The organism is Streptomyces thermoalcalitolerans, from assembly GCF_039525155.1.
GTDB lineage: Bacteria > Actinomycetota > Actinomycetes > Streptomycetales > Streptomycetaceae > Streptomyces > Streptomyces thermovulgaris.
This window is the reverse complement of sequence record NZ_BAAAHG010000018.1, coordinates 1-57671: the sequence shown is the minus strand read 5'-3', so window position 1 is coordinate 57671 and position 57671 is coordinate 1. Positions and strand designations below refer to the sequence as shown.

45 protein-coding genes, 1 pseudogene and 2 CRISPR repeat arrays (1 of these 48 running past the window's edge) are annotated in these 57671 nt (G+C 70.5%); of the genes and pseudogenes, 39 read left to right on the top strand and 7 right to left on the bottom strand.

The features are described from left to right. Window positions 1-193: the 5' portion of a helix-turn-helix transcriptional regulator gene (locus ABD224_RS13405; RefSeq protein ID WP_344049725.1), read on the bottom strand. The gene continues 632 nt to the left of window position 1, outside the view; only the first 193 of its 825 coding nucleotides appear in the window; its start codon is at window positions 191-193; the stop codon falls past the left edge of the window. A 159-nt stretch (window positions 194-352) separates the two neighbouring features. On the opposite strand from ABD224_RS13405, the gene ABD224_RS13400 reads away from it, so the two are divergent. The 3 genes from ABD224_RS13400 to ABD224_RS13390 all read left to right on the top strand — a co-directional run bounded on the left by ABD224_RS13400 (window position 353) and on the right by ABD224_RS13390 (window position 6105). Then, entirely contained in the window at window positions 353-2056 is a 1704-nt protein-coding gene (locus ABD224_RS13400; protein WP_344049723.1) for an AMP-binding protein, read from the top strand. Continuing rightward, a complete protein-coding gene (locus ABD224_RS13395; protein WP_344049721.1) occupies window positions 2053-3660 on the top strand; it encodes an AMP-binding protein in 1608 nt (535 codons plus the stop codon). Before ABD224_RS13400 ends, ABD224_RS13395 begins: the two co-directional genes overlap by 4 nt. A gap of 665 nt (window positions 3661-4325) precedes the next feature. Continuing rightward, a CRISPR array of direct repeats spans window positions 4326-4780; the repeat unit is 29 nt; unit sequence CTGCTCCCCGCGCATGCGGGGATGGCCCC. A gap of 311 nt (window positions 4781-5091) precedes the next feature. Continuing rightward, the gene (locus ABD224_RS13390; protein WP_344049720.1) at window positions 5092-6105 is read left to right on the top strand and encodes an NAD-dependent epimerase/dehydratase family protein; all 1014 of its coding nucleotides are present in this window, start codon (window positions 5092-5094) and stop codon (window positions 6103-6105) included. 8 nt (window positions 6106-6113) lie between these two features. On the opposite strand, the gene ABD224_RS13385 is transcribed toward ABD224_RS13390, so the two are convergent. After that, complete coding sequence (locus tag ABD224_RS13385) at window positions 6114-7418, bottom strand: DNA-binding protein (RefSeq protein ID WP_344049719.1); 1305 nt, start codon at window positions 7416-7418, stop codon at window positions 6114-6116. 279 nt (window positions 7419-7697) lie between these two features. On the opposite strand from ABD224_RS13385, the gene ABD224_RS13380 reads away from it, so the two are divergent. The 6 genes from ABD224_RS13380 (at window position 7698) to tgmC (ending at window position 12676) form a co-directional block, all read left to right on the top strand. Further along, window positions 7698-8162, top strand: a complete 465-nt coding sequence (locus ABD224_RS13380) for an ATP-binding protein (protein WP_344049718.1) — start codon at window positions 7698-7700, stop codon at window positions 8160-8162. Window positions 8163-8463: 301 nt separating this feature from the next. Next, a complete protein-coding gene (locus ABD224_RS13375) occupies window positions 8464-8982 on the top strand; it encodes a hypothetical protein (RefSeq protein ID WP_344049717.1) in 519 nt (172 codons plus the stop codon). Between the two features lie 133 nt (window positions 8983-9115). Further along, the gene (locus tag ABD224_RS13370) at window positions 9116-9943 is read left to right on the top strand and encodes a radical SAM/SPASM domain-containing protein (RefSeq protein WP_344049716.1); all 828 of its coding nucleotides are present in this window, start codon (window positions 9116-9118) and stop codon (window positions 9941-9943) included. 21 nt (window positions 9944-9964) lie between these two features. Continuing rightward, on the top strand, window positions 9965-11095 hold the full coding sequence (locus tag ABD224_RS13365; RefSeq protein WP_344049714.1) for a protein-L-isoaspartate O-methyltransferase family protein: 1131 nt from the start codon (window positions 9965-9967) through the stop codon (window positions 11093-11095). Window positions 11096-11291: 196 nt separating this feature from the next. Continuing rightward, window positions 11292-11483 carry a hypothetical protein gene (locus ABD224_RS13360; protein WP_425580973.1) on the top strand — a complete coding sequence of 64 codons (192 nt, stop codon included), beginning with the start codon at window positions 11292-11294 and terminating at the stop codon, window positions 11481-11483. Then, complete coding sequence (tgmC, locus tag ABD224_RS13355; RefSeq protein WP_344049713.1) at window positions 11480-12676, top strand: ATP-grasp peptide maturase system methyltransferase; 1197 nt, start codon at window positions 11480-11482, stop codon at window positions 12674-12676. Before ABD224_RS13360 ends, tgmC begins: the two co-directional genes overlap by 4 nt. Before the next feature lie 303 nt (window positions 12677-12979). Further along, window positions 12980-14412: a CRISPR direct-repeat array (repeat unit 29 nt; unit sequence CTGCTCCCCGCACCCGCGGGGATGGCCCC). Window positions 14413-14469: 57 nt separating this feature from the next. Here the strand turns inward: tgmC and ABD224_RS13350 are convergent. Both ABD224_RS13350 and ABD224_RS13345 read right to left on the bottom strand, forming a co-directional pair. Further along, window positions 14470-15096 (bottom strand): hypothetical protein, encoded by a 627-nt coding sequence (locus tag ABD224_RS13350; protein WP_344049712.1) that lies wholly within the window; start codon window positions 15094-15096, stop codon window positions 14470-14472. Between the two features lie 263 nt (window positions 15097-15359). Beyond that, window positions 15360-15593: a hypothetical protein gene (locus ABD224_RS13345; protein WP_344049711.1), complete on the bottom strand. Its 234-nt coding sequence runs from the start codon at window positions 15591-15593 to the stop codon at window positions 15360-15362. Window positions 15594-15811: 218 nt separating this feature from the next. Between ABD224_RS13345 and ABD224_RS13340 the strand changes: the two genes are divergently transcribed. From ABD224_RS13340 to ABD224_RS13325, 4 genes are all read left to right on the top strand, one after another. Then, window positions 15812-16720, top strand: a complete 909-nt coding sequence (locus tag ABD224_RS13340; RefSeq protein ID WP_344049710.1) for an SDR family NAD(P)-dependent oxidoreductase — start codon at window positions 15812-15814, stop codon at window positions 16718-16720. Beyond that, entirely contained in the window at window positions 16717-17916 is a 1200-nt protein-coding gene (locus ABD224_RS13335; protein WP_344049709.1) for an acetyl-CoA C-acyltransferase, read from the top strand. The genes ABD224_RS13340 and ABD224_RS13335 overlap by 4 nt, the downstream gene beginning before the upstream one ends. A gap of 230 nt (window positions 17917-18146) precedes the next feature. After that, complete coding sequence (locus ABD224_RS13330) at window positions 18147-19511, top strand: MFS transporter (RefSeq protein WP_344049708.1); 1365 nt, start codon at window positions 18147-18149, stop codon at window positions 19509-19511. 31 nt (window positions 19512-19542) lie between these two features. Continuing rightward, complete coding sequence (locus tag ABD224_RS13325; RefSeq protein WP_344049707.1) at window positions 19543-21147, top strand: long-chain fatty acid--CoA ligase; 1605 nt, start codon at window positions 19543-19545, stop codon at window positions 21145-21147. A gap of 66 nt (window positions 21148-21213) precedes the next feature. On the opposite strand, the gene ABD224_RS13320 is transcribed toward ABD224_RS13325, so the two are convergent. After that, window positions 21214-21846, bottom strand: a complete 633-nt coding sequence (locus tag ABD224_RS13320; RefSeq protein ID WP_344049706.1) for a TetR family transcriptional regulator — start codon at window positions 21844-21846, stop codon at window positions 21214-21216. A 447-nt stretch (window positions 21847-22293) separates the two neighbouring features. Between ABD224_RS13320 and ABD224_RS13315 the strand changes: the two genes are divergently transcribed. From ABD224_RS13315 to ABD224_RS13305, 3 genes and pseudogenes are all read left to right on the top strand, one after another. Further along, window positions 22294-23922 (top strand): MFS transporter, encoded by a 1629-nt coding sequence (locus ABD224_RS13315; protein WP_344049705.1) that lies wholly within the window; start codon window positions 22294-22296, stop codon window positions 23920-23922. A gap of 16 nt (window positions 23923-23938) precedes the next feature. Next, window positions 23939-24118, top strand: a pseudogene (locus ABD224_RS13310) (hypothetical protein); the annotation flags it as partial. Window positions 24119-24248: 130 nt separating this feature from the next. Then, complete coding sequence (locus tag ABD224_RS13305) at window positions 24249-24428, top strand: hypothetical protein (protein ID WP_425580975.1); 180 nt, start codon at window positions 24249-24251, stop codon at window positions 24426-24428. 6 nt (window positions 24429-24434) lie between these two features. On the opposite strand, the gene ABD224_RS13300 is transcribed toward ABD224_RS13305, so the two are convergent. Continuing rightward, window positions 24435-24932, bottom strand: a complete 498-nt coding sequence (locus ABD224_RS13300; protein WP_344049703.1) for a potassium channel family protein — start codon at window positions 24930-24932, stop codon at window positions 24435-24437. Between the two features lie 402 nt (window positions 24933-25334). Here ABD224_RS13300 and ABD224_RS13295 point away from each other — a divergent pair, with 402 nt between their 5' ends. The 19 genes from ABD224_RS13295 (at window position 25335) to ABD224_RS13205 (ending at window position 49743) form a co-directional block, all read left to right on the top strand. Next, the gene (locus tag ABD224_RS13295; RefSeq protein WP_344049702.1) at window positions 25335-26006 is read left to right on the top strand and encodes an HdeD family acid-resistance protein; all 672 of its coding nucleotides are present in this window, start codon (window positions 25335-25337) and stop codon (window positions 26004-26006) included. A 184-nt stretch (window positions 26007-26190) separates the two neighbouring features. Next, window positions 26191-26664: an SHOCT domain-containing protein gene (locus ABD224_RS13290; RefSeq protein WP_344049701.1), complete on the top strand. Its 474-nt coding sequence runs from the start codon at window positions 26191-26193 to the stop codon at window positions 26662-26664. Between the two features lie 34 nt (window positions 26665-26698). Next, window positions 26699-27157: a DUF7144 family membrane protein gene (locus ABD224_RS13285; RefSeq protein ID WP_344049700.1), complete on the top strand. Its 459-nt coding sequence runs from the start codon at window positions 26699-26701 to the stop codon at window positions 27155-27157. Window positions 27158-27286: 129 nt separating this feature from the next. Beyond that, on the top strand, window positions 27287-28672 hold the full coding sequence (locus ABD224_RS13280; protein WP_425580972.1) for a diacylglycerol/lipid kinase family protein: 1386 nt from the start codon (window positions 27287-27289) through the stop codon (window positions 28670-28672). A 295-nt stretch (window positions 28673-28967) separates the two neighbouring features. Continuing rightward, a complete protein-coding gene (locus ABD224_RS13275) occupies window positions 28968-29954 on the top strand; it encodes an NADPH:quinone reductase (protein WP_344049699.1) in 987 nt (328 codons plus the stop codon). A gap of 290 nt (window positions 29955-30244) precedes the next feature. After that, window positions 30245-30787 (top strand): SRPBCC family protein, encoded by a 543-nt coding sequence (locus tag ABD224_RS13270; protein ID WP_344049698.1) that lies wholly within the window; start codon window positions 30245-30247, stop codon window positions 30785-30787. Between the two features lie 63 nt (window positions 30788-30850). After that, window positions 30851-32422 carry a class I adenylate-forming enzyme family protein gene (locus tag ABD224_RS13265; protein WP_344049697.1) on the top strand — a complete coding sequence of 524 codons (1572 nt, stop codon included), beginning with the start codon at window positions 30851-30853 and terminating at the stop codon, window positions 32420-32422. Window positions 32423-32647: 225 nt separating this feature from the next. Continuing rightward, window positions 32648-34030, top strand: coding sequence for a nitrate/nitrite transporter (locus tag ABD224_RS13260; protein WP_344049696.1), 1383 nt, complete (start codon window positions 32648-32650; stop codon window positions 34028-34030). Then, on the top strand, window positions 34020-36164 hold the full coding sequence (locus ABD224_RS13255) for a molybdopterin oxidoreductase family protein (protein WP_344049695.1): 2145 nt from the start codon (window positions 34020-34022) through the stop codon (window positions 36162-36164). The genes ABD224_RS13260 and ABD224_RS13255 overlap by 11 nt, the downstream gene beginning before the upstream one ends. Next, window positions 36161-37525 (top strand): FAD-dependent oxidoreductase, encoded by a 1365-nt coding sequence (locus ABD224_RS13250; RefSeq protein WP_344049694.1) that lies wholly within the window; start codon window positions 36161-36163, stop codon window positions 37523-37525. The genes ABD224_RS13255 and ABD224_RS13250 overlap by 4 nt, the downstream gene beginning before the upstream one ends. Window positions 37526-37667: 142 nt before the next feature. Then, window positions 37668-38888 (top strand): NAD(P)/FAD-dependent oxidoreductase, encoded by a 1221-nt coding sequence (locus ABD224_RS13245; RefSeq protein ID WP_344049693.1) that lies wholly within the window; start codon window positions 37668-37670, stop codon window positions 38886-38888. A 542-nt stretch (window positions 38889-39430) separates the two neighbouring features. Next, the gene (locus ABD224_RS13240; RefSeq protein WP_344049692.1) at window positions 39431-40624 is read left to right on the top strand and encodes an IS701 family transposase; all 1194 of its coding nucleotides are present in this window, start codon (window positions 39431-39433) and stop codon (window positions 40622-40624) included. A 310-nt stretch (window positions 40625-40934) separates the two neighbouring features. Then, the gene (locus tag ABD224_RS13235) at window positions 40935-41564 is read left to right on the top strand and encodes an NAD(P)H-dependent oxidoreductase (RefSeq protein WP_344049691.1); all 630 of its coding nucleotides are present in this window, start codon (window positions 40935-40937) and stop codon (window positions 41562-41564) included. 231 nt (window positions 41565-41795) lie between these two features. Next, window positions 41796-42977 (top strand): 3-deoxy-7-phosphoheptulonate synthase, encoded by a 1182-nt coding sequence (locus ABD224_RS13230; RefSeq protein WP_344049780.1) that lies wholly within the window; start codon window positions 41796-41798, stop codon window positions 42975-42977. A gap of 81 nt (window positions 42978-43058) precedes the next feature. After that, a complete protein-coding gene (locus ABD224_RS13225; RefSeq protein ID WP_344049690.1) occupies window positions 43059-43829 on the top strand; it encodes a 2,3-dihydro-2,3-dihydroxybenzoate dehydrogenase in 771 nt (256 codons plus the stop codon). Window positions 43830-43882: 53 nt separating this feature from the next. Continuing rightward, complete coding sequence (locus ABD224_RS13220; RefSeq protein ID WP_344049689.1) at window positions 43883-44506, top strand: isochorismatase family protein; 624 nt, start codon at window positions 43883-43885, stop codon at window positions 44504-44506. Continuing rightward, window positions 44503-46497 carry an anthranilate synthase family protein gene (locus tag ABD224_RS13215; protein WP_344049688.1) on the top strand — a complete coding sequence of 665 codons (1995 nt, stop codon included), beginning with the start codon at window positions 44503-44505 and terminating at the stop codon, window positions 46495-46497. The genes ABD224_RS13220 and ABD224_RS13215 overlap by 4 nt, the downstream gene beginning before the upstream one ends. 59 nt (window positions 46498-46556) lie before the next feature. Continuing rightward, window positions 46557-48134 (top strand): class I adenylate-forming enzyme family protein, encoded by a 1578-nt coding sequence (locus ABD224_RS13210; RefSeq protein WP_344049687.1) that lies wholly within the window; start codon window positions 46557-46559, stop codon window positions 48132-48134. Window positions 48135-48177: 43 nt separating this feature from the next. After that, window positions 48178-49743, top strand: a complete 1566-nt coding sequence (locus tag ABD224_RS13205; RefSeq protein WP_344049686.1) for an FAD-dependent monooxygenase — start codon at window positions 48178-48180, stop codon at window positions 49741-49743. 174 nt (window positions 49744-49917) lie between these two features. On the opposite strand, the gene pdxR is transcribed toward ABD224_RS13205, so the two are convergent. Then, window positions 49918-51420, bottom strand: a complete 1503-nt coding sequence (gene pdxR / locus ABD224_RS13200; RefSeq protein ID WP_344049685.1) for a MocR-like pyridoxine biosynthesis transcription factor PdxR — start codon at window positions 51418-51420, stop codon at window positions 49918-49920. A gap of 46 nt (window positions 51421-51466) precedes the next feature. Between pdxR and ABD224_RS13195 the strand changes: the two genes are divergently transcribed. The 4 genes from ABD224_RS13195 to ABD224_RS13180 all read left to right on the top strand — a co-directional run bounded on the left by ABD224_RS13195 (window position 51467) and on the right by ABD224_RS13180 (window position 57571). Next, window positions 51467-51919, top strand: coding sequence for a carboxymuconolactone decarboxylase family protein (locus ABD224_RS13195; protein ID WP_236561006.1), 453 nt, complete (start codon window positions 51467-51469; stop codon window positions 51917-51919). Window positions 51920-52011: 92 nt separating this feature from the next. Next, window positions 52012-53214 (top strand): MFS transporter, encoded by a 1203-nt coding sequence (locus ABD224_RS13190; RefSeq protein WP_344049684.1) that lies wholly within the window; start codon window positions 52012-52014, stop codon window positions 53212-53214. A gap of 223 nt (window positions 53215-53437) precedes the next feature. After that, window positions 53438-54967, top strand: coding sequence for an FAD-binding oxidoreductase (locus ABD224_RS13185; RefSeq protein WP_344049683.1), 1530 nt, complete (start codon window positions 53438-53440; stop codon window positions 54965-54967). Window positions 54968-55621: 654 nt separating this feature from the next. Then, the gene (locus ABD224_RS13180; RefSeq protein WP_344049682.1) at window positions 55622-57571 is read left to right on the top strand and encodes an AfsR/SARP family transcriptional regulator; all 1950 of its coding nucleotides are present in this window, start codon (window positions 55622-55624) and stop codon (window positions 57569-57571) included. Window positions 57572-57671 lie beyond the last annotated feature (100 nt).

Below are 57671 nucleotides of genomic sequence, written 5' to 3'. Positions count from 1 at the left end.
CGCCCAGTCCGTTCCCCGAGGTCACCGCGAGCGCGTTCAGCGCCTGCGTCCTCGTACCGGTCAGCTCGCTGATCCGCACCCAGGACCGGCCCGGCTCGACCAGCCCGCCGAAGGCGACGGGCAGCCCCGTCGTGCGCCGCAGCCGCACCAGCGCGGCCCGGATCTCCGCCGATCCGGATGCGTCCGCCGTCACCTGCTCGCCCCTTCGTCGCGGCCCTCCCGCACCACCCCCCGTTCGGGGGTGGTGAGACTCACGTCACTGATTACACGATGTGACAGAGCCACCCGGCAATGGTTCGGCGGCACCGGCCGGAGCGTGCGGAGGCGAACGACCGAGCGAGCAGGAGGACGGATGACGACGGCGACGGAGCTCTTTCGCAGTGCGCGGGACTTCCTGCTGGAGCATCGCGAGGACTACGCCACGGCATACGCCGGCTTCGAGTGGCCCCGACCCGAGTACTTCAACTGGGCGCTGGACTGGTTCGACGTCATCGCCGAGGGGAACGACCGCACCGCCCTGCACATCGTCGAGGAGGACGGCACCGAGACCCGCCTCACCTTCGCCGAGATGGCCGAGCGCTCCAACCGCGTCGCCAACTGGCTGCGCGACCGCGGCGTCGCCGCCGAGGACCGCGTCCTCGTCATGCTCGGCAACCAGGTCGAACTGTGGGAGACCGCGCTCGCCGCGATGAAGCTGCGCGCCGTCGTCATCCCCGCCACCCCGCTGCTCGGCCCCGCCGACCTGCGCGACCGCGTCGAACGGGGCCGTGTCAGGCATGTGATCGTGCGCGCCGAGGACACCGCGAAGTTCGCCGACGTCCCCGGCTCCTACACCCGGATCTCGGTCGGCGGCCCGTCGCAGGAGGGCCGGGATCCGGAGGGCCGGGATCCGGAGGGCTGGGAGCCGTACGAGGCCGCCCGCACCGCCCCCGCCGCGTTCGTGCCCGACGGCCCCACCCGCGCCGACGACCCGCTGATGCTCTACTTCACCTCGGGCACCACCGCCCGCCCCAAACTGGTCGAGCACACCCACAGCACCTACCCGATCGGGCACCTGGCCACCATGTACTGGATCGGCCTCAAGCCGGGTGACGTGCACCTGAACATCTCCTCGCCCGGCTGGGCCAAGCACGCCTGGTCGAACCTGTTCGCCCCGTGGAACGCCGAGGCGACCGTCTTCGTCCACAACTACAGCCGCTTCGACGCGGCCCGGCTGATGGCCGAGATGGACCGCGCGGGCGTCACCACCTTCTGCGCCCCGCCGACCGTGTGGCGCATGCTCATCCAGGCCGACCTGACCCAGCTGCGCACCCCGCCGCGCGAGGCCGTGGCCGCCGGCGAGCCGCTGAACCCCGAGGTCATCGAGCAGGTCCGGCGGGCCTGGGGCGTGACCATCCGGGACGGCTTCGGGCAGACCGAGACCGCCGTGCAGATCGCCAACACCCCCGGCCAGCCGCTGAAGACCGGCTCCATGGGACGGCCCAGCCCCGGCTACCGCGTCGAACTCCTCGACCCCGTCTCCGGCGCGCCCGGCGCGGACGAGGGCGAGGTCGCGCTCGACCTGTCCGCGCGCCCGGTCGGCCTGATGGCCGGCTACCACGGCGACCCGGACCGCACGGCGGAGGTGATGGCCGGCGGCTACTACCGCACCGGGGACGTCGCCTCGCGGGACGCGGACGGATACCTGACGTACATCGGCCGGTCCGACGACGTCTTCAAGGCCTCCGACTACAAGATCAGCCCCTTCGAGCTGGAGAGCGCCCTGCTGGAGCACGAGGCGGTCGCCGAGGCGGCCGTCGTGCCCGCGCCGGACCCGCTGCGGCTGGCGGTGCCGAAGGCGTACGTCGTCCTCGCCGAGGGCTGGGAGCCGGGCCCCGACACCGCGAAGGTCCTCTTCGAGCACTCCCGGGAGACCCTCGCCCCCTACAAGCGCATCCGCCGGCTGGAGTTCGGCGATCTGCCCAAGACCGTCTCCGGCAAGATCCGCCGGATCGAGCTGCGCGAGGCCACCGCCCGAGGCTCGCAGAACGAGTACCGCGAGGAGGACTTCCGATGAGCGACCTGTCCTACACCCACGGGACCGGCGACGTCCCGCTGCTGGGCGACACCATCGGCGCCAACCTCGACCGGGCCGTCGCGGTGTTCGGCGACCGTGAGGCGCTGGTCGACGTACCGTCCGGACGCCGCTGGACCTACGCCGAGTTCGGTGCCGCGGTCGACGAGGTGGCGCGCGGACTGCTCGCCAAGGGCGTGGCCAAGGGCGACCGGGTGGGGATCTGGGCGGTCAACTGTCCCGAGTGGGTGCTCGTCCAGTACGCCACCGCACGCATCGGCGCGATCATGGTGAACATCAACCCCGCCTACCGCGCCCACGAGCTGGAGTACGTGCTGAGACAGGCCGGCATCTCGGTGCTGATCGCCTCGCAGACCCACAAGAGCAGCGACTACCGGGTGCTGGTCGAACAGGTGCGGGGCGCCTGCCCGGACCTGCGGGAGACGATCTACATCGGCGACGCGTCCTGGGAGGCGCTGACGACGGCGGGGAAGGAGATAACGGACGATCAACTCGCCGCCGCTCAGGCGGATTTGACCTGCGACGACCCCATCAACATCCAGTACACCTCGGGCACGACGGGCTTCCCCAAGGGCGCCACGCTCTCCCACCACAACATCCTCAACAACGGCTACTGGGTGGGCCGTACGATCGGCTACACCGAGCAGGACCGCATCTGCATCCCCGTGCCGTTCTATCACTGCTTCGGCATGGTGATGGGGAACCTCGCCGCCACCTCGCACGGCGCGTGCATGGTCATCCCGGCGCCGTCCTTCGAACCCAGGGCGACGCTGGAGGCGGTGCAGCAGGAGCGCTGCACCTCGCTGTACGGGGTGCCGACGATGTTCATCGCCGAGCTGAACCTCCCCGACTTCGCGTCGTACGACCTCTCCTCCCTGCGCACCGGCATCATGGCGGGCTCGCCCTGCCCGGTGGAGGTGATGAAACGGGTCATCACCGAGATGCACATGGAGGAGGTCTCCATCTGCTACGGCATGACCGAGACGTCCCCGGTCTCCCTGCAGACCCGCATGGACGACGACCTCGAGCACCGCACCGCCACCGTCGGCCGGGTGCTGCCGCACATCGAGGTGAAGATCGTCGACCCGGCCACCGGAGTGACCCAACCCCGCGGCACGGCAGGCGAGTTGTGCACCCGCGGCTACAGCGTGATGCTCGGCTACTGGAACGAGCCCGACAAGACCGCCGAGGCCATCGACCGGGGCCGCTGGATGCACACGGGCGACCTGGCGGTGATGCGCGAGGACGGCTACGTCGAGATCGTCGGCCGCATCAAGGACATGATCATCCGCGGCGGCGAGAACATCTACCCGCGTGAGATCGAGGAGTTCCTCTACGGCCACCCGAAGATCCGCGACGTCCAGGTCGTCGGCGTACCGCACGAGACGTACGGTGAGGAGGTCCTGGCCTGCGTCATCCCGCGGGACCCGGCAGACCCGCCGAGCCTGGAGGAGCTGCGGGCCTTCTGCACGGACCGGCTGGCCCACTACAAGATCCCGAGCCGGCTGGAGATCCTGGACTCCTTCCCGATGACGGTCTCCGGCAAGGTCCGCAAGGTCGAACTCCGCGAGCGGTACAGCGCATGAGCGCCTGCCCTTGAACCCTCCGGACGCTTCCGGGCGCCCCCGGAGGCCGAGGAGCGCACCCGCGCCCCCGACCCCGCCCTCCCGTCGTCCGTACCCGACGGGAGGGCACACCCACGACCACCGAAGACGGCGCCTTGGCCCCACCTGCCCGGGACCGTCGGCCGAATCGACGCAGGAAGCCGCCACCGGGACACCGGAACGCTTGACTGAACGGGGGGCAGAAAGGGGCGGTAGGAGAAGGGTGCACGGGAGTGGGAACGCCGTGGGCGGTCTACAACGACTGGTGGCTGCGCCAGCACCAGCGGCGGGTCGACAAGCGCAAGGCCCGGGAGTTCGAGGAACGAACAGGCCACCGGGACTGGGGCGACGACTCCTTCGGCACGGCACCGGTCCAGCTCGACCTCGATGTCGGCCCGTACACGGACGCCCGCCGCCTTTCCACCGCAGGACGTGCCGGTTCAGGCCTGCCGGGGGAGGAGACGTCGGCCTGGTGCGGAGTCAATTCAGAACAAACAGCGGACGGTGGAGTGGGGGCAACTCTAGGATCAAGCCTTCGGCCAGGCCTTCATGACAGAGAAGTGAGGGGTGTTATGTTCTTTTTGCCGGACTCGGTGAAACTGGTGAAAGTCATGGGGTCTGTGCCGTAAACCCGCAGGTCATGCAGTCTGCTCCCCGCGCATGCGGGGATGGCCCCCACCCGCAGATCAACACCGATGCCGAGGTGATCTGCTCCCCGCGCATGCGGGGATGGCCCCCATTGCGCGCGCAATGGGTTAGCGGATACTGCTGCTCCCCGCGCATGCGGGGATGGCCCCAGAAATATAGGTTGAAGACGTAGTGATGGAGGCTGCTCCCCGCGCATGCGGGGATGGCCCCCGGGCGTTGCGGTACACCTGGCTGTCGCCGTGCTGCTCCCCGCGCATGCGGGGATGGCCCCGGTCGTCCGCCGCGTCGAGGTGTTCGACGCCTCTGCTCCCCGCGCATGCGGGGATGGCCCCTCGGTGACGGTCTTGTCCCGGCGCTTCATCACCTGCTCCCCGCGCATGCGGGGATGGCCCCTCGACACGGCCCACCGAATCGGCGGGAACCTTCTGCTCCTCGCACCCGCGGGGATGTCCCCTGATCGAACGCGATGCCTGCGATCGTCACGACCTGCTTCCCATACCCGCGGGGATGAACCCTGGTATGTCTGCAGGGTCAATTAGGAGTTCGAGGAAGCCAGCTGTTGGGCCAAGGGGGTAACCATCATCCTTCGCTCGGTCTACGTACGCCCGTCGTAGGCCGCGAAGAAGACCCAGTTTGACAAGGTGTCATGCACAGCTACCTCAGAGGGTTTGCGCCGTCAGCAATTGTGCAAGTAGCAGAAGTTGTAGGCCTGCGCCCACGGTCAGTTCTTCCGCCGGTACGGGCCTGCACGGCAGGATCACCCCCATGAGGATTCTGGTCATGGGCGGAACGTGGTTCCTGGGCAAGCACATTGCGGAGAACGCGCTGGCGAGAGGGTGGGAGGTCACCACCTTCAACCGCGGGCACTCCGGCCGCGACGTGGACGGCGTGAAGCCGGTTCACGGCGACCGCACGAACCATGACGACCTCAATCGCTTGGCAACGCATGGGCCGTGGGATGTCGTGATCGACACATCGAGCTCCGACTTCGCGCCGCGCGATGTCCTGGCGGCCGCGACCAGGCTACGCCCGGTTGCCCGCCGCTGGGTGCACATCTCCACCGTGTCCGTTTATCAGGGATGGCCGCATCAGCCACTCACCGATGCTTCCCCGCTGCTCGACTGCCCGGCGGACGCTGACGAGTCGTTCGGGTACACAGGAGTCGACGGCTCCCCCACCACGTACGGCTTCCAGAAGGCCGGCGGGGAACGTGCAGTGGCGCAGGCATTCGGAGACGCTGCGGTGTTTCTGCGGCCTGGGGTGGTCCTTGGCCCGGGTGAGTACGTGGGTCGGCTGCCCTGGTGGCTGGAGCGAGCCAAGCGGGGCGGCCGTATCCTCGCCCCAGCGCCCGCCGAGCAGCGGATCCAGCCCGTTGACGTGCGCGACGTGGCCCACTTCGCCCTTGACCAGGCTGTCAGCTCTGAACACGGCGGCTTCAACATCACCCATCCCGACGGCATCACGTTCCGCGGCTTTCTGGAAGCCTGCCTGAGTGAGACGGGCGGTGCCGGTGCCCCAGTCTGGGTCGATCCCTCGATCCTGGTTGAGCAGGGTGTGAAGCAGTGGACAGAGTTGCCCCTGTGGCGCACTCACGCAGGGGTGTGGGCCGTCGATTCCAGCCGCGCCGTGGCGGCGGGGCTGCGGTGCCGACCGATCACCGACACGATCCGGGACACGTGGCGGTGGTGGGTAGAGGGCGGGCGTCCCGTGAATCACCCGCGGTGGGCGGAACACGGGATCGCACCGGAGAAGGAAGCGAAGATCCTCGCCTCGCTGTGATGCTGTGATCAGCCCTCGATGGCAAGGAGGCCCACGTGCGGGCCGATGCGGTGCGGCGGAGAGACCCGGTTGAATTCCTCAATCTGGTCCCGCAGCGACGCGGCCACCGCCGCTCCGTGGTAGACGGGGCGTGCCAAGTACCGGGCGATGCGGGCCGTCCTGACGATGATCCCCGTCTGCCGGTGTTCTGCCGGCACTTCCCACACCGGGGTCAGGGCATCAGTTGCGCCGTCCACATCGTCGGCCAGAAGCCGGGCGTAGGCGAGATCTGCGGCCGCGCCCGCCCGCACGTGAGCCGACTGGGCTTTCTGCGGCCGCTGCGCAAGGAGATCCAGGGCGCGCTGGGCGTTTGCTTCGGCCCGCTCTGCATCTCCGATGAGCAGTGCGGTCGTGCTGGTGGACAGCGCCAGCCGCTCCGAGGGGAAGGCGAATTCTCCACCCACCCCATCGTGAAGGTCGTCGTACCGGTCCTGACCTTGCTCTGCGGAAATCTGGATTGCACGCCGGGCCGATACAGCGTCGCCGAGATGGGCGTGCGCGCGGGCCATGATGGCTTGCAGGCGCCGTTTGGCCATATCTCCAAGACCGCCGTAGGACAGGGCGCGGGTGGCCTTTGCCACGGCCTCGCTTGCGTTTCCGGTGTGGTAGGCGATGTAGGCCAAGGTGCCATCGGCGTATGCCTGGAGCGGCGTGAACCGCGCAGCCTCGCCGAACACCGCAGCGGCGCGGGCGAGGCTGCGTGCGGGCTGGAAATAGCCCAGGTTGAACGCGGCGACGGACAGCAGAGCTGCGGCTTGTCCGTTCAAGATCATCAGCTCTTGCTGTTGGACGGGAATTTGTGTGCGGTCTCGCTGACGCTCGATCGCCACACGGAGCCGGTCGGTGGCTTCATAGGCCTGCGCCGGTGACATGAGGTGGTATCCCTGGGCCACAGCCTGCACCTGGTCGCGCAGTTCGTCGATGGTGTTGTCGGAGATGGACGCCGAAGCGGTCACGTCAGCGCCCGAGAGGGCCTCTTCTGCGGTCATGCAAACACGCTCTTTCAGGTTGTACACGGGTGCCTGAGGATCGCCCTTCGGCGGCGGCCCGAACAACTGCTCGGCTGTGTACTGAGGCCAGATCGCCTCAAGAATCTGGCAGGCCTCGGGGCTGGGCAGCGTTTGTAACTTGCCGCCTGTCCACCGCCGGAACTGCGTTTCACCGCATGTCGGGTTTTTGGGGCTGTTCCCGAAGAGCCGCACACCGTGCGTGGTGAACTTCTGATTGAACCGGCGGTATGAGATGCCTTCCCGAGCGCACAGCCACGCAAGCAATGTCCTCGGTTCATTTCTCATTCCCGCCCCCAGTCTGCGGTATCACAATCGTCCGGCTTGTGAGCCGATCCCTTCCTCGGAAAGGGATACCTCCACCGCTTCGCCCGACAACATCGCGTGAACAGAAGCCACTTCAAAGCTACCCCGAGGCCATGCGATCGCCCGGAAGTGTCGAAGAGGCCATGTCGCAGGCTATGGCGGGGCCATGTGGGACGGGTGAACCCTGATCGTCGCCCCTTGCTGGGCGTGCACGTAAGCACAAACCAGGGAGTTGCGCCCATGCCCCGTCACACCGGATCCAGTCTGTTGGAGGCTCTGCAGTCGGCCGCTGACACCGCCCTGCCGAGCTTCGGCATGGTGATCCGTTCGGAGCCGTCGAGTGTGGAAACCGTGCGGCGCGTCACCCGGGCATGGGTCCGTTGCCACTGCCGGCTCCGCGGCGATCAGGTGGACGCCTTTTTGATCGTGGTGTCGGAACTGTGCACGAACGCAGTACTGCACGGGCAGTGCGACGAATTCGACGTGCGCGGCTGGATGTCGACGGCAGGCGAACTGCGCTTCGAGGTGCATGACAGGACACCCTCAGCGATCCCGAAGCCGCAGCACCCGGACGCCGAGGCAGAGAACGGGCGGGGTCTGCTCTTGGTGGACTGCCTCGTTGCGGAGCTGGGTGGCCGCTGGGGATTCACCGAGGACGGCACGTGCGCGTGGTGCACCCTCGTTCTGCCTGTGGAGGGTCGGTGACCACTGGTGAGCTGCCGGGCACCTGCGCCGCATGGCCCAGTTCCTTCGACGAGCCATGCGAATCACTGAGCGCCGTCAAGTTCCTCGAGGAGGAGACGTGGTAGCCCTTCCGTCCTCCTGCAGCCAGCCACCCAGACCGAAAGTGAAGCCCTTTTCTGTGCCCCCTGCAAGCGAACCGCGCCTGATCCCCTACATCACTCAGCGCAAAGGAGAAGAGGCCGCGCCGGACAACCTCATGATCTGTTTACACGCCTCTGGACCCCGTTTGTACTACCGCGACGAGGACCCACGGGACCGACCCATGCAGAACGTGCTCTGGGCGCGTTGTGGGTTCAATCCCGTGGACCGGCACGGCATGCCGACAGGCGAACCGCAGTGGAAGCTCATGCATCCCTACCGGCAGATGATGACGATGCGGACCCTGCGATGCCAGGTCTGCTCCGGGCCTGCGCGGACCCCCCTCGGGTTCATCTTTCTGGCCGGACCGAAGGACGAGGACCCGGCACGGCCAACGATCTGCACCAACCAGCCGCCCGTGTGTCCCAAGCATGTGCGGGCTTCCGCAGTGCTCTGTCCGCATCTGGAGAAGAACCCCATGGTTTTTCTCGCCCGGAGCGCTCCTCTGTTCGGAGTCCACGGCGTCATCTACGGCCTCGACGCAGACAACCAGGTGCGCGTCGTCGCGCGGCCGGACCACGCACTGCCCTTTGACCATCCCAACATTCCCACCGTGCTCGCTTCACAGCTCATCCGACGGCTCAGCTCCTTCCAGGTCATGGATCCGGACGAGGTACAGCGTGAGCTGTCCGCCGCCGCATAGCCCCCGGCACAGGCCGAACACCCAACTCGTGCTTCCTCACAGCCAGGCGCCGCCCCGCGCCGGTCTCAAGGAAGTCACCTGACGAAGGAGAGACAGCATGACAATCGCTCCCGAGGCTCCGACCCGTCCGGCGGTGCCGAAGTTCCTCGAGCTGGAGATCACCGGCAAGTGTCAATTCACCTGCCCGTCGCTGTGCTACGCCAAGGCCGGCCCTACCGGGGGACACGGCAGCATGACCACCGACGACTGGAAGCGGCTCATCACCGAGGCCGCCGCGATCGGGGTGAGGAAAGTGCAGTTCATCGGTGGTGAGCCGACCATGCACCCGGACTTCAGCCACCTGGTGCACCACGCTCTGGCCAGCGGGCTCGACGTGCAGGTCTACAGCAACCTGTATCGCGTGAAGCCGGAGCACTGGGAGCTGTTCGAGCACCCGAAGGTGTCCCTGGCAACCTCGTACTACAGCGATGTGGCCGAGGAACACGAGCGGGTGACCGGCCGGAAGGGCTCGCACGCCGCGACCCGAGCGAACATCGTCCAGGCCCTGCGGCGCGGCATCCCTCTGCAGGTGGGCATCGTCGAGGTGTTCGAGGGACAGCGCACGGCACAGGCTCGCGAGGAGCTGCTCGACCTTGGTGTCCGCACGGTGAACGTCGACCGGGTTCGCAGCGTCGGTCGCGGTCAGGTGCATGTCCCCAGCACCAAGGACCTGTGCGGTCGCTGCGCGGACGGTCGGGCCGCGATCATGACCGACGGCACGGTCACGCCGTGCGTACTGGGCCGTTTCCTCGAGACAGGGAACGCGAAGACGGACGGGCTCGCCGCGGTATTCAACGGGAAGCGCTGGGCGGACACCGCGGCGAGTATCCTACGGCCGCTCGCGCCGACGGCCGGCTGCACCCCGGCGGATTCCAATGACTGCGACCCGGCAAACACGGAAGCCTGTGACCCTGCTTACTAGGACGAGAGGAGCAGAGGCACGATGAAGTGGCTACCGCATGCTCGGCGTCTGGCGCACCAAGTCGTCCGTCCGGAGTCCCGCTGGCACGACGCCGTGGCCCGTGTGCCCCGGCACCAGTTCGTACCCCGTTGGTGGGAACAGGAGGGCCACGGCTGGGTGCTGCGCACCGGTCCGGACGATCCCGACGCCTGGCTGGAGGCGGCCTACAGCGACCAGTCACTGGTCACCCAGGTCGACACCCACCACGCCGACAGAGCCGACACCGGTGACGTCCTGGCCGACGGCACGCCGACATCGTCGTCGACGCTTCCCAGCCTTGTCGTGCGGATGTACCGGCATGCGATGATCGGCGACGGTCACCAGCTCCTCGTCACCACGGGCACGGGCTACGGCACCGCCCTGGCATGCGCACGGCTCGGCGAGGAGCACGTCACGAGCATCGACATCGACGAGCACTTGGTGAAGCTCGCTGCAGACCGGCTCGCGCTGCTCGGTGAACACCCGCGCATGGAGGTCTGCGACATCACTGGGCCACTGCCCGGAGAGTACGACCGCATCGTCGCCACCGTGTCGGTTCGGCCCATACCGGTTTCCTGGCTCAAGACACTCCGCACAGGTGGCCGGTTCGTGACCACGATCTCCGGCACCGGTCTGATTCTCACCGCGGACAAGACCGCGGACGGCGGCGCCGTGGGCCGGATCGAGTGGGACCGGGCGGGGTTCATGCCCACCCGGCATGGCGACAGCTACGACAGCCCCGCGGACGACATTTGGAAGGGAGCCGCCCAGGACGAGGGAGAGGAGATCTTCACCAGCCGGTACCCGCTGCTGTACCCGCCCGACGCGTGGGATGTCATGTCGATGCTCGAGCTGCAGCTTCCCGGCATTCAGTACCGCAAGACACAGGACGGCGACACCCGCACGGTCTGGCTGCTCTACCCCGACGGCTCATGGGCCCGCGCCACTGCAACGGGGTTTCTCGAGTCGCCGGTCGTACATCAGAGCGGTCCCCGGCGGCTGTGGTCGGACCTGGAACGCATTCGCAACCGGCTCAACCGGGAGGGTGCCCTACCCGTCTACGGCGCCCGGGTCACCATCACCCCGGACGGCACGACCACCCTCACCCGCGGAGCCTGGAAGGCCACGTTGTAGTCACCTGGTCCGTTTCCTGCTGCGCCCCGAGTTTGCCCAGCTCGGGGGCAGCATGTTGATACTGCAACAGGTCGCGAAATCACAGTCGTTGACGTTCCACCAGTGAAGAGCAGCGAAGAGGGGTGCGCCTTGCGTCAACCCCGCGGCGCTCCGGATGGAACGGTGACTGTCGTATGAGACGGCGCTGCACAGCTACTTGGCCGCATTCGGTCTGGTCTTCGGCTGCTTCGACTTCGCCCTGACCGGCGACGGCGATGCGGCGGAGGACTGGGTGTTCATCGAGTGCAATCCCAACGGCCAGTGGGGCTGGATGCCTGACGCCCAGCGGATGGCCGAGGCGTTCGCCGACATCCTGAGCACGAGCACGAAAGGAGGCGGAGCGCGATGATGCCCGCCGACCCGGACACCGACGCCGAGCGGCTGCGTGAGGCGATGGCGAAGGACCTCGCCGAGGACGGCTTCCTTACCGATCCCGGTTGGCGGGCAGCTGTGGAGACGGTGCCCCGGCACAGGTTCGTACCGGGCTTCTACCTGCCCGCCGGCGAACGCAACGGGCAGGGCCTGACGGTGTGGGAGCCGGTCACCGCCGAGACCGACTACGGCCGGTGGCTGGCCGCCGCGTACTCCGACACAACGCTCATCACGCAGTTCGACGGTGACGAGCCGGACTGGAAGAACCCCCGAGTACGGCACGGCGGGGCACCCACCTCGTCGTCCACGTTGCCGTCGCTCGTCGTCCGGATGTGGGCCGACGCCGACGTGCAGGAAGGGCACACGGTGCTGGAGATCGGCACCGGCACCGGTTACTCCACCGCACTGGCCTGCGAGCGTCTTGGGTCGGCCGACGTCACCTCGATCGAGGTCGACCCGCACCGGCTGGAGCAGGCGGCCAACGCCCTGTACTCCTGCGGGTACACCCCCACCCTGGCGGTGGCGGACGGCCTGTACGGCTACTGGCCGGAGTCGCCCTTCGACCGGATCGTGGCCGCCTGCTCCTTCCGTGCCGTCCCGCCCGCCCTGCTTGGCCAGACCCGGCCGGGCGGAAAGATCCTGCTCACCCTCTCAGGGTGGCTCTACGGGTACGCCCGCGTCCTGCTCACCGTCGGCGAGGACGGCACCGCGGAAGGCCAACTGCTGGGCGGTACGGTGTCTTTCATGTCCGCCCGCACCCACGCGGCACCGGCATTTGGCAACCCCGCCCACTGGGCCGCAGGACTCTCAAAGACGGGCCGGGCAGCTCGGCACTCCCCGGAGCGGATCACAGCCGCGAGCGAGGAAGCATTCCATTTGCGGTTCCTTGCCCAGTGCGCCGTGCCGGACGTGCAGATGACCACGGTGGGCGAGGTAGTGCACCTGATCGACGTCGTCTCCGGCTCCGCCGCCACCCTCACCCTTGTCGAAGGCCGGTGGGAAGTACGCGAGGGCGGGCCTGTGCGGGTGTGGGAGCGGATCGAGCGTGTGCTGTCCGCATACGACGAGGCGGGCCGACCGGGGCCGGAGACGTTCACGCTGCATGTCTACGACGGCGGACAGCATCTGCGGCACCCGCACCTGCCAGACCTGCCGCTACCGAGACCCTGACAGGCACACGACTCCAGGTGTCCGGCCAGCTCGGCAGCGACCAGGCACCGTGCGGTGGACAGCAGGGCCTGGTTCATCCACCGCAGGACGTCCCGGTCCTGTGACTTGCCGGGAGGAGACGTCGGCCCGGTGCGGAGTCATTCGGAACAAACAGCAGACGTCGGAACAGGGACGACTCTAGGATCAAGCCTTCGGTCAGGCCTTTATGACAGAGAGGCGAGGGGCGTGGTGTCCTTTTTGCCGGACTCGATGAAAGTGGTGAAAACCATGGGACCTGCGCCGTAAACCCGCAGGTCACGCAGTCTGCTCCCCGCACCCGCGGGGATGGCCCAGACCCGCACCCCCGCCCCGCCCGAGCCCGACACTGCTCCCCGCACCCGCGGGGATGGCCCCGCGTCGGCGCGGTGCAGGTCCAGTGCGCGGCTCTGCTCCCCGCACCCGCGGGGATGGCCCCCCCTCCCGGCCCACGACACCGGTGAGGAAGTACTGCTCCCCGCACCCGCGGGGATGGCCCCCCCGCCCACATGGAGTAGGACGCCCACACGATCTGCTCCCCGCACCCGCGGGGATGGCCCCTGGTTCCGGCCGCTCGCAGCTTGGCCGGGACCCTGCTCCCCGCACCCGCGGGGATGGCCCCGGCTCGGTCGCCAGCGCCCTTTCCTCCCAGCCCTGCTCCCCGCACCCGCGGGGATGGCCCCGACATCACCATCAGATCCCTGCCCAGACATCGCTGCTCCCCGCACCCGCGGGGATGGCCCCTTTTAGGGCGCAAGTCAAGGTGTTTGCGCAGGCTGCTCCCCGCACCCGCGGGGATGGCCCCGTGGTCGGTGTTGAACTGGCGGACGGCCGCGACTGCTCCCCGCACCCGCGGGGATGGCCCCCGCTCGCCATCATCGCCCTCGGCACGGATGGCCTGCTCCCCGCACCCGCGGGGATGGCCCCTCGATGGTCCGGATCTGGGTGGCTGTGTACTCCTGCTCCCCGCACCCGCGGGGATGGCCCCCCGGCACGTCGAAGTCGGCGAACTTCAGCTCCCTGCTCCCCGCACCCGCGGGGATGGCCCCCGGCCGGCCCCGCACCCCTCACGCGGGGCCGGCCTGCTCCCCGCACCCGCGGGGATGGCCCCGTCGTGCAGGTCGAATTGGACGGCACCTGCGACTGCTCCCCGCACCCGCGGGGATGGCCCCGGCGGCCTCGTCGCCACGCTGCAGTCGCGTCTCTGCTCCCCGCACCCGCGGGGATGGCCCCTGGCACCCCTCAGAGATGATCGCGATCCACGGCTGCTCCCCGCACCCGCGGGGATGGCCCCGTCCTCATCCATGAGATTCGCGACGTCCGCGACTGCTCCCCGCACCCGCGGGGATGGCCCCTCGGTCCAGGACATCCCGGATGAGCCGTATGGCTGCTCCCCGCACCCGCGGGGATGGCCCCCCGCTCGAGGACCGCATCGTCACCGCGGCGATCTGCTCCCCGCACCCGCGGGGATGGCCCCGGGCACGGGGCGGAGATCGCCGCGCAGACCGACTGCTCCCCGCACCCGCGGGGATGGCCCCATCGGGTCCCCCCTACGCAGCGGCGTCGAGCCCTGCTCCCCGCACCCGCGGGGATGGTCCCGTGCCCGTATCCGCCCTTCTGGCCAAGCCGAACTGCTCCCCGCACCCGCGGGGATGGTCCCAAGAAGATGGAGACGATCCCCCTTGACACGATCTGCTCCCCGCACCTGCGGGGATGACCCCGACGCGCGGTTTCACGCGCCCCGTCGACCCGGGGCGCATCCCTTGCGGAGCTTGCGCTCATGCGCCGTGGGTGTGCAGGGTGTCGGCTGCTTCGTTCACGGGCTGGGGGATGCCCGCGCGGTCCAGTACGAACAGGGGGATCCCCAGTTCGTCGGCGCGGGCGCGGGCGTCCTCGCCGTACCCCGCGAGGGAGAAATAGACGCACCTCGCCGACTCGGTCATCGCGGTCAGCCACAGACACTCCACGTCCCGCAGGGAGGCCGGCCGTGCCGCGGGGTCCACCTGGGCCACCAGTCCCCGCGCCGCCAGCCCGACCCCGGACGGCGGTCGCTGATCGGCTCGCCGGATCCCTTCGTAGCCGAGCCATCGCAGATACGCCACGGCAGCGGTGACGGCATCCCGCGCGGTACGGACGGGCACCCCCTGAAACGCGCGCCGCTTCGGCTCGTCCGCCTCGGGAGCGTGTCCGTCCTCGGCCCGGTCCCTCGGCGGTCCGGTCGGCGGAAGGCGGTCGTGCGGGGGGTCGGTGGCCGGGATGGTGGCTGGGGTTGCGGCCGGTGCAGCGGCGGTGGTCGACGGGGCGGGCGGCCGTAACACCTCTCCGCAGGAGCAGAAGCGGTCCGGCGCGGTGTAGACGTACGTGCGGTGGCAGGCCGGGCAGCGCAGGGGGATGCCCTCGGGCATGAACCCACTCCAGGTCGTCGCAGGGGATGACGGTCGGGGGAATGGTTCCATGGTGCTCCGGTTTGCCCCGTCTGTCCGGAGGTTCGGCCACCGACCGGCCTGTTCTTGCCGCTTCTTGACGCCTTCCGTCCCTCTGCTTGCCCTTCCTGTCCCTCTCGTTCTCCTTGCTCGTTCTCCTTGCTTCTCTCGTTCTTCTCTCGTTCTTCTCGCCCTTGCGCAGGCGCGCGGGCGCCGCTCCTCGGATCCGGCGGGCGGACGTCCGCTCAGAGGTCCTCCTCCGACAGGCCCGGCCAGTCCTCGGGGCCGCCGCCCTGCCACTCGATCAGGTCGTTCTCCTCCACCTCGGCGCGGTCCAGGTCGGCCAGCCGGAGAATCTCGACGACGTCGTCCAGGTGGGACGCGAGCCCGAGGAGCACGTCGCCCTCGGTCACCCGCCGGGAACCGTCCAGGGTCGGCGCGTGCACCACGATGTGCGGATGCTTCGTGGGGTTGTCCATGCCCTCAGCCTCCTGCGCACCGCCCCGGTCCGCACCCCGAGCGCACTGTCCTGATCCGCACCCCGGAGCGGCCCGTGCAAGCGGCTTGTGTCCCGGGGCTGCCCGCGGACCTGCCCTTTTCCGCCGCTCGCCGAATGGAACCCGTTCTTCGGCACCGCCTATTGACACCTCTTCGACGCCCTCACCATGATGATACTACGTAGTATGACGGGAGTGAGATGAACTTCGAAGGTCAGGTCGCGGTCGTGACCGGAGCGGGCGGAGGACTGGGGCGGGCCCACGCCCTGGCCCTGGCCGAGCGGGGCGTCAAGGTGGTCGTGAACGACATGGGGACGCCGTACGGCGTCTCGACCGACCGGAGCCCGGCGGCGCAGGTCGCGGCCGAGATACATGCCGCCGGCGGCGAGGCGTTCGCCTACCTCTGCGACGTCACCGACAGGGACGCCGTCGAGAAGATGATCGACGAGACCATCGCGCGGTGGGGCCGCGTCGACATCCTCATCAACAACGCCGGGATCCTGCGCGACAAGTCCTTCGCGAAGATCCGGCTGGACGACTTCCGCCACGTCATGGACGTGCACCTGATGGGCTCGGTCCACTGCACGAAGGCGGTGTGGCCGCACATGGTGGCACAGGGCTACGGCAGAGTGCTGATGACCACCTCCGCGTCGGGCATCTACGGGAACTTCGGCCAGTCCAACTACGGTGCCGCGAAGGCCGGTCTGGTCGGGCTGATGAACGTGCTGGCGATCGAGGGCGAGCGCAAGGGCATCCGCGTCAACGCCCTCGCGCCGACCGCCGCCACCCGGATGACCGAGGGGCTGATCGACGAGCGGATCGTCGGGATGCTCACCCCCGAGTCGATCACTGCGGGAGCCCTGTTCCTCGTCAGCGAGCAGGCACCCACCAAGACGATCCTCGCCGCCGGTGCAGGTGTCTTCGCCGTCGCCCGGATGCAGGAGTCCGCCGGGGTGTATCTGCCCGAGGACCAGCGTTCGCCCGAGGCCGTCGCCGCACGCTGGTCGGAGATCAGCGACATGAGCGATCCCGTGGTCACGGCGTCCGCGTTCGACCAGACGAAGCGGTACGCGGCGCTGGCCGGTGCCGAGCCGGGAGCGGTGTCATGAGAGAGGCAGTCGTCGTCTCCACCGCCCGCACACCGATCGGCAAGGCCTTCCGCGGCTCGTTCAACGACACATCGGGCCAGGAGCTGGCCGCCCACGCGATCACCGCCGCGCTGGAACGGGCCGGACTCGACGGACCGGAGGTCGAGGACGTCGTGTTCGGCTGCGCGATGCAGGAGGGGACGACGGGCACGAACGTCGCCCGGCAGGGAGCGCTGCGCGCCGGCCTGCCCGTGTCGGTTCCCGGGATGACGATGGACCGGCAGTGCGCGTCGGGCCTGATGGCGATCGCGACCGCGGCGAAGCAGATCGTCGTCGACGGGATGGACATCGTGGTCGGCGGCGGAGTCGAGTCGATCTCCCTGGTCCAGAACGAGCACAGGAACACGTACCGGGCCGTCGACCCATGGCTCGAGCGGAAGAAGCCGTCGCTCTACATGTCCATGTTGGAGACGGCGGAGGTCGTGGCGGAACGGTACGGCATCAGCCGTGACGTCCAGGACGAGTTCGCCCTGCTGTCCCAGCAGCGGGCCGCCGCCGCCCAGCAGGCAGGGCTCTTCAAGGAGGAGATCGCCGCGTTCTCCGGTCGGCGCCTGGTCCGCGACGGGGCGGACGGCCCCGTGGTCTCCCGTGAATTCACTCTGGAGCAGGACGAGGGAAACCGTCCCTCGACCACACTCGAGGCGCTGTCCCGCCTCAAACCCGTACTCCCCGACGGCACGGCGTCCAGGATCTCCACCGTGACCGCCGGCAATGCGTCCCAGCTCTCCGACGGCGCCTCGGCCGCAGTGCTGATGGAGGCACGCGAGGCAGCCAGGCGCGGGCTCACCCCCCTCGGTGCCTATCGGGGGATCGCCGTCGCCGGCTGTGAGCCGGACGAAATGGGGATCGGCCCCGTCCACGCGGTACCGAAGCTGCTCGCCGCCCATGGACTGTCCGTCGACGACATCGACCTGTGGGAGCTCAACGAGGCGTTCGCGTCGCAGGCCGTCCACTGCCGCGACCGCCTGGGCATCGATCCCGCCAGGCTCAACGTCAACGGGGGCGCCATCGCACTCGGGCACCCCTACGGCATGACGGGAGCACGCCTCGTCGGCCACGCCCTGCTCGAGGGCCGCCGGCGCGGTGCCCGATACGCCGTCGTCACCATGTGCGTCGGCGGAGGCATGGGCGCCGCCGGCCTCTTCGAGATCTTCTGACAAGAGCTCCTGACAAGAGCTCCTGACAGGAACTTCTGACAAGAGCTTCTGACAGGCACTTCCGACAGGACGAGCGCCCCCGGTCTGTCCGAGCAGCGCGGGCGCAGTCTCCGTACCCGGGCGACGTCCCGCCGCCACGTCGGGTCCGAGCCACGTACTTCTTAACCCCTCGTAACCCCTGAACCCCTCGTATCCCCTGAGCACCTCGTATCCCCAGGGAAGGACTCCCGATGGCTGTTGATTCGGTTTCTTCGGCGGCGGACACGCTGCACGCGCGCGCCACGCGGAAAGCCATGATCCGGCTGCTCCCGGTCATTCTCGCCGCCTACTTCATGTCCTACATCGACCGCACCAACGTCGCGCTCGCCAAGACCCAGCTGGAGGCCGACGTCGGCATCAGCGTCACGGCCTACGGGCTGGGCGCGGGAATCTTCTTCGTCAGCTACGCCTTCCTGGAAGTGCCCAGCAGTCTGCTGATGCACAGAGTCGGGCCAAGACGGTGGATCGCGAGAATCGCCCTCACCTGGGGCGCGCTCTCCGCGGCCATGATGTTCGTCCAGGGCGAGTGGTCGTTCTATGTGCTGCGCTTCTTCCTCGGGGCGGCCGAGGCCGGCCTCTACCCGACCCTGATGTACATGGTCACGCTGTGGTTCTCCCAGAAGCACCGCGCCACCATCGTCGGACTCATCTACCTGGCCCCGACCGTCGCCCTGATCATCGGCAATCCGATGGGCGGTGCGCTGATGGAGCTCGACGGCGCTCTGGGGCTGCACGGGTGGCAGTGGATGTTCCTGATCGAGGGCGTCGTGACCATGCTCGTCGGTGTCCTCGTCTGGTTCATCCTTCCGGGAACCCCCGAAGAGGCCGCATGGCTGACCGCGGAGGAAGCCGGAATCCTCTCCGAACGGGCGGTCGGTGACGGGCCGGCGGTCGAGCACCGCATTCGGGGCAACCTGAAGAAGGCCTTCGCCCGCCCCTTCATCGTCATCGTCGCGCTGATCTACCTGCTCAACCAGATCACGAACGTCGGCATCGTCTTCAACATGCCCTCGATCGTCGAGGCTCTGGACATCAACGGGGCCTTCCTCATCGGCCTGGTGTCGGGAAGCTCGGGCATCGGCGCCACCATCGGAGTGCTTCTCGTCCCGGTCGTGCACCGCCGTTTCTCCCACGAGACAGCCCTCATCGGGATCCTGGCGGCCGCGACGGCGGTCACGGCGGTCGTCTTCGTGCTCTCCTCGTCCCCGGCGGTCCAGATCCTGCTGATCGCCGTGTCCATGGTCTTCGTCTTCGGCACCCTGCCGCTGTTCTGGTCCGTGGCCATGGCCAGGATGTCGGGCGTGGTCGCCGCCGCCGGGCTCGCGTTCATCAACACGATCGGACTCCTGGGCGGGTTCCTCGGCCCGTACGCCTTCGGGCTGGCCGAGGACGCGACCGGAGACCCCGGCGCGGGGCTCTACGTCGTCATCGCCGCCTCCGTCCTCGGTGTCCTCCTCACTCCTCTGCTGGCGGGCGCGGTCCGGAAGGAGGACGCGGCCGAGGCCGGAACCTCCGTCTCGCCTCAGCCGCGCGCCCCCGAACGACTGAACGACTGAACGGCTGAAGGAAACGCACATGCACGGCCTCATGCAAGACCGTCCTCTGTCGCTGCCGATGCTCATGGACGGCCTGGAGAACAGGTTCAGCCGCAAGCACGTCACCACGACCCAGCTGAACGGCACCGTGTCCGCGTCGTACGGCGACGTGGCCGAGCGCATCCGGCGCCTCGCCGGTGTGCTGGACCGGCTGGACGTTCCCGCCGGCGCCCGGGTGGGGACCTTCGGATGGAACTCGCAGCGCCACCTCGAGCTGTACATGGCCGTTCCCTGCACGGGCCGCGTCCTGCACACGCTCAATCACCGGCTCTTCACGGAGGACCTCGCCTACATCGTCGACGACGCCGCCGACGACGTGCTGTTCGTCGACCGTTCGCTCCTGGACGTGGTGCGCCCCCTGCTCGACACCTGTCCGAGCGTGCGCCATGTGATCGTGATGGACGACGGCTCACCGGCACAGCCGCCGTCCGACCCCCGGGTGCACGACTACGAGTTCCTCCTGGCCGCCGCCCGGCCGGTCGAGAGGTTCAGGATCGACGACGAACGCACCGCCGCCGCCCTGTGCTACACCTCGGGGACGACGGGCCGCCCCAAGGGAGTCCTCTACGACCACCGTTCGATCGTCCTGCACGCGATGACCCTGCTGATGGCGGACACCTTCGCCATCGGCGAGAACGACACCGTGATGCCGATCGTTCCCATGTTCCACGTCAACGCCTGGGGCCTTCCCTACGCCGCGCTGATGTCGGGAGCGAACCTGGTCATGCCCGGCCCGGTGACGGCACCGGAGCGTCTGGTCCGGAGCATGGAGACGCACAAGGTCACCTTCGCCGCCGCGGTGGCCACGGTCTGGCGCGGGATGCTGCCCCATGTCGAGGGCGCCGACCTGAGCGCGCTCCGACGCGCCGTCAGCGGCGGGGGCGGGCTGCCCGTGTCCCTGTCCCGGGCCTTCCACGACAAGACCGGGCTGCCGCTGACGAGCTCGTGGGGCATGACCGAGACCAGCCCCCTGGTCTGCAGCGCGAGGATCCCCAGCGAACAGGCTCCCTCCCTGACCGAGGACGACCGCATCACGGCACTGGCGGATCCCGGGCCTCCCACGGTGCTGTGCTCGCTGCGCCTGGTCGCCGAGGACGGTTCCCTCGCTCCCCACGACGGCAGGCACAGGGGCGAGTTGCAGGTCGCCGGGCCGACGGTCGCAGCCGCCTATTTCGGCAGCCGTGCCGACGCTTCGGCGTTCACCGAGGACGGCTGGCTGCGGACCGGGGACGTGGCCACCATCGACCCACGGGGAGTCGTGCGCATCGTCGACCGGATCAAGGACCTCATCAAGTCCGGCGGGGAGTGGATCTCGTCGGTCGAACTCGAGAACGAGATCATGGCGATGCCCGACGTCCTGGAGGCCGCGGTCATCGCGGTGCCGGACGAGAAGTGGGGAGAGCGGCCGCTCGCCTGTGTCGTGCCGGTACCGGAGTCCGGGCTCACCGCCGAGAGCGTCCGCCGGCATCTGTCCGGGCGTGTGGCCAAGTGGTGGATCCCCGAGAGGGTGGTCCTGCTGGACCGGCTCCCCAAGACGGCGTCCGGCAAATTCGCGAAAGCCGCACTGCGCAGATCGATGACCGGTGCGAAGAGCTGATCGTGAAAAGCCGACCGGCGGCCGTGTCCCTTGGACGGGGAGCGCGTGTCCCTCGGACGGGGAGCGTCAGCGCGCCGGATCGGCGATCAGCCCTCCGACCACGATGTCCACGATCTCGCGGGCGAGCTGCTGCAGCTCCTCCTGCGACTGTCCCTCGATCCGGTGGAACCACATGTCGACGGCATTGAGGCTGCACAGAAGGGTCCGGGCGGCCAGTTTCGCGTTCACCGGGCGGAGGCTGCCGTCCTCGATGCCGTCCTGCACGACCCGGAGGAAAAGGTCCTCGTATGCGGCCCGCAGACCGTTGAGCTCGTCCAGTGCCTTCCGCTGACGCGGTTTCAGTGCGGTCGACGACTGTTCACGGACCCCGAGGTGGACCACATGGTGGTACGCGAGATTCGTCATGAGGTTCACCACGTGCTGGGTCGACATCGCGATCAGTCTCTCGCGGCCGGTCCCAGGGGTGTGGGCCAGGGGCTCCACCTGCTCACGGACGGTCCGCATGCCGTGCTCGTACGCGGCCAGGAAAATGTCGAACTTCGAACGGAAGTGATAGTAGATCAGCCCTTTGGTGGCGCCGACGCTTTCGGCGATGTCGTCGATGGCGACACGGAAGCCGTGTTCCATGAAGGCCTCGGCGGCCGCATCCAGAATGCGACGCTTGGCGTCGTCGGCCTCGATGCCTTCTGTGACTGCCATCCGGATCCTTCTCTCGTGCGGTGCCGTCTCCGCCACCATGCCGTCCAGTACGCCCTGGGAAAGCGCGCCCTGCGAAAGCAAGGCGCTCCCCCCTGATGATACTCCCCAGTATTTCAGGCGGGGGTCGCGGAGCGAGCGGTGACCTGCCCGTCGGCCCGATGACGTGGCGGAGTCCTTCACGGCTGTGCCGTCTCCGCTGTCTGCGCTGTCCGTGCTGTCCGCCGGGAAACTCCGTCCGCATCCCCAGGAAGCGTTTTCAGGGAGCGTCTTCCGGTGTGCCGGGCAGGCGGGCCGTCGGGGCCGGACGGATGAAGCCTCGGGGCGCACTGTGGGGCGTGACGTCGGGGACGGAGCGCGGTGTGCCCTTCCCCTTCCGTGAGCACCGGCGGGTCCGGGTCGCCCCTGACGGGTGAGGCGGCTGGTGCGGTCCTCGGATGGGATGCACCCATGAAGCACTGGCGGGCCCTGATCGTCCTCGGCACGGCCCAGTTCCTGATGGTGCTGGACACCTCCGTCATGAACGTGTCCATCAGCCGCCTGGTCGACGACTTCGACACGGACGTCACCGCCATTCAGGCCGTCATCACCCTGTACGCCCTGGTCATGGCGGCATTCATGATCATCGGTGGCAAGTGCGGCGACATCCTCGGCCGGCGCCGCCTGTTCGTGGCCGGCCTGGTCGTCTACGGCACCGGATCCGCCCTGACCGCTGCCGCACCCGCCCTGTGGGTCCTGACGCTGGGCTGGTCGATCATCGAGGGAATCGGCGCGGCCATGGTCCTGCCGGCCATGGCGGCGCTCGTCGCCGAGTCCTACCGGGGGCCGGACCGGGCCGTCGCCTACGGGGTGATCGGCGGACTCGCCGGCGCGGGAATCGCGGTGGGGCCGCTGCTCGGTGGCTGGGTGACGACCTACCTCACCTGGCGGCTCGTCTTCGCCGGTGAGGTCGTGCTGGTCGTGGCGCTGCTCGTCTGTCACCGGGTGGTCGCCGAGTCCCCCCGGAGCGGGCCGCGGCCCGGCCTGGACGGTGTGGGCGCCGCCCTCTCCGCGACCGGCCTGGGCCTGTGCGTGCTCGGCGTGCTGCAGAGCACCACCTGGGGGTGGGTGCGGCCCCAGAGCCCGCCCTTCACCGTCCTCGGCTTCGCACCGACGCTGTTCGTCGTCGCCGCCGGGATCGCCGTGCTGAACGGGTTCTGCGCCTGGGAGCACCGGCGTGCCGGGCGCGGCGACGACCCGCTGGTCCATCTGTCCCTGCTGGGCAGGCCCGCGCTGCGCTCGGGACTGTCGGTGCTGCTGAGCCAGAACCTGATCCTGCTGGGACTGTTCTTCACCATCCCGCTCTACCTGCAGGTGGTGCAGGGCTTCGACGCCTTCCAGACGGGGCTGCGTCTGGTGCCCGTCTCCGTCACCATGCTGCTGGCGTCCACGGTCGCCTCCCGGCTCGGGCGGGTGGCAGGCCCGCGTCGTGTGGTCCGGGCCGCTCTGCTGTGCCTGACGGCGGCCGTCGTATGGCTCCTGGCCGCCGTCAAGCCGGTCATCGACGACGCCCAGTTCGCCGGAGCCATGGCTCTCCTGGGCGTGGGCATGGGCCTGCTCGCCTCGCAACTGGGCAACGTCGTGCAGTCCAGCGCCGGTGAGGAGGAACGCAGCGAGGTCGGAGGGCTGCAGTTCACGGCGCAGAACCTGGGCTCCGCGCTGGGGACCGCGCTCATCGGTTCGATCCTCATCGGCGCCCTGGCCCATGCCTTCACCACTCATGTGGAGCAGGACCCCCGACTGTCGGACGAGGCGCGCAGGCAGACGAGCATCGCTCTCGAGTCCGGGGTCAGCTTCGTCTCCACGCAGCAGGTGCACTCGGCGGCCGAGCGGGCCGGCCTGCCCCCGTCCGAGGTCGAGGCCGTCACGAACTCCTACGCGTCGGCGCAGCTCGACGGTCTCAAGGCGGCCATTCTGGCGACCGGAGGGATCACCCTGGCCAGTTTCGCGGTCACCGGGCACCTGCCGGGCGGGTCGCACAGCCGCCGGGGCTCGCAGCGGACCGTGGCCGCGGCCGACGCGGCCGACCGGGCGCAGTGAGCGGTGAGGTTCCGTCATGTCCGGCACCGGCAGTCCCCCGGACGCGGGCGGTATCGCCGAACGGCGGGCTCATACCGACCACACCGACGGGGTGTACGGATCGATGCTCGCCGCCTCCGTGGTGGCCGGCGTCGGCACACCGGGCTCCTTCCCGCGCATCGAGTGGCCCATCGTCAAGGCGGCCGTACCACCGGCCGGCTCGGACGGACGATCGCGGATGAGGCGATCGCGGACAGGGGGACACGCCTGTCCTCTGTCCTCTGTCCTCGAGCAGTCAGTGCGGGAGAGCAGTCGATGCGCTACGAGATCCGCATCGAAGGACATCTATCGAAGGACATCTGTCGGAGACGCTGGCCAAGGCATTCCCCGAGCTGGACCATGTGGTGATGTCCGGCCAGACGATCCTGTTCGGTCTCGTCGTGGACGATGCGCACCTGTACGGGCTTGTGGTCCGCTGCCAGTCGCTGGGCCTGCGCCTCCTCGAGATGCGCCGCCTGCCGGAGTGAGGCGGGTCAATAGGGCGGTGTCCGTCCTCCCTCCGTGGGCGGGGGCTGCTCCCGCCCGGGCGGCCTGTCCCGGTGCTGGTGCCGCAGACCTGCCTGGATGGCCTCCGCCAGCACCCGCGCGGCGACGCCCACGAACAGCAGCCCGCCCGTCATCTGGAGCATGACCAGCACACGGGCCGTCTGCGACCGGGCGGTGATGTCGCCGTAGCCCACGGTGGTGAACGTGGTGAGGGCGAAATACAGAGCGTCCGTCCGGGTCAGCGACTCGCTGAAGGAGCCGGCCGTGGCGCGGTCCAGAAGGAAGTAGGCGCTGGCGAAGAGCAGCAGAAACAGTGACAGCGTGGTCGCGAACGCCTCCACGGCCCTCAGCCGGGGGTACGGGGAGCGCGTGATCATCACCGCCTCCCACCCGAACAGCACCGCGACACCCACCAGGCCGCCCACCAGCAGAGCCGATGTCCTCACCGCGCCGCGGTCGTCCAGGGGCAGCAGACAGTACGCCACGACGAAAGCGGACGTGACGAGCACGGAACGGGCCAGGACCACGACGGCCTGCCGTCGCGGCGAGCGCGGGGACCGGCTCCCGCGGGGCGCGTGACGTCCCGGTGCGTGGCCTCGACCACGTGGAGCTGCCGAATCGCCCATCAGGTTCTCTTCCGATCCGCCTCCTTGGGAAACGGATGCGCGGTCCGGTCCCGGATCGGCGCGATCCCGCACCCAGCTCACCGTGACAGCGGACCGCACGGATCACCCCTGGCGGGTGATCCGTGCGGTCCCGGCCGTGCGGGATGTTGGTCTTCCAGGTCCTCGTGGGTCTTCCAGGTCCTTGTGCACCGTCCCGTCGGCGGTCCGTGAGCGGCCTGGGAGAACCCGTGAGGACCCCGTGAGGAGCCGTGAGGAGGAGCCATGACCGAGCCGCGTGGTTCGGCTGCGCACGGCGGACCGGAGCCCGCCCCTGACGGTACGACCCCCGGTGCGGCCGGTGATCCCGCGGATGTGCTGGCGGGACTGGGCAGTTCGTGGACCTGGATCCTGATGTCGGCACTGGCGACGCTGATCCCCGGGATCATCGTCCTCGCCTGGCCCGGCGGGACGCTGCACGTCCTGGCGGTCGTCATCGGCCTGTACCTGCTGGTGACCGGCGCGTTCCGGTTCGTCACCGCGTTCTCCCGGGGGGAGCACGGCGAGCGGCTGCCGCGGCTGCTCGGGGCGGTGCTGTTCGTCCTCGCCGGCGTGCTGTGCCTGCGGCACCCCTTGCAGACCGTCGCCGCGCTCTCACTGATCGTCGGCACCGTCTGGCTGCTGTCCGGCATGCTCACCGCCTACACGGCCCTCGCCGCCAAGGACATGACCCATCGCGGCCTCGTCCTCGGCGCGGCGGCGCTCGGCATCGTCGCGGGCATCGTCGTTCTTGCCCTGCCCACCGAGTCGGCCGTCGTTCTCACCCGCCTGCTCGGCCTGTGGCTCGTCCTGCTCGGCCTGATCGAGCTGGGCATTGCCTTCGCCTGGCGCTCGGCACTGCGCAAGGGACGGGCCGGGGATCTGCCGGGGCCGACGGGGCCGACGGCCCCGGTGTGAGCCTGCTGGGTGCAGGCGACCGCCCCGCCCGGAGGACGGGGGCCGGTGCTCGCCGGTCGCCGGGCGCGGGCTGCGGCACTCCACGGTCACCCGTATGGGGCGAGGCGCCCGGGGGCTTGCCGTGCGCACGCTGAGGAACGGCAGGGCACGGCAGCCGGGCGCGGGCCCGGGACGGAGGAGAGAGATGAGTACGCAGATGTACCTCGCCTATGACTATCCGCTGTTGAGCGCCTTCTGGACGATGCTGTGGTTCTTCGTGTGGGTCATGTGGTTCGTCCTGCTCTTCCGGGTCGTCCTCGACATCTTCCGCGACGACGGCCTGAACGGCTGGGCCAAGGCCGGCTGGCTGGTGTTCTGTCTCGTGGTGCCGTTCCTCGGCGTCTTCGTCTACGTCATCGCCCGGGGCAAGAGCATGGGCCGGCGGGAGATCGCCCAGGCGCAGAAGCAGCAGGAGGCCTTCAACGCCTATGTCCGCCAGGCCGCGCGCGGCGGCGGGTCCAATGTCGACGAGCTCGCCCGTCTGTCCGACCTGCGCTCCCGCGGTGACATCACGGACGAGGAGTTCGCCCGGGCCAAGGAGATGGTCCTGGCCGGCGGCGCCCCCGAGGGCCGCGCCACCTCCGTCACCTCCACCCCCGAGACTCCCGGCCCCCGCTGAGCCCGGCGGAACGAGACGGATCGAGGCGGCAGAGATGACCGCGACCCCCACCGCACATCCGGACACGGCGAGGATGGCCTGGGCCACCGGCCTGACGGCCTTCGCCGCCGTCATGCTGACGATCGCCGGCGTGCTCGACATCTTCCGCGGGATCATGGGCATCGCCCAGGACGACGTCTTCGTCGCCACGCGCGACTACGTCTTCCGGCTCGACCTCGCCGGCTGGGGCTGGATCCACCTGATCCTCGGGATACTCGCCGTGATCGTCGGCATCGGGCTGTTCCAGATGGCGACATGGGCACGCGTGGCCGGCGTGGTCATCGCCGGGTTCCTCATCCTCGCCAACTTCCTGTCCCTGCCGTACTACCCGGTCTGGTCGGTCGTGGCGATCGCCATCTCGGGCTTCATCATCTGGGCCCTGTGCGTGGCACGCCCCGAGGAGCCTCTTGAGGAGCCTCCCGCCTCCGCCGGCGCGACGCCGCGCGCCTTGTGAGGCGCAGCACATCGGCAGCCGCCGCGGCCGGGGCGCACCGGGGCAGGCCTGCGGGGCTTCGGACCGGCCTTGCGGAGGGCAGGAGAAAACGCCGGAAAGAGAGACCGCCGGAAACGGAACGGAGAGGCGGTGGACGTGGTACGGACGGGGGACGCGGGCTCCACCGGAGGACGACCGGCGGAGCACCGCGGAACGCACGCCGCATGGGCCCGTCTGGCCCTGCTCGCACTGCTGGCCGCCGTTCTCCTGCCGCTCGCGGCCGCGGGCGCGAAGAGCCTGTTCTGGCTGCTGGTCGGGGTCGCCGGACTGGCTCTGACCGTCGTCGCGCTGTGGTGGACGGTGGCGTATGCCCGCGCCGTCCGGGTGGCGGGGCTGCTGCTGGCCGTGATGTCACCCCTCGCCGTACTGGTCCTGTACGCCGCGAACGGCATGCTGGCACCGGCCTTCCTCTCGCTGGGCCTGCTGGCCCTGGCCGTGACGGCCGCACGGATCGCGGTGACCCCGACGGGCGTGGCTGCCGCGCGCGCCCGTGTGCCGCGTCCCGCCGAGGCACCACGCCACCCCTGGATCCTGATGAACCCGCGCTCCGGCGGCGGCAAGGTCGGCCGGTTCGGTCTGGCGGAGAAGGCCGGAGCGGCCGGGGCCGACGTCGTCCTGCTGGATCCCGGGCAGCACCAGGACGTGACGGAACTGGCCCGGCGTGCGGTGGACGACGGAGCCGACCTGCTGGCCGTGGCGGGCGGGGACGGCACCCAGGCGCTGGTCGCCGAGGTCGCGGCCCGGCACGACCTGCCCTTCCTGGTGATCCCGGCCGGTACGCGCAACCACTTCGCCCTCGACCTCGGCCTCGACCGCGACGATCCGGCCGCCGCTCTGGAAGCGCTCACCGACGGCGTCGAGACCCGTGTCGACCTCGGGTACGCGGCCGACCGGGTGTTCGTCAACAACGCCTCCTTCGGCGCGTACGCGGCCGTGGTCGGCGACCCGGCCTACCGTGACGAGAAACTCCGCACGACCCTGCAGACGCTGCCCGAACTCCTCACAGGCCCCGCGGAGTCCAGGCTGCGGGTGCGGGCCGGACAGTTCCGGGCCGACGGTCTGCAGGCACTGCTCGTCAGCAACAACCCCTACCGGCGTGCCGTCGACTCGCTGCACCCGGGGCGCCGGGAGCGGCTGGACTCCGGGCGGCTGGGCGTGCTGTGCGTACGCGTGGACAACTCCGTCCAGGCGGCGGGCCTGCTGCGCGGCCCCCGCTCGTCGGGCGTCACCCGGCTCACCGCGACGGAGGTGGTCGTCGAAGCGGATGCGGCCATGGTCCCCGCCGGCATCGACGGCGAGTCGGTCCTCCTGCCCGCCCCTGTGGTCTGCCGTGTCGCCCCGGGAGCCCTACGGGTCCGCCTCCCGCGCCGGCACACCCCGGCCCCCACGGGCAGACCACCTGCCGACTGGCCGCGCGTACTCCGCCTGGCGCTGCCCCGGTGCGGGGCGGCCGGGCGAGGACCGGGCCGCCGCTGACGAGCTCATGGGGCAAGACCGGGGCCGGCCCCTGGTCGGCGGCGCAACGATCCCCCGGCCCGATGACCGCGAGATGCCCCAGCGGCACACGCTGTGGGGGTGTTCCCGGGGAGGCCGGTCCTCGGGGCGAAGGGGCCTTGGGACGAAGGACGGACGGAGCCGCTCGCGGCGTACGCCCCGGGCCCTGGAAGGTGACGGAGAAGTTGACAGACCGGAGGTGCCGATGTGACGGAACCTCGGCGAGGCGCCCGCCGGAACATGGGCGAGGGCGCTCGTCCGGACGAGAATCGACGCCATGCTTGCCGCCTACATCGAAGAGCTCGGTTCGCCGGACCTCATCCAGGTCGGTGAACTGCCCCCTCCTCAGCCCGGTCCCGGCGATGTGCTCGTCGATGTCGAGGTGACCGCCGTCAACCACGTGGACACCTTCGTGCGTTCGGGGGCCTGGCGGACGGAGATGTCCTTCCCCTTCGTCATCGGGCGCGACCTCGTGGGCACGGTCGTGTCGGCCGGGCCCGGCGCACCCGGCTTCCGCGCCGGGGACCGGGTGTGGTGCAGCAGCCTCGGGTACGCCGGCCGCCAGGGGGCCGCCGCCGAGCAGGCCGTGGTGCCGGTCGACCGGCTGTACCACCTGCCGGACGGCGTCGACCCGGTGGACGCGGTGGCGCTGTCCCACCCGGCGTCGACGGCGTACCTCGCGCTGTTCACCCACGGGCGGGTGCGGGCCGGGGAGACGGTCCTCGTGCTCGGTGCCGCGGGAAACGTCGGCAGTGCCGCCGTGGTGATGGCCCATCAGGCCGGTGCCCGGGTGGTGGCCGTCGCCTCGGCGCAGGACGCGGACCACTGCCGTGCTCTCGGCGCCCGGCACACGATCGACTACCGGGACCCCGAGATGCCCCGCCGGATCCGCGAGGCCGCACCCGACGGGGTCGACCTGTACATCGACACCTCCGGCCGCAACGACCTCGAGATGGCGATGGACCTTCTCGCGTCGCGCGGACGTGTGGTGATCCTGGCCGGGCTGCGGACCCGGCCCGTGCTGCCCGCCGGGCCGCTGTATCTGCAGGACCGGTCGGTGCACGGCTTCGCCATCTCCCACGCCCGTGTCGACGAGCTGGCCGAGGCCGCCGCCCACGTCGGCCGGCTGATGGCCGACGGCCTGCTGCGCCCGCGCGTCACGGAGGTGCTGCCGCTGAGCGAGGCGGCCAAGGCCCACCGCAGGCTCGAGGAGGGCAGGGTCCGCGGAAAGCTGGTGCTCCGGGTCGCCGATCCGGCCCGGTGAGACCGGCGGACGCCGCACGGCCCCTGCCGGGCGCCGGGACGGACAGGCGCAAGAGATCACCTGAAACAGGTCGACCGGAATGGATCGACTGGGATAGACCGACCGGAACAGACCGGTGAAACCCGTGAAAGAACGGGTGTGCCGCCGACGGTTCTTCTGCTGCCTTTTCAGGAGAACCGTCGGCGGTTTTTCTCATGGCTTCTCCGCTTCGCCGCCGGCCTTTCGGAAACTTGACGGATCAGAGCGGCCTTGGTTGACCCTCGCATGTCGCAATCGGCAGGATCTCAGCCATGGCGAACACAATCATCGAAAAGTCCCCGCTGTTCGAGCTGCGCGCGAGCAAGCGTATTTCCGCGCGCCCCGACGAGATTTACGCGGTCGTCAGCGACCTGCCGCGCAGCGCCGAATGGAGCCCGGAGTGCAAGGGCGGCGAGTGGGTGGAGGGGGAGCCGTCCGCGGTGGGTTCGATCTTCCGCGGGGAGAACCTGCGCGGCGAGGACGTGGTGGGCTGGGCCCCGCTGATCCGCGGCACCTGGTACACCGAGGCCAGGATCGTGGCGGCGGAGCCGGGCCGGACCTTCCGCTGGATGATGCTCACGCACGCCCGTGAGGACCAGGAGAGCATCTGGGGTTTCGACATCGAGCCCGACGGCGACGGCAGCATCCTCACCCACCATTTCCGCATGGGCAAGGCAACCGCCGGAATCCGGAAGATCGTCAAGGATCTGAGCGAGCCGGAGCGGGAGAAGTTCATCACGGAGTGGACGGAGAAGCTCGAGCGGGACCTGGACGAGACGCTCGACCGCATCAAGGACGTCATCGAAAAGCAGTAGCCCATTCCTTCCCCGGTGGCCGGTGATGCGGGAAACCGCATTCATGGACGAGAGAGCGGGTAGATGTTTCTCCAGCGCATAGGAAACAAGGGAATTCGCCTGGGCACGCTGTTCGACCGAGCCGCGGCCCGGCACCCGGCGAACTTCGTGGTCCTCGATCACGACCTCGACATCGCGCCCGAACTGGGCCGCCGCGCGACACTGACGGAACTGGCCGGCCTGATCGACGACTTCGCCTCCCGCCTGTGGGCGGTACGGGTCCGTCCGGGAGACCACGTCGTCGTGCACAAGAGCGACGGCTTCGACATCTCCCTCCTGGCCTGCGCGGTCGCGCGGATCGGGGCCATCCCCGTCCTGCTCTCGCCGAAACTGGACGGGGAGACGGTCGCCGTCCTGCTGCGCAGGGTCGGACAGCCCTTCCTGGTGACCGACCAGGCCAAGCTGGAGGGCTCCCTGCCCGCCGAGGTGCTGGAGCTGTCCCGGCAGACGCTGCTCACCTCCGGCGAGTACCCGGGCACCACGCCCCTCGCCGACCTGGCCGGAGTCCCGCGCGTGCCGGCGATCACCATGCCCCCCGACCACCCCACCCTCATCACGCACACCTCGGGCACCACGGGCATCCCCAAACTGGCCGTGCACACCGGCAGGAGCTTCCAGGCCCGCTACCGTCCGCAGGCGACCGTGGTGGCCGCCGCGGTCGGACGCAGCGAACCGATCGCCGTGCATGTGTCGTTCGTGCACTCGCGGATGTACACGGCCATGCCGATCTCGATCCTGCAGGGCCACCCGCTGATCATCCTCAGGGACGACGACCCCGAGCCGGTCGCCGACCTGTTCGTCCAGGTGCCCCCGGGCTTCATCGAGGCCCATCCCAACACCTTCCTGCGGTGGGAGGTCCTGGCGGACGACCCGCGCGGCCCGCTGGCCCAGGTGAAGTACTTCTCCAGCACCTTTGACGCCATCCACCCGCGCACGGTCAACCGCCTGCTCCAGGCCTCCCGCCGCAAGGGCTGCCGGTTCGCACAGGCCTACGGGCAGAGCGAGGTGGGCCCGATCGCCGGACGCACCTACTCCCTCAAGGACGGCGCCGACTTCAACGGGCGCTGCGTCGGCATGCCGTTTCCCGGGATGACCGGGGTGCGCGTCGTCAGCCGCGACGGCCGTCCCCCCACCCGGGAGAACCCCGGCTTCATCGAGGTCAAGAGCGACGGCCGTATCGTCACCTACCTCGGTGAGCACCACCGCTGGGAGAAGCAGGCCGACGGCGCGTGGTGGCGCATGGGCGACCTCGGCTACCGCACCAAGTGGGGCTGCCTGCACCTGCTGGACCGCGAGGTCGACGAGATCCCCGGCATCCAGAGCACCCTCGAGATCGAGGACAAGCTCTTCACCCGGCTGCCGGAACTCGTCGAGGTCATCATCGTCCCCGGCAAGGACGGCACCCCGGTGCCCGTGGTGTGCACCCGGGACAACAAGCCCCTGGACCAGGTCGCCTGGCAGTCGGCCGTGGCCGGCCTGCCGCCGATGGCCGACCCCGTCCAGTGGCGGCTGGAGGACCTGCCGCAGACCGCCACCACGAAGATCAAACGACTCGAGCTGGCCCGCCTGCTCAACGGTCAGGCCCCGGCGCGGTAGCAGCGCCACGGCCCGCATCGGCGCCACGGCCGCTTTGCCGTCCCTTTGTCGCCCCTTTCGTCGTTCCTTTCGCCATCCCTTTCGTCGTCCCCTTTGTCATCCCTTTTGCCGTCCCTTTTGCCGTCCCTTTTGTCGTCCCTTCGGGCTCCGTGTCTCCGGGGCCCGAAGGCATGCCCGGCCCGCTTCACCTCAGCCAACCCCGCCGACACAGGAGGCCCTACAGACATGACGACCCGCCTGCCCGCCTCAGGGCGATGGATCGAGGGCTGGGACCCGGAGAACGAGGACTTCTGGGAAAGCACCGGCAAGAAGATCGCCCGCCGCAATCTGGTGATGTCCATCCTGTCCGAGCACATCGGCTTCTCCGTGTGGAGCCTGTGGTCGGTGCTCGTGCTGTTCATGTCGCCGAAGGTCGGTCTGGGCTTCGCCCCCGAGGAGAAGTTCCTGCTGGTGGTGACCCCGACCCTGGTCGGCGCGGTGCTGCGGCTGCCGTACAGCTACGCCGTGACCCGCTTCGGCGGCCGCAACTGGACGGTGTTCTCCTCCGCCGTCCTGCTCGTGCCCACGTCCCTCGCGCTCGTCTTCGTCCAGCGCCCCGGGACACCCCTGTGGGTGTTCCTTCTGATCGGCGCCGTGACCGGCGTGGGAGGCGCCAACTTCGCCTCCTCCATGACCAACATCACCATCTTCTACCCGCAGCGGCACCAGGGCTGGGCCCTCGGCGTGAACGCGGGCGGCGGCAACCTCGGCGTCGCCGTGATCCAGTTGCTCGGCCTGCTGGTCATCGCCACGGCCGGGGACACCCACCCGTCGTACGTCATCGCCGCCTATCTGCCCCTCATCGTGATCGTGACCCTGCTGGCGGCGCTGAGGATGGACAACGTCGACGCCGTGCGCGCCGAGCCGGGCGCCCTGCGCGAGGCCGCCGCCAGCCGCCACACCTGGTGGATATCCGTCCTGTACATCGGCACCTTCGGCTCGTTCATCGGCTACGGATTCGCCTTCGGTCTCGTTCTGCAGAACGAGTTCGGGTCCACCCCCCTGGAGGCCGCCTCCGTCACCTTCCTCGGCCCGCTGCTCGGATCCCTCGCCCGGCCCGTCGGCGGCAGAATGGCCGACCGGTGGGGCGGACCCCGGGTCACCCTGTGGAACTTCCTCGGCCTCGCCCTGGGCACCGTCGTCCTGCTGATCGCCTCCCGCGCCGCCTCCTTCGGCCTGTTCGTCGTCGGCTTCACCGCCCTGTTCGTCCTCAGCGGCATCGGCAACGGCTCGGCGTACAAGATGATCCCCGCCGTGTTCGCCCAGGAGGCGGAGAACGCCATCACCTCCGGCGCCGACGCCCCGCCCGCCTTCGCCCGGGCACGGCGCGTCTCCGGCGCGGTCATCGGCATCGCCGGCGCGATCGGCGCGCTCGGCGGCGTCGCCATCAACCTCGCGTTCCGCGCCTCGTACCAGGGCGCGGACGGCAGCGGCGAGCCCGCCTTCCTCTGCTTCCTCGCCTTCTACGCCCTGTGCGTGCTGATCCTCCTCAGGGTCTATCTGCGCCGCACCCGCACCGAGCGCACCGATCCCCGTCCGGCCCGGCCCCGCACCTCCCATGTCCGCTGACCGCACGCGGGGTGCCACGGCCGACCGCACGGGGGGCGCCGCGGCCGACCGCACGCGGGGTGCCACGGTCACCGTCAGCACGCACTGCGCCTACTGCGCCCTGCAGTGCGGGACCCGGCTGCACCACGACGGCCGGGCGGTCGGGGTCGAGCCGTCCCCCGACTTCCCGGTGAACCGGGGCAGGCTGTGCCAGAAGGGCTGGACGGCCCCCGCCCTGCTCACCGTGCCCGACCGCCTGCGCACCCCCCTGGTGCGCCGGGCCGACGGCGCACTCGCCCCGGCCGGCTGGGACGAGGCCCTGGATCTCGTCGCCTCACGCCTGACGCGGCTGCGCGAGGAACACGGCCCGGACGCCGTCGCGGTGTTCGGCGGAGGCGGACTGACCAATGAAAAGGCCTACGCCCTGGGGAAGTTCGCCCGGGTCGCCCTCGGCACCAGCCAGATCGACTACAACGGGCGCTTCTGCATGTCGTCGGCCGCGGCGGCCGGGAACGCGGCGTTCGGCGTCGACCGCGGACTGCCGTTCCCCGTCACCGACCTCGCCGACGCCGATGTCGTCCTGCTGGCCGGCGCCAACCCGGCGGAGACCATGCCCCCGCTGATGCGTCACCTGGCCCGCCCCCGGCTCGTCGTCGTCGACCCGCGCCGTACCCGCACCGCCGAACAGGCGGTGCTGCACCTCCAGCCCGCCCCCGGCACCGACCTGGCGCTCGCCCTGGGCCTGCTGCACCTCGCCGTGACCGACGGCCACCTGGACAAGGAGTACCTCGACACACGGACCACCGGATTCGACGCCGCGTGGCGGTACGCCGTCGCCTGGTGGCCCGAACGCGTCGAGCAGGTCACCGGCGTTCCCGTCGCCGACCAGCGTGAGGCCGTGCGCCTGCTCGCCGAGGCCGGCCGGCGCTATGTCCTCACCGGCCGCGGTGTGGAGCAGCACAGCAAGGGCACCGACACCACGGCCGCGTTCATCAACCTGGCGCTGGCCCTGGGCCTGCCCGGCCGGATGGGCAGCGGATACGGCTGCCTCACCGGCCAGGGCAACGGCCAGGGCGGCCGCGAACACGGCCAGAAGGCCGACCAGCTCCCCGGCTACCGCATGATCACCGACCCGGAGGCACGCGCGCATGTCGCCGCCGTGTGGGGCGTCGACCCGGACTCCCTGCCCGGACCGGGCCGCAGCGCGTACCGGCTCCTGGACGCCCTCGGCACCCCCGACGGGCCGCGGGCCCTGCTGCTCATGGGCTCCAACCCGGTCGTGTCCGCCCCTCACGCCGCCCATGTGGCCCGCCGCCTGGCCGCGCTCGACCTGCTCGTGGTGGCCGACCTGGTGCCCTCCGAGACCACCGAACTCGCCGATGTCGTCCTCCCCGTGGCCCAGTGGGCCGAGGAGGAGGGCACGATGACCAACCTCGAAGGGCGTGTCCTGCGCCGCCGGGCCCTGCTCGCCCCGCCCGAGGGCGTACGCACCGACCTGGAGGTGCTGCACGGCCTCGCGGTCCGGATGGGCCAGCCCGCCGAGCGTTTCCCCGTCTCCCCGCGCGCCGTCTTCGACGAGCTGCGCCGCGCCTCCGGCGGAGGCCGTGCCGACTACGCCGGCATCACCTACGAACGGCTGGACGCGGGCGAGGCGCTCCACTGGCCCTGCCCCGACGAGGACCACCCGGGAACGCCCCGGCTGTTCCTCGACCGGTTCGCCCACGCCGACGGCCGGGCGCGCTTCGCCCCGGTGGAGTACCGCGACCCCGCCGAGACACCCGGTGCCGGCCACCCCCTCCACGCCACGACGGGCCGGGTGCTGGCCCAGTACCAGTCCGGGGCCCAGACCCGCCGCGTGCCCGACCTCATGGACGCCGCCCCCGAGGCACACGTCGAGATCCATCCCGACACCGCCGCCCGGTACGGCCTGAGCGAGGGAGACCTGGCCCGGGTCACCTCCGCGCGCGGCAGCACGATCGCCCGGGTGCGTCTGGTGCGGACCCTGCGCACCGACACCGTCTTCCTGCCGTTCCACTTCCCGGGCGCCGGCCGGGCCAACCTGCTGACCGGCCCGGCCCTGGACCCGGTCAGCGGCATGCCCGAGTTCAAGGTGAGCGCCGTACGCGTCGAACCCTGGCAGGAGCGGACGACATGACCGCGGTCACCGTCATCGGCTGCGGCCCCGCCGCCCACCGCCTGGTCCAGCGCCTGCACCACCACGGGCATCGCGGACCCGTCACCGTGCTCGGCGCCGAACCGGAGCCCGCCTACAACCGGGCCCTGCTCGTCTCCGCCCTCGACGGCACCCTGCGCGCGCGGGACCTGACGCTCGCGCCGTTCCCGCCGGGAGTGCGGGTGCGCACCGGCACCCGCGCCGTCGCGGTGGACCGGCGGCGCCGCCTGGTGCGCGGCGACGACGGCTCGGAACACCCCTACGACGTCCTGGTGCTGGCCACCGGCTCCCGGGCCGCGCTGCCCCGGCTGACCGGTGCCGGCGGCCGGTCCGCTCCCGACGTCCGCGTCCCGCGCACCCTCGCCGAGGCCCGCCCGGTCGGCAAGGGGCCCGTCGTCGTGGCCGGCGGCGGACTGCGCGGCGTCGAGACCGCCTACGCCCTCGGCCGCGCCGGGCACCACGTCACCCTCGTCCACCCCGGCGCCCATCCGATGCACCGGCTGCTCGACGAACGCGCCGGAGCCCTGCTGGCCGCCGCGCTCCGGGACGCCGGCGTGGTGCCGGAGACCGGACGCCGTGTCACCGGCGTGGAACCCGGCAAGGCCGTCCTCGACGACGGCCGCCCGCTGGCCGCCGGGACGCTTCTGCTGTGCACCGGCGCCCGGCCCGACACCGCGCTCGCCCGCGACGCCGGACTGGCCGTGCGGCACGGCGTCGTCGTGGACGACCGGCTGCGCACCTCCGACCCGGACGTGTACGCCCTGGGCGACTGCGCCGAGCATCCCGGCTGCCACGCCACCCTGGCGTCCGCCTGGGAGCAGGCGGACGCCCTGGCCCGGACGCTCACCGGCGGCGACGGCCGCCTGCGGCCCGCCCGGCACGTCGTCCGGCCCCGGCTGTCCGGGCTCGACATCGCCGTCGTCGGCCCGCCCGGTGCCCTGCACGCCCCGGACGACGGCGAGCAGGTCGTGCTGTCCGATCCGGCCCGCGGCCGTTACGGGCGGCTGGTGCTGCACGACGGGCGTGTGCACGCGGGCGTCCTGGTGCGCCTGCCCCGGGCCGTCGCCACCGTCGGCCAGCTGTACGCGGAGGACCGCCCGCTGCCCGCGGACCGGCTCGCCCTGCTGCTGGGCACCGGCGGGGAGTACGCGGAGTCGGCGGAACTCCCGGACACGGCAGTGGTGTGCCAGTGCAACAACGTCACCAAGAAGGGCCTCGAGCAGGCATGGCGGAGCGGGGCACGGGACCTTCCCTCGATCGCCGCCGCGACCCGCGCCACCACCGGCTGCGGCAGCTGCGCAGCCCTCGTCCGCCAGGTCTGCGAAGGACTCGCACCGGCGTGAGGGGAAGCGCGAGGAGCCGTGCGAGAAGAAGCCCGAAGAGAGGCCCAGAAGCCCGAAGCGCAGCGCGAAGAGCGGCGTGAAGAGCAGCGCGAAGAGAGACGTGCAGGGAAACGTGCAGGGAAACGTGGGGGAGGACCGCCGTATGGCACGCGTCCTGGTCGTCGTCGGGCACGGAATGGCCGGCCACCGGCTCGTCGAGGAGATCCGGTCCGGTGACCGGTCGGGCCGGTGGCGGATCGTGGTCGCGGCGGAGGAACCGCGGCCCGCCTACAACCGCACTCTGCTGTCCTCGTACGTCGACGGCAGAACCGTCGCCGACCTCACCCTCCCCGCACCCCGCCTGCTCACCGACCCACGGGTGGATCTGCGGCTGAACACCAGGGTGACCTCCGTCGACCGCGCCGCCCGCACCGTGACGTGCGCCGACGGCACGGTGCTCGGGTACGACGCGCTCGTCCTGGCCACCGGATCGCGCCCGTTCGTGCCTCCCGTCCCCGGCCGTGAGCTTCCCGGCTGCTTCACCTACCGCACGATCGAGGACCTCGACGCGCTGCGCGCCGCCGCGGCGCCGGGCGAACCCGGTGTCGTCATCGGCGGCGGCCTGCTGGGCCTGGAGGCCGCACAGGCCCTGCGGCTGCTCGGGATGCGACCGCATGTCGTCGAGATGGCACCGCACTTGATGCCTCTTCAGGTCGACGAGGGCGGCGGCCGGGTCCTCGCCCGGCTCGTGGGCGCGCTGGGGGTGACCGTGCACTGCGGCCGTGGTGTCGCCTCGCTCGACGAGGGGCCCGGCCGGCGGGTGTGCGGGGTGACGCTGTCGGACGGTACGCGTCTGCCGGCGCGCGTGGTGGTGTTCGCCGCCGGGGTGCGTCCCCGCGACGAACTGGCGGCGTCCGCCGGACTCGAACGCGCCGAACGCGGAGGCGTCCTGGTGGACCGGCACTGCCGCACGGCCGATGAGCGGATCTGGGCCGTGGGGGAGTGCGCCGCGGTGCTCGGCCGCTGCTACGGCCTCGCCGCGCCCGCCTACCGCATGGCGGAGGAGGTCGCGCGTCAGCTGCTGGGCCTTCCGTCCGACGGCTTCCCCGGAGCGGACATGTCGGCGAAGCTCAAGCTCCTCGGCGTGGACGTCGCCGGGTTCGGCGACGTCCACGCCAGGACCGAGGGCGCCATGGAGTTCATCCGCGACGACCGCGCCGCCGGTACGTACGGCAAGCTGGTCCTGGCCCCGGACGGCCGGACCCTGCTCGGCGGGGTCCTCGCCGGCGACACCGGCGGTTACACGGTGCTCCGCGCCCTTCTCGGCCGCGAACTCACCGCTCCTCCGGAAACCCTGCTGGCCGGGGTCGTTCGGACCGTGTGACGACGGACCGCGTTCGGTTGGCCCCGTGTCGGCCGACCGGGCGCGGTCCCGCATGCCTGTCGGGGAATTGTGTCCTCGTTTCCGTACCCGACCACCCTCGGCGGGGCCGGCGAGATCAGCGGGACCAGTGAGACTGGCAAGGTCAAAGAGACCGACGAGATCGACGGGACTGATGAGACCGGCGAGACCACAGTGCATGCCGTGACGCCCGACATCGGTTTCCCGTGTCCCCGCGGAAGTCCCGGTTCCCGTCCCCGCGGAGCCCCGGCCGAACCGGGTAAAGGACTGGACCATCGCGGCAGTTCAGTCCACCGCGGGGCATGGCGGTCCTCACCGGTGGATGGCCCATCTACCGGAATATGACAGTGGAGATTGAATGAGCGACATGCCTCCTGCCTGAGTATTTTCCGGTCTTTGACCCCCTCTTGGTCGTCCCGTGCAAGCCTCCGCGTGGCGGGGGTGGCCGGATTCTTGCTCTGAGCCCTTCCGTGCATCGCACCGACAGGCCTCACAAAGGCCGTAATCGGCCAAGGGGGAATCGCATGACACGCACGATCTCGCAGCTCGATCATGCCGACCAGGTGATCCGGGAGGGCGTGGGGCAGGCCGTCCTGGCACACCGACCGCACGGCCGCACACACGACGGACTGCTCTCGAGGCTGGGCCCACAGCTGTTCTCCTCGATGCCCCGCCGCGATCAACGCACCAAGGGCATGGCCTATATACGGGGTTTGCTCGAAGCCAAGGGGCGCAAGTCCATACGCAACATCGCCGCGCTCTTCGGCGGCGACGCCACCGAACAGAGCCTTCATCACTTCATCGTCAACTCGACCTGGGACTGGGCACCGGTGCGCCGGGCCCTGGCGCAGCACGTGGAGCGGGTGGCACAGCCTCAGGCGTACGTCGTCCAGCCCTTGATCATCCGTAAGGCGGGGGAGACGTCCGTGGGCGTGGAACGGCGCTTCGTGCCGGAACTCGGACAGGTCGTCAACGCCCAGCAGGCGGCGGGTGTGTGGGCCGCCACGCCGGACTGGAGCAGCCCGCTGAACTGGCGGCTGCAGCTGTCCCGCAGGTGGCTGGCGGACCGGCATCAGCGCAGTCAGGCCTGCATCCCCGACACCGAGGCGCCGGAAAGCCTGGGTCAGTGCTCGGTCACGGCCTACCAGGAATTGATCAAGAAGTGCCATCTGCCGATCAGGCCGGTGGTCATGGATGTCCGGGAGACGGACGTGGCCGCGGTGGTCGGGCGGCTGCGGGCCGCGGACACCCCGATGCTGCTGCGGATCGACGGTGCCCTGCGGCTGACGGTGGAGGAGCCGGCGTTCCCCCGGCGGGGCGTCAGCATGACGGCCCAGCAGATCATGTCGGCGGTCTGGCACGTACGGCAGTCGGGCGGGAAGTTCCCGGCTCCCGGTCCGGTGGTCACCATCCGGGTCGCGCTGTCCTCCGCCGTGGGCCGCAGGGAACGGTCCGACAGCACACTGCTGCTGATGGGGGTGGCGGAGCACGGTCACTGGCCCGCGGAACTGTGGCTCACCGACCTGACGTCGCTGAGCGTCGGCGAACTGCTCCGGCTGGCCGCTCTCGCCCACCGGGTGGAGCGGGATCTCACGGAGGTCGCCGACCGGGTCGGCATCCGGGACTTCTCGGGGCGGTCGTTCGCCGGATGGCACCGCCACGCCACGCTCGCCTCCGTCGCCCACGCCATCGTGATGATGAGCGACCGGACGGCGTGACGAGCGCCGGGCAGGACCGGCCGGCCGGCGACGTCTGACCTCTCCGGCAGCCGGCACTCCGCTCGCCCGGCACCGTCGGCCGGTGTGTCCGGCCGACCGCGCGACGCCCGACGGACGACAAGGGGTCCGAAGAGGTTTCCATCAGGTCGCAGCCCTGTTCCGCACCGGACCTGACGAACCCGGAAGACGGACCTGACGGACTGATCGGACCAGTTGACGGATAGATCCGTCGGGCGTTGGCCGCGGCACGGGCCGCCGACAGGATCGGGCCATCCCAGCCGATTGCTCGAGTGTTGAGGAGCTGCCGGACATGACCAATGTCGCCGTCATCTACTACTCGTCCCAGGGGAACGTGCACAAGCTCGCCGTCGCGGCCGCCGCGGCGGCCGAGAAAGCGGGCGCCGAGGTGCGGCTGCGCAGGACCGCCGAGCTGACCTCCGAGAGCGTCGTCCCGGGCAACGACAGGTGGAACAAGGCGTGGGCGGAGCACCTGGAGTCCGTCAAGGACATCCCCGAGGCCACTTTGGAGGACCTGGAGTGGGCCGACGCGGTGCTCTGGGGCACCCCCGGACGCTACGGACTGCCCGCCGCGTCGCTCAAGCAGTTCATCGACCTGACCCTTCCGCTGCACTCGCGGCGCGGCCTGGTCAACAAGGTGATGTCGTCCTTCACCTCCACCGCGACGCTGCACGGCGGCCAGGAGAGCACGATCCTGGCGCTCAACAACGCCTTCTACCACTGGGGCGCGATCATCGTCCCGCCCGGTGTGGCCGACCCGGTCCAGCTGGCTCCCACCAACGGCAACCCGTACGGCGTGAGCAGTGTCTCGCGCAACGAGGCCGGCAATGTCGACGAGGACAACCTGGCGGCCATCGAGTACCAGGCCCGCCGCACCGTGGAGATCGCCACGGCGCTCCGCCGGGGGCTGCAGTCCGCCTGATCCGGTGCGCGCGGGGCCGGCGCGGCGGGCGGACGGTCCGGGCCGTGCGTGCGGTGCCGGACCGGCCCCGGCCGCCGCGTTCGTCGTCGTACGGCCCCGCCTCCCGTTCCCTCCGTGCCCGTCCCCTCCTCCCGGGAGCCGACGGGCAGCTCTCAGGCCCCGTTCCAGGCCCCATTCCTTCGCACGGCGCCCCCCTTGAGGCCGGCCGTGCTCATCCTCCCGGAGGAACTCATGGAGAACGCCCTGCTCGACATCCGGCTGAAATCCGCGCCGCATCAGCCGGACTGGCAGGATTCCGCGCAGGTGCAGCTGGCCAGGAAGGAACTGGCCGTCCGCAGCCCGCTGGTGACCGGCGACGACGTCCGCCGGCTCACGTCGCTGCTGGCCCGGGTGGCCGCGGGCGAGGCACATGTGATCCAGGCGGGCGACTGCGCCGAGGACCCGGCCGAGTGCACCGCCGGACACGTCGCCCGCAAGGCCGCCGTCCTGGACCTGCTGGCCGGGGCCCTGCGGCTGATCACCCGCAAGCCGGTGCTGCGGGTGGGCCGGATCGCCGGCCAGTACGCCAAGCCCCGCTCGCAGCCGACCGAGGTGGTCGACGGCGTCGAACTGCCCAGCTACCGCGGCCACATGGTCAACAGCCCGGAACCGGACCCGGACAGCAGGCGCCCGGACCCGCTGCGGCTGCTCACCGGGTACATGGCCGCCCGCGATGTGATGGGCCATCTGGGCTGGCAGCCCGGCGGATCCACCCACTCGGGCATCGATCCGCTGGTGTGGACGAGCCACGAGGCGCTGCTCCTCGACTACGAGGTGCCCATGCTGCGCCGCGACGAGGCCGGCCGGCTGCTGCTGGCGTCCACGCACTGGCCGTGGGTCGGGGAACGCACCCGGATGGCCGACGGCGCGCACGTCGCGCTGCTCGCCGAGGTGACCAACCCGGTCGCCAGCAAGGTGGGACCGGGCATCACGGCCGACGAACTGCTCGCCCTGTGCGAACGGCTCGACCCGCACCGCGAGCCGGGTCGGCTCACCCTGATCGCCCGCATGGGCGCCGACGCCGTCGCCGATGTGCTGCCGCCCCTGGTGACCGCGGTCCGCAAGGCGGGACACCCCGTGATCTGGCTGACCGACCCCATGCACGGCAACACCGTCAAGGTCCACGGCGGTCTCAAGACCCGCTTCGTGGAGACCGTCGAGCGCGAGGTCATGGCCTTCCACCACGCGGTGACCTCCGCGGGAGGGGTCGCCGGGGGACTCCATCTGGAGACCACGCCCGACGACGTCACCGAGTGCGTCTCGGACCCCTCCGCCGTCGAGTGCGTCGGATCGGCCTACACCACCTTCTGCGACCCGCGGCTCAACCCGGGGCAGGCCATCTCCGTCGTCACGGCCTGGGGCCGGCAGCCGTAGTCCCGCAATCCCCCGGTGCCCGCAGCGGCGGAACCGGTCGCACAGCACTGTCCGCACGGTATGGAGGGAGCTCGGGAAGACATGGAGAACACCATCGCCCTGGTCACCGGCGCGGCCGGAGGCATCGGCAGCGCCGTGGTGCAGGCCCTGGCCGAGCGCGGGGTTGTCGTCGCCGCCGTCGACCGTGACGCGGACCTGCTCGACCAGGTGGTCGGCAGGCTCACCGCAAAAGGGCTGGAGGTCACCGCCTGCCCCGCGGACGTCACGGACAGCGACGACGTGGAGCGCACGGTGGAGCAGGTCGAACGGGTCCTGGGCCCCGTGGAGCACCTGGTCAACGCCGCGGGCGTGCTGCGGCTCGGTGAGGCCGTCGGACTCAGCGACGACGACTGGAACGCCACGTTCGCGGTCAACGCCACCGGCGTCTTCCGTGTGTCACGCGCCGTCGTACGGCGCATGAAGCAGCGCGGACACGGCAGCGTCGTCACCATCGCGTCCAACGCGGCCGGAACACCGCGCATGGAGATGGCGGCCTACGCCGCCTCCAAGGCCGCGGCGACGATGTTCACCAAGAGCCTCGGCCTGGAGGTCGCCCGGTACGGCATCCGCTGCAACGTCGTCGCCCCGGGCTCCACGGACACGCCCATGCTCAGCTCCCTGTGGAACGACGCCTCGGGCCCGCGCAGGACGATCGAGGGCCTGCCGGAGAAGTTCAAGGTCGGCATCCCCCTGGGGAGGATCGCCCAGCCCGCCGACATCGCCGACGCCGTCGCCTTCCTGCTCTCCAGCCAGGCGTCCCACATCACGCTGCACAGCCTCACCGTCGACGGCGGCGCATCCCTGGGCACCTGACCGCGGCACCACCCGACCACGCCAGGACCACACCAGAGCAACGAGAGGACGCCATGGCCGGTATCCCGACCATCGAGCCCTACCCGATGCCCACGGCCGGCGAACTGCCCGTCAGCACCGCCCCGTGGGCCGTCGACCCGGCGCGTGCCGTGCTGCTCGTCCACGACATGCAGCGCTACTTCCTCAGCCCCCTGCCCACGATGCTGCGCACCACCCTGGTGGACCACGTCACGCTGCTGCGGGAGCGGTGCGCGCAGCTGGGCGTCCCGGTGGCCTACACGGCCCAGCCCGGCGACATGACGGACACGCAGCGCGGTCTGCTGAAGGACTTCTGGGGGCCGGGCATGCGGGCCGCCCCCGCCGACCGGGCGATCGTCGAGCCGATCGCCCCGCGGCCGGGCGACTGGATGCTCACCAAGTGGCGTTACAGCGCCTTCTTCCGCACCGACCTGCTCTCCCGCATGCGCGCCCACGGGCGGGACCAGCTCGTCGTCTGCGGCGTGTACGCGCACATCGGCGTCCTGGCCTCGGCCATCGAGTCCTTCAGCCACGACATCGAGACCTTCCTGGTCGCCGACGCCGTCGCCGACTTCTCCCGCGACGACCACTGGATGGCTCTGAGGTACGCCGCACGGCGCTGCGCCGTGCTCACCACCGCCAAGGAGACCTTCGCATGACCGACTCCGCAAAGGCGCCGCAGGCCCCCGATCTGCTCGCGAGGATCCTCTCCCCCCGCCCGGGACCCTTCGCCGTGCTGCACCGGCCCGAGGCCGCCGGCCCCGGTGTGCTGGACGTCCTGGTCGGCGAGGTGTCCGAGCCGGCGACCCTCGCCGACGTGCCGCTGCCCGAGGCCGCCGGTGCCCCGCCCGGACCCCCGGGCCGGCACGACACCCTGGTCGTCATGCCCTACCGGCAGATCGCCGAGCGGGGCTTCGCCGTCCCCGACGACGGCTCCCCGCTGATCGCGCTCACGGTGACCGCCCAGGACACCGTGCCGCTCGCCGAGGCGACGGAACGGATCGGCGACCGGCCGATCCGGCTGAGCGGCGGCCGGTTCGACGTGGACGACGAGACGTACGCGGACGTGGTGCGCCGCGTCGTCGCCGACGAGATCGGCCAGGGAGTGGGCGCCAACTTCGTCATCAAGCGGTCGTTCACCGCCGAGATCACCGACTACGGCCCCCGCAGCGCCCTCACCCTCTTCCGGCGGCTGCTGGAGAGGGAGTCGGGCGGCTACTGGACCTTCGTCGTCCACACCGGTGACCGCACCTTCGTCGGCGCCACCCCGGAGCGGCACATCAGCGTCCGCGGGGGCAGGGCCGTGATGAACCCCATCAGCGGCACCTACCGCTATCCCGGTTCGGGCCCGACCCTGCCGGAGGTGCTGGCCTTCCTCGCGGACCGCAAGGAGACCGACGAGCTCTACATGGTCGTCGACGAGGAACTCAAGATGATGGCGCGCATCTGCGACGGCGGCGGGCGGGTCACCGGCCCGCACCTGAAGGAGATGGCGCGCCTGGCGCACACGGAGTACTTCATCGAGGGCCGCACCACGCGCGACCCCCGGGAGATCCTGCGCGAGACCATGTTCGCCCCGACCGTCACCGGAAGCCCGCTGGAGAGCGCGGCACGGGTCATCAGCCGCTACGAGCCCGAGGGACGCGGCTACTACAGCGGCGTCGTCGCGCTCATCGGACGGGACGAGCACGGCGCCCGGGAGCTGGACTCGGCCATCCTCATCCGCACCGCCGACATCGACGCCGGCGGCCGGGTGCGGATCGGCGTCGGCGCCACCCTGGTGCGGCACTCCGACCCGGTGTCGGAGGTCGCCGAGACCCGGGCGAAGGCCTCGGGGCTGATCGACGCCCTGCGCACGGGCGGGACCGCACGGTTCGCGGACCACCCCGACGTACGGTCGGCGCTGGCCCGCCGCAACGACGGGATCGCCGAGTTCTGGCTGTCCGACGAGTCGGAGCGGTTCCGGCCCGACCGCGCGCTGTCCGGGCGGCGGGTGCTGGTCGTGGACGCCGAGGACACCTTCACCGCGATGCTCGGGCACCAACTGCGGTCGATGGGCCTGGAGGTGACGGTGCGCCGCTTCGACGAGGCGTACTCCTTCGACGGGCACGACCTGGTCGTCATGGGGCCGGGGCCGGGCGACCCGCGCGACACCGCACACCCCAAGATCGCCCACCTGCGCGACGCGGTCCGCCGGCTGCTCGACGAGCGGCGGCCGTTCCTCGCCGTCTGCCTCAGCCACCAGGTGCTGTCGCGGGAGCTGGGCTTCCCGCTCGTCCGCCGGACGGTTCCCAACCAGGGCACGCAGCGGCGGATCGACCTGTTCGGCTCCACCGAACGCGTCGGCTTCTACAACACCTTCGCCGCCCGCAGCACCGACGCCAAACAGGAGTGCGCGGGCACCGGAGTGGTCGAGGTGAGCCGCGATGCGGAGACCGGGGAGGTGCACGCACTGCGCGGTCCGCATTTCGCGTCCGTCCAGTTCCACCCGGAATCGGTTCTCACCCTGGACGGGGTGCGCATCATCGGCTCACTGCTGACCGGTTTTCTGAACGACGGCAATCCGGCGGAACCTGACGGAAAAGAAATCTTCGGCGGCGATGTGACGGATATGCGGAAGCGCTCTTCTTTTCCCGTCCAAACGTCCTGAACACTGCTGCCGGGCACATCGACTGCTGTTTCGGGGAAACGACCTGAGAGGCTACACCTATGCTTCCTGTCCAGGCCAGTCGCAAGGGGCTCTACATGGGGCTCGTGGCCGAACGGGCCGCGGCCGAACACGGCGACCAGCTCATCATTCTCGACCATGATCTGGACCTGCTCCCGGAGGCCGGGCGGCGCATGACCTTCGCCCAGCTCGCGGAGCACATCGACGACATGGCGGCCCGTTTGCACGCGGCGGGCATAGGCCGCAGCGAACACGTCGCCATTCACAAGTCCAACGGATTCGACATCAACATTCTCTCCTGTGCCGTTTCCCGGATCGGCGCGGTCCCGGTGCAGCTTTCCCCCGCACTGGACGCGGAAAGCGTCGTCGCACTGCTGCGGAGGCTGGGCCGCCCGTACCTCATCACGGACACGGCCAAGCTGGACGGTCCGTTCGCCGATGCCCCGCTGGACGGGATCACCAGCGAAGTGATCATCGTCGCCGGGTCGCGCCCCGGCACCGTGTCGCTGGCGGACCTCGCCGGCGCCCCCCGTCAGAAGCCGGTCGTCCCGCACCCGGACCTGCCCGCGCTCATGACGCACACCTCCGGCACCACGGGCCTGCCCAAGCTGGTGGTCCACTCGGCCCGGACGCTGCACGGCCGCTACCGCCCGCAGGCCAAGCTCTTCGACATGATCCGTGAGCGGGAGACCGTGGCGCTGCACGTGTCCTACGTGCACTCGCGGATGCCGCTGGCGCTGGCTGTGCTGCTTCCCCGGGGCAACCGGATGGTCGTCATGAACGACGCCACCCCCGAGAAGGCGGCGCGGCTGTGGGCCGAGACCCGGCCGGGCTTCATCGAGTCCCACCCCAACTCCTTCATGGAGTGGGAGGCCCTGGTCGACCACCCGCTCAAGCCGCTGGCCAACGTGAAGTACTTCAGCACCACGTTCGACGCCATCCACCCGAGCACCATGCACAAGCTGCTGCACGCCACCGAGCGCAGCTCGCCGATCTTCTACCAGATCTACGGGCAGAGCGAGACCGGCCCGCTGGTCGGCCGCGCCTTCACCCGCGAGACGGCGCTCGGCGCCGACGGCCGCTGCCAGGGGTACGCCTTCCCGGGCGACACCAAGTTCAAGCTGGTGAGCCGCAACGGCAAGGAGGTGACCCGGGACAACCCCGGATACATCGACGTGCAGGCCGCGGGCCGGGCCCTGGGGTACTTCGGTGAGCGCGAGCGCTACGACGCCCAGGTGCACGGCGGCTGGTGGCGCGGCATGGACCTCGGCTACCGCACCGAGGAGGGCTGCCTGCACCTGCTGGACCGCGAGGTGGACACCATCCCGGGCATTCACTCCACCCTGGAGATCGAGGACACCGTCCTCAGCCGGCTGGACGAGCTGACCGAGCTGGTCGTCGTCCCCGGGCCGGACGAGGAGCCCGTACCGGTGCTGTGCACCCGTGACGACCTGCCGCTGGACCGGGAGCGCTGGAAGGCGGCGACCACCGAGTGGCCGCAGCTGGCGGAGCCCGTCCAGATGAAGCTCACGGAGCTGCCGCGCACCGCCACGATGAAGGTGCAGCGGATCGAGCTCGCGGCACGCCTGCGGCGCCGTGCCGTGGGCCGGGCGTCCTGACCGCGCGACCGGCGACAGGGAGCGACAGGGAGGAGGACACCCGATGAATGCCGGCGATGCCGATGTGCTGATCGTCGGAGCGGGTCCCACGGGACTGCTCGCCGCGTGCGAGCTGCTGCGCCGCGGAGTCCGCGTCCGGATCGTCGACCGCGCGACGGAGCCCGCGGGAGTGCCCAAGGCGCTGTCGCTGTGGCCGCGGGTGCGGGACATCCTCACGGACCTGGGCGTGGGGGACGAGGTGCGGCGCGCGTCGATCCCCATCCACGCCTTCCGCTACTTCTCGGACCGCAGGGCGGTCGCGTCCCTCACCTTCACGGAGGACCTGGCGGCCCGTCAGCTGCCGCAGTACGAGACGGAACGGATCCTGACCGGGCGGCTGCACCTGCTGGGCGGGAAGATCGAACGCGGGGTGCGGCTGCTGTGCCTGGAGGAGGTGGACCACTCCGGCAGGATCGAACCCGGGGGCACGGTCACCGCCGTCCTCGAGCACGAGGACGGGACGGTGGAGCGGGCCGCCGTGCCCTTCGTCATCGGCGCCGACGGCGCCGGCAGCACGGTCCGCGGACAGCTGGGCATCGGCTTCGAGGGCACCACGTACGAGATGGCGTTCGCGCTCGTAGACACGCGCATAGACGGCCATCTGCCCCCGGACGAGATCGCCTACTACCAGACCACCGGCGGAACCCTGGTGGTCGTGCCCCAGCCCCAGGGGGTGTTCCGCTTCCTGTCGGTGATGCCCGAGGGGGGCACCATGTCCCGCGAGGTCATGCAGGAGATCATCGACACGCGCGGCCCGCGCGGCGTGCGGATCACCGAGCCGGTCTGGGAGACCGTCTTCCGGGTGCACGCGCGACGGGCCACCGACTTCCGGCGCGGCCGGGTCTTCCTGGCCGGGGACGCCGCGCATGTGCACAGCCCGGCGGGCGGACAGGGCATGAACAACGGCCTGCAGGACGCCCAGAACATCGCCTGGAAGCTGGCCGCCGTCCTGCGGGGGCACTCCCCGGCCTCCCTGCTGGACACCTACCACACGGAGCGTGCCGAGGCCACGCGCCGCATCGTCCGGGACACCGATCTGCACACCCGTGCCCTGACCGCGCACACACCGGGACGCGTGGCCGTCCGCGACAGGACGTTCGCCCTGCTGGACCGTTCCGGTGCCGCGGCCCGGCTGTACGCGCCGGTCATGGCCGGACGGCGGCTGGCCTACGCCCCCGAGCGGAGGACCCAGCAGCCCTCCAGCCGGTTCTGCCGCATACGCGGCCGGATCCCGGGGGCGCCGGCGCCCGGCGCGGTGTTCCCGCGCACGGCGGCCCTGGCGCTCGGCCTGGCGGGCCCGGACGCGGACCCGACGGTGTGGACGCTGCTGCTGCGGCCTCCCGCCGGGGACGCCCGGTGGACGGCCGAGGTGGGGCACATCGCCGCCCGGTGGCCGCGGCTGCGGGTCCTCAGACCGGCGTCGGGCGTGGCCGCGGGGCATCGGCTCTGCACCCGTCCCGGCTACTATCTGATCCGGCCGGACGGCCACATCGCCGCCCACGGCCATGCCGCGGACCTGGACCGGCTGGAGGCCGAACTCGGCTTCGGGCTCGTTCCGGGGGTCCGCTGAGACCGCTCCCTCCTTTTCTCTCCTTTTCTCTCCTTTTCCCGGTGTTCCCCCCGACGAGCCGGCCGGCGCCGGCGACCGGTCACCGGACCGTGCTGTGCCGGCTCCGGCGCGACGGCCCCGTTCCCCCCGTACGACGCCCCGCGGGCGGGAACGGGGCCGTCCGCCGCCCCGCCGTCACCTCCTTCGGCGGCCGGGTGTCACCGGCTCGTCCTCCGGCGGGTCGGGCAGCGCCAGGCACAGGGCGTCCAGGGCAGCCGTGAAGACGTGGTCCGGAGGTGTGCCGTAGCCGATGACCAGGCCGTCGCGCGGCGGCATCGTGCTGTCGGGGTGGCGGTAGGGGCGCAGCCCGTCGAGGGCCAGTCCCTGCCGCCGGGCCGCACGCAGAGCCATCTCCTCGGTGCCCGGCGGCAGTTCGAGGACGGCGTGCAGTCCCGCCGAGATACCGCTGACCTTGATGTGCGGGGCGCGTTCGGCGAGCACGCTCGCCAGCAGGTCGCGGCGGCGCCGGTAGTGCTGCCGCATACGGCGCAGATGCCGGTCGTAGGCGCCGCGGGCGATGAAGTCGGCGAGGGTGAGCTGGTCGACGACGCCCGACCACATCTCCCGGGGACCCTTGGCGGCGATGATGTCGTCGACCAGCCATCCGGGCAGCACCATCCAGCCCAGCCGCAGCGCCGGGGACAGGCTCTTGCTGGTCGAGCCGATGTGGACGACCCGGTCGGGGTCGAGGCCCTGCACCGCGCCGACCGGCTGCCGGTCGTAGCGGAACTCGCCGTCGTAGTCGTCCTCCACCAGCACCCCGCCCGTGGAGCGGGCCCAGTCGATGACCGCCGCCCGGCGCTCCGGGTGCAGGGGACCGCCGGTCGGGAACTGGTGCGCCGGCGTGAGCACCACGGTCCCGGCGCCGGTGGCGGGCAGTTCGTCGATCCGGGCCCCGTGCGAGTCGACCGTCAGCGGGACGGTGCGCAGACCGATCTCCGCGAGGATGTCGCGGTGGAAGTCCAGCCCGTACGACTCCACCGCGACCGTGCCGCGCAGCACGCTGCCCAGCAGCCGCAGCCCGTGCGCGAAGCCGGAGCAGATCACGATCCGGTCGGGTTCGGTGCGCACCCCCCGTGCCCGCGCCAGGTACTCCGCGAGCGCCTCCCGCAGTTCCACCCTGCCCCGTGGATCGCCCACGCCGAAGGCGTCGTTGGGGGCGGCGGCGACGGCCCTGCGGACGGAGGTGAGCCAGGCGGTGCGCGGGAAGGCGGCCGCGTCGGGGGAGCTGGGCATCAGGTCGTACACCACGCGGCGGCGGGTCCGGCGCTGCGGGGGACGCGCCTGGTCCGGACGGAGCGGCTCGGCCCGCCGGGCGACCCGGGTGCCGGAGCCCTGGCGGGCCGAGAGCCAGCCCTCCTCGACGAGTTCGGCGTAGGCGCCGGCGACGGTGTTGCGGGCGATGCCCAGGTCCTGGGCGAGGCTGCGGTAGGGAGGAAGCTGGGTGCCCGGGGCGAGCCGGCCGGACCTGATGGCCTCCCGAAGGGCGTGCATGAGCTGACTTCGCAGGCTTCCCTCACCGGAGAGCTCCAGGTGGAGATCGGCCCCTGTGGCCTGCTCGGAATCGGCTTCGAAGGAGTCCAGGGACGAGATTTCTAAGGACGAGGACTCCGAATGATTGGCCCATGTTTTTGCCATGAGAATGCACCATAGCGTGGGTCGTTTTCGCGCTTAGGGTCATGGCATGACAGCGTTTCAGGTACCCCAGCGCATGAACTTCTCCGCCGTCGCCCCCAAGGTCTTCAAGGCGGTTCTCGCCCTCGACGCCGCCGCCCGCGAGGGGCTCGACCCCGTCCTGCTGGAGCTGGTGCAGATCCGCGCCTCCCAGATCAACCACTGCGCGTACTGCATCGACTACCACACCTCCGACGCCCGCAAGGCCGGGGAGACGGAGGAGCGCATCTACCAGCTCTCCGCCTGGGAGGAGTCGAGCCTCTACACCGAGAAGGAGCGGGCCGCCCTGGCGCTGACCGAGGCCGTCACCCTCCTGCCCCAGGGGGTGTCGGACGAGGTCTACAACGAGGCCGCGAAGCACTTCGACGAGAAGGAGCTCGCCCAGCTCATCGCGTTGATCTTCACGGTCAACGTGTGGAACCGCATGAACGTCACCACGCGCAAGACGCCCGGTACCGAGTGACCGACCGTCTCCCCACGGGCGGTGGCCGATCCACCGAGGCCACCGCCCGTGGCATGCCATGACCCTCTTCCTGCCGAAGGGCTGATGAAGCCGTGACCACCGTTGACACACCGGTGTCCGCTCCCGCCGGCCGCTCGCCCGTCAAGGGCTGGCTCGCCGTCCTGGCGGTGACCCTGGGCATCTTCTCCCTGATGACCTCCGAGCTGCTGCCCGTGGGCCTGCTCACCCCGGTCGGCTCCGCCCTGGACGTCTCCGAGGGCACCGCGGGACTGATGGTGACCGTTCCCGGCCTGGTCGCCACCGTCTCGGCGCCCCTGGTCACCGTGGCCACCGGCCGCATCGACCGCCGGATCGTGCTGGCGGTCCTGATCGGACTGGTGGGCGCGGCCAACCTGGCCTCCGCCTTCGCCACCAGCTTCGCCATCGTCCTGGTCGCCCGCTTCCTGATCGGCATCAGCGTCGGCGGCTTCTGGTCCATCGCCGGCGGCATCGCGCTGCGCCTGGTGCCGGAGAAGCACGTGCCCCGGGCCACCGCCGTCATCTTCGGAGGTGTGGAGACCGCGTCCGTCCTGGGCGTCCCCACCGGGACGTTCATCGGCGACCTCAGCGGCTGGCGCACGGCGTTCGCCGCCGTGGGCATCCTCGGACTGACCTCCCTGACCTGCATGCTCTTCCTGATGCCGAAGGTGCCGGCCCAGCAGACCATCACCTTCGCGGAGCTGCCGCGGGTCTTCAAGGGCAACGCGGGAGTGCGGGCCGGGATCGCCATCACCTTCCTGGTCATCACCGGCCACTTCCTGGCCTACACGTTCGTCCGGCCGATCCTCCAGGAGGACGGCATCGACGACAACCTGATCGGCGCGCTGCTGCTGACGTTCGGAGTCGCCGGCATCTGCGGCAACTTCATCGCCGGAGCGCTCGTCGCCAAACGGCTGCGGCAGACCGTCGCGGGCATCTCCGTGGTCCTCACCGGGGCCATGGTGCTGCTCGCGGTCGTCGACACGAACGTCGTCACCGCGGGTGCCATCCTGATCCTGTGGGGCCTGGGCTACGGCGCGGTGCCCGTCACCTTCCAGACCTGGATTCTCGACGCCGCACCGGACACCACCGAGGCCGCCTCCTCGCTGTACGTCTCCACCTTCAACCTGTCCATCGCGCTCGGCGCGCTCTTCGGCGGCTTCGCCGTCGACGGCATCACCACCACGAGCGTGCTGTGGATCGGCGCCCTCCTCGCCATCCTGACGCTGCTCGTGGTGGGCGGAGCCCGCCGCACCGCGCCCGCCTCCACCGACTGAGGCGGGCGGACGGCCGCCGCCACCTCCAAGACCACCCGTCCCCCGTTCAAGTCCCCCGCACGGGGGACGGGTTTCTCTCCCCCCTTCCCCACTCTCTCTTCTCTCCTTCTCCTCCCTTTCCCTCCCCGTTCTTGCACGGACCCCACGTCCCTTCATGAACTCCGCGGACGCCCGTGCCCGTCGAACCGCGCCGGCGTCCTCCAACCACGAGACAAGGAACGTCATGACCGAGAACACCAGCCCCTCCGTGGGCGTGATCCGCGTCGGCGACGACGCCTATCAGGACCTGTCCGTACGGGGTGTCAACAAGCGCTTCACCGCCGAGCCGGAGGCGTTCCACGTCGTCACCAGCGCCGAGCAGGTCGTGAACGCGGTGCGCGAGGCGGTCCGGGACGGAAAGAGGATCGCCGTACGCAGCGGCGGACACGGATACGAGAACGTGGTCGGCGACCCGGCCGTGCAGGTGGTCATCGACCTGGGCGAGATGCGCGAGGTGTCCTTCGACCCCGAGCGCAAGGCGTTCGCCGTCGAACCCGGTGTCCGGATGGCGGATCTGTACCGGACCCTGTACGAACGCTGGGGCGTGGTCCTCCCGGCGGGCGACAGCGCGACCGTCGGAGTCGGCGGTCACGTGGCCGGCGGCGGCTTCGGCTCCCTGTGCCGCAGCGCGGGCCTCGCGGCCGACCATCTGCTGGCCGTGGAGGTCGTCGTGGTCGACGCCTCCGGCGACGTCCGTACGGTCGTGGCCACCCGCGACCCCGCGGACCCGCACCACGACCTGTGGTGGGCCCACACCGGTGGCGGCGGCGGCAACTTCGGCGTCGTCACCCGCTACTGGTTCCGCTCCCCGGACGCCACGGGGGACGATCCCCGCGAGGCCCTGCCCCGGCCCCCGGCCTCCGTCCTGACGGGCACCGTCCTGTTCAACCGGGAGTCCCTGAGCCGGACGGCCCTGCGCACCCTGGTCGGCAACTTCGGCCGCTGGCACGAGAACAACAGCGCACCGGACTCCCCTTACACCGCTCTCTTCTCCGGCCTCGTCCTGTTCGGCAGGCCGCGTGAGGGCGACCCCGGCATGGGGGCCGTGGCCTTCGCCCACGTGGACGCCACCCGCCCGGACGCCGACAGGCTGATGAGCGACTACGTCTCCGAACTCACCGCCGGGCTCGGTGACTTCCCGACCGTCCTGCCCACCGAGGTCGTGCCCTGGCTCGAGGCCAAGAAGGCCCTCGCCCAGGCCCAGGACGCGGAGATCGGCCGGCAGAAGGTCAAGTCGGCGTTCCTGCGCCGCGGTTACTCCGACGACCAGATCGACACGCTCTACGACTACCTCGACAGCACGGACCACAGCAACGACAGCAGCCTGGTCTCGCTGCAGTCCTACGGCGGCCGTGTCAACACGGTGGCCGGCGACGCCACCGCATCCGCCCAGCGGGACTCCGTCATCCAGGCGTTCTTCATGAACACCTGGCAGGACGCGAAGCTCGACGAGACCAACATCGACTGGATGCGCAGGCTCTTCCGTGACCTGTACGCCAAGACCGGCGGCGTTCCGGTACCGGGAGAGGAAAACGACGGCTGCTACATCAACTTCCCGGACACCGACATGGCCGACCCCGAGTGGAACACCTCGGGCGTCCCCTGGGAAGAGCTGTACTACAAGGGCAACATCGCACGTCTGCGTGAGATCAAGGCCGCATGGGATCCGCGCAACGTCTTCCGCCACACCCTGTCGATCCGCAGCGAGGGCTGACCCCCGGGACACAAGGCCGCGGGCTCATCCACCGGATCGTGGGTGGGCCCGCCGGCGGGAGCCGATGCCGACCGGGTGGGGCACGCCGTCGTCGGCGGCCGGATGTGAACCGGGGCTCCCCGAAGGGCGGCCGGCGGCTCCATGCCCGGTGCGTTGACGCACCGGCGGTGAGTGAGAGATAACCATTCCGGCCACTCAGTGTGCCATTCCAGCCACTCGACGTATTCGTGATCATGCGGAGGTCCCCGTGCACGAAGATGCTGTCAGATCATCGGCGCATCACGGCACGTGTGGCCACGCAGACCGGGGAGAGACCGAGTGACTCGTGTGTGCAGGGGTGCTGTCCCGCACGCCCGCATGAGGCGGGACCCGAAAAGGGGCACCGCGCCCACGGCACGCGCCGACAGACGTCACAGCAACCCATGTGCGCGCGGGGCAGCCGCTGTACCGGTCCGCGGCTGCAGAGGGGGACCGTCGGGACATTTCCCGGTGCCCGGTGCGTAGGTCATGGCCCCGCGCCGGACGCAACTCTGACGCCGGGACGAACCGACCTGACGCGGGTCCACAGCGGACTGTTCGTCATGGGCCGGAGCCAATACAGGTAAGGACGTCGGAATGCTGCACTTTGCCCTTCTCGGACCGATGGAAATACGCGTGAACGGTGAGCTGCGGACGCCCAGCGCGCCCATGGCCCGCCGGGTTCTCGCACTGCTGCTGACGCACGCGGACCGCGTCGTCCCCACAGAGCTGCTGATCGACGAGTTATGGGGCGAACGGCCGCCCGCGCGGGCACGCAAGACCGTCCAGACATACATCTACCAACTGCGCAAGGTCCTGAGCGGCGACGAGAGCTCCGGCCAGAACCAGGACCTGGTGGAGACCCATCCGCACGGCTACCGCCTTCTGCTGCACAACTGCCGGCTGGATGTGAAGGACTTCCAGACCCTGGTGCGCGAGGGGCGGGAGGCCCTCGCACGCGGCCGGGCGGGCGAAGGCGCGGCGTTGTTACGCCGGAGCCTGGAGCTGTGGCGTGGTGAGCCACTGGAGGACGTCGGGGTCGGGGCCGTTCTGGCCGCCCAGGTCGCACGGCTGGAGGACCTCAGGATACAGGCGCTGGAACAGCGCATCGCAGCGGACCTCGCCTTGGGCGAGGACCAGTCGCTTCTGGAGGAAATCAGGGACCTGACCTATCAGTACCCCCTGCACGAGGAGTTCTGCGCCCAGTTGATGACGGCGGCGAAACGCTGCGGACAGCGGGGCGAGGCCCTGGCCGCGTACAGCCGGCTGCGCAGGGCCATGGCCGAGCAGCTGGGGCTCGAGCCCTCGGCACGCCTGCGGGAACTCCAGAACAGGGTGCTGGCCGGCCGGGACGACCGGCCGCACACGCCGTCACGGACCGGCGGCACGGGCGCACCGTTCCAGCTTCCCCCGGCCATTGGCGACTTCGTCGGACGTCAGGACGAGCTGAGCCGGATCGAACGTGCCGTGAAGGAACCCGGCGCCGTCCCGGAGGTGCGGATCGTGACGGTGACCGGGGGGCCGGGCATGGGAAAGACCCAGATCGCGCTCCAGATGGCGCACCGGCTGCGGAGCGACTTTCCCGACGGACAGCTCAAGGCGAGCCTCCACCTGGAGGACGGGACGCCGCAGCATCCGGCCGAGGCCCTCAAAGGGCTGCTGGCCGCCGTCGGGTACGACAGGCGCTCCCTGCCGGAGCGGACCGACGACCTCTCCCACACGTTCCGGGGCTGGGCGGCCGGCCGGCGCTTCCTCCTGCTGCTGGACGACGCCGCCGACAGGGATCAGGTCCTGCCCCTGCTGCCGGCGGGTGCGGGCAACACGGTGATCATCACCTCGCGCCGCCGTATGACCGGACTGCCGGGAGCGGTGACCCCCATCGAGGTGGGGCCGATGCCGGAAGCCGATGGAAGCCGACTGCTGGCGCAGGTGGTCGGCGGGGACCGAACGGCACGGGAGCCCGCGGCGACAGCGGCCATCGTCGCCAGGTGCGAGGGCATACCACTCGCCATCCATGCGATCGGAAGCCGGATCGCCGCCTGGCCCGGCCGCAGCATCGCGGACTTCGCGGCCCGGCTGGACGACGAACAGCACCGCCTGGAGGAACTGAGCGGCCCGCACCTGGATGTCCGCGACTATCTCGTCGCCTCCGCCGACCGGCTGCCCCGCGAGGCCAAAGAGGTGCTGGCCGAGGTCAGCAGGGCTGGGCGCACCGAGGTCACCGTGGCACAACTCGCCCACGCCCTGCGCCGGCCGGTGCCGTTCGTCGAACGCTCGGTGGAGCTGCTGGCGGCGTTCCACGTTCTCAAGCCGGTGGTGCGCAACGGCCAGCACCTGCTGCGCGTCTCGCCCCTGCTGCGTCTCGCCTTCGCGCGCGGGGAGCACACACGCGAACCCTTCACACGGAACGTGGTGATCAGCGGCGACGCGTGCCCGGTCGCCGCGCGGCCGTGCCAGTGCCCGGTGGCACGGGGCTCGCACTGGCTGGAGAACAAAGTGCCGGTGGACCGGCCCTGGATCGGGTGGACCGGTCCCGGGCCGTTTCAGTCGCCCTCGTGCGCACTTCCTGTCCTGTCGGGCAAGTGAACGACTGAGGAGTTTGGGTGAGCAGGTTGCGTTGGTTGACCGCGGGGGAGTCCCACGGACCGGCACTCGTGGCCACGCTGGAGGGGCTTCCGGCCGGGGT

Excerpts from the sequence above, each read along its gene's own strand:
- ABD224_RS13400 (WP_344049723.1), top strand. The coding sequence starts at position 353 with ATGACGACGGCGACGGAGCTCTTTCGCAGTGCGCGGGACTTCCTGCTG.
- ABD224_RS13395 (WP_344049721.1), top strand. The coding sequence starts at position 2,053 with ATGAGCGACCTGTCCTACACCCACGGGACCGGCGACGTCCCGCTGCTG.
- ABD224_RS13390 (WP_344049720.1), top strand. The coding sequence starts at position 5,092 with ATGAGGATTCTGGTCATGGGCGGAACGTGGTTCCTGGGCAAGCACATT.
- ABD224_RS13380 (WP_344049718.1), top strand. The coding sequence starts at position 7,698 with ATGCCCCGTCACACCGGATCCAGTCTGTTGGAGGCTCTGCAGTCGGCC.
- ABD224_RS13375 (WP_344049717.1), top strand. The coding sequence starts at position 8,464 with ATGCAGAACGTGCTCTGGGCGCGTTGTGGGTTCAATCCCGTGGACCGG.
- ABD224_RS13365 (WP_344049714.1), top strand. The coding sequence starts at position 9,965 with ATGAAGTGGCTACCGCATGCTCGGCGTCTGGCGCACCAAGTCGTCCGT.
- tgmC (WP_344049713.1), top strand. The coding sequence starts at position 11,480 with ATGATGCCCGCCGACCCGGACACCGACGCCGAGCGGCTGCGTGAGGCG.
- ABD224_RS13350 (WP_344049712.1), bottom strand. The coding sequence starts at position 15,096 with ATGCCCGAGGGCATCCCCCTGCGCTGCCCGGCCTGCCACCGCACGTAC.
- ABD224_RS13345 (WP_344049711.1), bottom strand. The coding sequence starts at position 15,593 with ATGGACAACCCCACGAAGCATCCGCACATCGTGGTGCACGCGCCGACC.
- ABD224_RS13340 (WP_344049710.1), top strand. The coding sequence starts at position 15,812 with ATGAACTTCGAAGGTCAGGTCGCGGTCGTGACCGGAGCGGGCGGAGGA.
- ABD224_RS13335 (WP_344049709.1), top strand. The coding sequence starts at position 16,717 with ATGAGAGAGGCAGTCGTCGTCTCCACCGCCCGCACACCGATCGGCAAG.
- ABD224_RS13330 (WP_344049708.1), top strand. The coding sequence starts at position 18,147 with ATGGCTGTTGATTCGGTTTCTTCGGCGGCGGACACGCTGCACGCGCGC.
- ABD224_RS13325 (WP_344049707.1), top strand. The coding sequence starts at position 19,543 with ATGCAAGACCGTCCTCTGTCGCTGCCGATGCTCATGGACGGCCTGGAG.
- ABD224_RS13320 (WP_344049706.1), bottom strand. The coding sequence starts at position 21,846 with ATGGCAGTCACAGAAGGCATCGAGGCCGACGACGCCAAGCGTCGCATT.
- ABD224_RS13315 (WP_344049705.1), top strand. The coding sequence starts at position 22,294 with ATGAAGCACTGGCGGGCCCTGATCGTCCTCGGCACGGCCCAGTTCCTG.
- ABD224_RS13295 (WP_344049702.1), top strand. The coding sequence starts at position 25,335 with ATGACCGAGCCGCGTGGTTCGGCTGCGCACGGCGGACCGGAGCCCGCC.
- ABD224_RS13290 (WP_344049701.1), top strand. The coding sequence starts at position 26,191 with ATGAGTACGCAGATGTACCTCGCCTATGACTATCCGCTGTTGAGCGCC.
- ABD224_RS13285 (WP_344049700.1), top strand. The coding sequence starts at position 26,699 with ATGACCGCGACCCCCACCGCACATCCGGACACGGCGAGGATGGCCTGG.
- ABD224_RS13275 (WP_344049699.1), top strand. The coding sequence starts at position 28,968 with ATGCTTGCCGCCTACATCGAAGAGCTCGGTTCGCCGGACCTCATCCAG.
- ABD224_RS13270 (WP_344049698.1), top strand. The coding sequence starts at position 30,245 with ATGGCGAACACAATCATCGAAAAGTCCCCGCTGTTCGAGCTGCGCGCG.
- ABD224_RS13265 (WP_344049697.1), top strand. The coding sequence starts at position 30,851 with ATGTTTCTCCAGCGCATAGGAAACAAGGGAATTCGCCTGGGCACGCTG.
- ABD224_RS13260 (WP_344049696.1), top strand. The coding sequence starts at position 32,648 with ATGACGACCCGCCTGCCCGCCTCAGGGCGATGGATCGAGGGCTGGGAC.
- ABD224_RS13255 (WP_344049695.1), top strand. The coding sequence starts at position 34,020 with ATGTCCGCTGACCGCACGCGGGGTGCCACGGCCGACCGCACGGGGGGC.
- ABD224_RS13250 (WP_344049694.1), top strand. The coding sequence starts at position 36,161 with ATGACCGCGGTCACCGTCATCGGCTGCGGCCCCGCCGCCCACCGCCTG.
- ABD224_RS13245 (WP_344049693.1), top strand. The coding sequence starts at position 37,668 with ATGGCACGCGTCCTGGTCGTCGTCGGGCACGGAATGGCCGGCCACCGG.
- ABD224_RS13240 (WP_344049692.1), top strand. The coding sequence starts at position 39,431 with ATGACACGCACGATCTCGCAGCTCGATCATGCCGACCAGGTGATCCGG.
- ABD224_RS13235 (WP_344049691.1), top strand. The coding sequence starts at position 40,935 with ATGACCAATGTCGCCGTCATCTACTACTCGTCCCAGGGGAACGTGCAC.
- ABD224_RS13230 (WP_344049780.1), top strand. The coding sequence starts at position 41,796 with ATGGAGAACGCCCTGCTCGACATCCGGCTGAAATCCGCGCCGCATCAG.
- ABD224_RS13225 (WP_344049690.1), top strand. The coding sequence starts at position 43,059 with ATGGAGAACACCATCGCCCTGGTCACCGGCGCGGCCGGAGGCATCGGC.
- ABD224_RS13220 (WP_344049689.1), top strand. The coding sequence starts at position 43,883 with ATGGCCGGTATCCCGACCATCGAGCCCTACCCGATGCCCACGGCCGGC.
- ABD224_RS13215 (WP_344049688.1), top strand. The coding sequence starts at position 44,503 with ATGACCGACTCCGCAAAGGCGCCGCAGGCCCCCGATCTGCTCGCGAGG.
- ABD224_RS13210 (WP_344049687.1), top strand. The coding sequence starts at position 46,557 with ATGCTTCCTGTCCAGGCCAGTCGCAAGGGGCTCTACATGGGGCTCGTG.
- ABD224_RS13205 (WP_344049686.1), top strand. The coding sequence starts at position 48,178 with ATGAATGCCGGCGATGCCGATGTGCTGATCGTCGGAGCGGGTCCCACG.
- pdxR (WP_344049685.1), bottom strand. The coding sequence starts at position 51,420 with ATGGCAAAAACATGGGCCAATCATTCGGAGTCCTCGTCCTTAGAAATC.
- ABD224_RS13195 (WP_236561006.1), top strand. The coding sequence starts at position 51,467 with ATGACAGCGTTTCAGGTACCCCAGCGCATGAACTTCTCCGCCGTCGCC.
- ABD224_RS13185 (WP_344049683.1), top strand. The coding sequence starts at position 53,438 with ATGACCGAGAACACCAGCCCCTCCGTGGGCGTGATCCGCGTCGGCGAC.